The 56476-nt window shown below is 65.9% G+C and carries 49 protein-coding genes, 3 pseudogenes and 1 other annotated feature; of the genes and pseudogenes, 30 read left to right on the forward strand and 22 right to left on the reverse strand.

The window, feature by feature from the left end:
* The 3 genes and pseudogenes from A5728_RS09730 to A5728_RS09740 all read right to left on the reverse strand — a co-directional run.
* Positions 1 to 406, reverse strand: a pseudogene (locus A5728_RS09730) (CPBP family intramembrane glutamate endopeptidase); the annotation flags it as partial.
* A gap of 4 nt (positions 407 to 410) precedes the next feature.
* Positions 411 to 1868: a tryptophan-rich sensory protein gene (locus A5728_RS09735; RefSeq protein WP_064846844.1), complete on the reverse strand. Its 1458-nt coding sequence runs from the start codon at positions 1866 to 1868 to the stop codon at positions 411 to 413.
* Between the two features lie 102 nt (positions 1869 to 1970).
* Positions 1971 to 2426 carry an Lrp/AsnC family transcriptional regulator gene (locus A5728_RS09740; protein ID WP_064846879.1) on the reverse strand — a complete coding sequence of 152 codons (456 nt, stop codon included), beginning with the start codon at positions 2424 to 2426 and terminating at the stop codon, positions 1971 to 1973.
* Positions 2427 to 2799: 373 nt separating this feature from the next.
* Between A5728_RS09740 and A5728_RS09745 the strand changes: the two genes are divergently transcribed.
* The 3 genes from A5728_RS09745 to A5728_RS09755 are packed head-to-tail and all read left to right on the forward strand — an operon-like array spanning position 2800 to position 6644.
* The gene (locus tag A5728_RS09745; protein ID WP_064846845.1) at positions 2800 to 4002 is read left to right on the forward strand and encodes a thiamine pyrophosphate-dependent dehydrogenase E1 component subunit alpha; all 1203 of its coding nucleotides are present in this window, start codon (positions 2800 to 2802) and stop codon (positions 4000 to 4002) included.
* Positions 4002 to 5012, forward strand: a complete 1011-nt coding sequence (locus A5728_RS09750) for an alpha-ketoacid dehydrogenase subunit beta (RefSeq protein ID WP_064846846.1) — start codon at positions 4002 to 4004, stop codon at positions 5010 to 5012. The genes A5728_RS09745 and A5728_RS09750 overlap by 1 nt, the downstream gene beginning before the upstream one ends.
* A gap of 3 nt (positions 5013 to 5015) precedes the next feature.
* The gene (locus tag A5728_RS09755; protein WP_064846847.1) at positions 5016 to 6644 is read left to right on the forward strand and encodes a dihydrolipoamide acetyltransferase family protein; all 1629 of its coding nucleotides are present in this window, start codon (positions 5016 to 5018) and stop codon (positions 6642 to 6644) included.
* Between the two features lie 106 nt (positions 6645 to 6750).
* Here the strand turns inward: A5728_RS09755 and A5728_RS09760 are convergent, their stop codons facing one another.
* Positions 6751 to 7920, reverse strand: coding sequence for a polyprenyl synthetase family protein (locus tag A5728_RS09760; RefSeq protein WP_064846848.1), 1170 nt, complete (start codon positions 7918 to 7920; stop codon positions 6751 to 6753).
* A 41-nt stretch (positions 7921 to 7961) separates the two neighbouring features.
* Complete coding sequence (locus tag A5728_RS09765) at positions 7962 to 8570, reverse strand: LysE/ArgO family amino acid transporter (RefSeq protein WP_064846849.1); 609 nt, start codon at positions 8568 to 8570, stop codon at positions 7962 to 7964.
* A gap of 124 nt (positions 8571 to 8694) precedes the next feature.
* On the opposite strand from A5728_RS09765, the gene A5728_RS09770 reads away from it, so the two are divergent.
* A complete protein-coding gene (locus A5728_RS09770) occupies positions 8695 to 9309 on the forward strand; it encodes a malonic semialdehyde reductase (protein WP_064846850.1) in 615 nt (204 codons plus the stop codon).
* A 6-nt stretch (positions 9310 to 9315) separates the two neighbouring features.
* On the opposite strand, the gene A5728_RS09775 is transcribed toward A5728_RS09770, so the two are convergent.
* Positions 9316 to 9789 (reverse strand): MarR family winged helix-turn-helix transcriptional regulator, encoded by a 474-nt coding sequence (locus A5728_RS09775; RefSeq protein ID WP_064846851.1) that lies wholly within the window; start codon positions 9787 to 9789, stop codon positions 9316 to 9318.
* A 17-nt stretch (positions 9790 to 9806) separates the two neighbouring features.
* Between A5728_RS09775 and A5728_RS09780 the strand changes: the two genes are divergently transcribed.
* Positions 9807 to 11339 carry a CoA transferase gene (locus A5728_RS09780; protein ID WP_064846852.1) on the forward strand — a complete coding sequence of 511 codons (1533 nt, stop codon included), beginning with the start codon at positions 9807 to 9809 and terminating at the stop codon, positions 11337 to 11339.
* On the opposite strand, the gene A5728_RS09785 is transcribed toward A5728_RS09780, so the two are convergent.
* Together A5728_RS09785 and speB are read right to left on the reverse strand one after the other, a co-directional pair.
* Positions 11305 to 12489, reverse strand: coding sequence for a PLP-dependent aminotransferase family protein (locus A5728_RS09785; protein ID WP_064846853.1), 1185 nt, complete (start codon positions 12487 to 12489; stop codon positions 11305 to 11307). The genes A5728_RS09780 and A5728_RS09785 overlap by 35 nt on opposite strands.
* A complete protein-coding gene (speB, locus tag A5728_RS09790) occupies positions 12489 to 13523 on the reverse strand; it encodes an agmatinase (protein WP_064846854.1) in 1035 nt (344 codons plus the stop codon). The genes A5728_RS09785 and speB overlap by 1 nt, the downstream gene beginning before the upstream one ends.
* A gap of 214 nt (positions 13524 to 13737) precedes the next feature.
* On the opposite strand from speB, the pseudogene A5728_RS09795 reads away from it, so the two are divergent.
* The 3 genes and pseudogenes from A5728_RS09795 (at position 13738) to A5728_RS09805 (ending at position 17560) form a co-directional block, all read left to right on the forward strand.
* A pseudogene (locus A5728_RS09795) lies at positions 13738 to 14948 on the forward strand (sodium:solute symporter).
* Entirely contained in the window at positions 14945 to 16627 is a 1683-nt protein-coding gene (locus A5728_RS09800; protein ID WP_064846855.1) for a thiamine pyrophosphate-binding protein, read from the forward strand. Before A5728_RS09795 ends, A5728_RS09800 begins: the two are co-directional and overlap by 4 nt.
* Positions 16628 to 17047: 420 nt before the next feature.
* Positions 17048 to 17560, forward strand: a complete 513-nt coding sequence (locus A5728_RS09805) for a nucleoside deaminase (RefSeq protein WP_064846856.1) — start codon at positions 17048 to 17050, stop codon at positions 17558 to 17560.
* Positions 17561 to 17641: 81 nt separating this feature from the next.
* On the opposite strand, the gene A5728_RS14195 is transcribed toward A5728_RS09805, so the two are convergent.
* The 3 genes from A5728_RS14195 to A5728_RS09815 all read right to left on the reverse strand — a co-directional run bounded on the left by A5728_RS14195 (position 17642) and on the right by A5728_RS09815 (position 18751).
* Positions 17642 to 17848, reverse strand: coding sequence for a 2Fe-2S iron-sulfur cluster-binding protein (locus A5728_RS14195; protein WP_156523429.1), 207 nt, complete (start codon positions 17846 to 17848; stop codon positions 17642 to 17644).
* Positions 17849 to 18042: 194 nt separating this feature from the next.
* Positions 18043 to 18249 (reverse strand): hypothetical protein, encoded by a 207-nt coding sequence (locus tag A5728_RS09810; RefSeq protein ID WP_064846857.1) that lies wholly within the window; start codon positions 18247 to 18249, stop codon positions 18043 to 18045.
* Positions 18250 to 18253: 4 nt separating this feature from the next.
* Entirely contained in the window at positions 18254 to 18751 is a 498-nt protein-coding gene (locus tag A5728_RS09815; protein ID WP_197493148.1) for a phospholipase A2, read from the reverse strand.
* Between the two features lie 182 nt (positions 18752 to 18933).
* Between A5728_RS09815 and A5728_RS14525 the strand changes: the two genes are divergently transcribed.
* The gene (locus tag A5728_RS14525; RefSeq protein WP_082943388.1) at positions 18934 to 21567 is read left to right on the forward strand and encodes an alpha/beta fold hydrolase; all 2634 of its coding nucleotides are present in this window, start codon (positions 18934 to 18936) and stop codon (positions 21565 to 21567) included.
* A 176-nt stretch (positions 21568 to 21743) separates the two neighbouring features.
* Here A5728_RS14525 and A5728_RS09825 read toward each other — a convergent pair whose 3' ends face one another.
* The gene (locus A5728_RS09825; protein ID WP_082943389.1) at positions 21744 to 23084 is read right to left on the reverse strand and encodes an acyltransferase; all 1341 of its coding nucleotides are present in this window, start codon (positions 23082 to 23084) and stop codon (positions 21744 to 21746) included.
* Positions 23085 to 23357: 273 nt separating this feature from the next.
* Between A5728_RS09825 and A5728_RS09830 the strand changes: the two genes are divergently transcribed.
* The 9 genes and pseudogenes from A5728_RS09830 to A5728_RS13680 all read left to right on the forward strand — a co-directional run bounded on the left by A5728_RS09830 (position 23358) and on the right by A5728_RS13680 (position 32804).
* Positions 23358 to 25025, forward strand: a complete 1668-nt coding sequence (locus A5728_RS09830) for a sensor histidine kinase (protein ID WP_082943390.1) — start codon at positions 23358 to 23360, stop codon at positions 25023 to 25025.
* 1 nt (position 25026) lies between these two features.
* Positions 25027 to 25683: a response regulator transcription factor gene (locus tag A5728_RS09835; protein WP_035964377.1), complete on the forward strand. Its 657-nt coding sequence runs from the start codon at positions 25027 to 25029 to the stop codon at positions 25681 to 25683.
* Between the two features lie 152 nt (positions 25684 to 25835).
* Positions 25836 to 26927, forward strand: a complete 1092-nt coding sequence (locus A5728_RS09840) for a DUF4097 family beta strand repeat-containing protein (RefSeq protein ID WP_064846859.1) — start codon at positions 25836 to 25838, stop codon at positions 26925 to 26927.
* 219 nt (positions 26928 to 27146) lie between these two features.
* Entirely contained in the window at positions 27147 to 27344 is a 198-nt protein-coding gene (locus tag A5728_RS15125; protein ID WP_156523431.1) for a hypothetical protein, read from the forward strand.
* Positions 27345 to 27366: 22 nt separating this feature from the next.
* Positions 27367 to 28630: pseudogene (locus A5728_RS13675) on the forward strand (IS3 family transposase).
* Positions 27666 to 27800 (forward strand) — a sequence feature (AL1L pseudoknot). Its footprint overlaps the pseudogene before it by 135 nt.
* 142 nt (positions 28631 to 28772) lie before the next feature.
* The gene (locus tag A5728_RS09860; RefSeq protein ID WP_064846861.1) at positions 28773 to 29612 is read left to right on the forward strand and encodes a type IV secretory system conjugative DNA transfer family protein; all 840 of its coding nucleotides are present in this window, start codon (positions 28773 to 28775) and stop codon (positions 29610 to 29612) included.
* Entirely contained in the window at positions 29602 to 30153 is a 552-nt protein-coding gene (locus A5728_RS09865; protein WP_064846862.1) for a TraG/TraD/VirD4 family protein, read from the forward strand. Before A5728_RS09860 ends, A5728_RS09865 begins: the two co-directional genes overlap by 11 nt.
* 4 nt (positions 30154 to 30157) lie before the next feature.
* Positions 30158 to 30583 (forward strand): DUF4913 domain-containing protein, encoded by a 426-nt coding sequence (locus A5728_RS09870; protein WP_064846863.1) that lies wholly within the window; start codon positions 30158 to 30160, stop codon positions 30581 to 30583.
* 82 nt (positions 30584 to 30665) lie between these two features.
* Entirely contained in the window at positions 30666 to 32804 is a 2139-nt protein-coding gene (locus tag A5728_RS13680; protein ID WP_082943392.1) for a KAP family NTPase, read from the forward strand.
* A gap of 1169 nt (positions 32805 to 33973) precedes the next feature.
* Here A5728_RS13680 and A5728_RS13685 read toward each other — a convergent pair.
* From A5728_RS13685 to A5728_RS14825, 6 genes are all read right to left on the reverse strand, one after another.
* A complete protein-coding gene (locus tag A5728_RS13685; RefSeq protein WP_197493154.1) occupies positions 33974 to 34669 on the reverse strand; it encodes an NPCBM/NEW2 domain-containing protein in 696 nt (231 codons plus the stop codon).
* 76 nt (positions 34670 to 34745) lie between these two features.
* Positions 34746 to 35015 carry a hypothetical protein gene (locus tag A5728_RS14215; protein WP_156523433.1) on the reverse strand — a complete coding sequence of 90 codons (270 nt, stop codon included), beginning with the start codon at positions 35013 to 35015 and terminating at the stop codon, positions 34746 to 34748.
* Between the two features lie 219 nt (positions 35016 to 35234).
* Positions 35235 to 36011, reverse strand: coding sequence for a hypothetical protein (locus A5728_RS09880; protein ID WP_064846865.1), 777 nt, complete (start codon positions 36009 to 36011; stop codon positions 35235 to 35237).
* Between the two features lie 2 nt (positions 36012 to 36013).
* Positions 36014 to 37528 (reverse strand): hypothetical protein, encoded by a 1515-nt coding sequence (locus A5728_RS09885; RefSeq protein ID WP_064846866.1) that lies wholly within the window; start codon positions 37526 to 37528, stop codon positions 36014 to 36016.
* Positions 37525 to 37761 carry a plasmid mobilization relaxosome protein MobC gene (gene mobC / locus A5728_RS14820; RefSeq protein ID WP_231885608.1) on the reverse strand — a complete coding sequence of 79 codons (237 nt, stop codon included), beginning with the start codon at positions 37759 to 37761 and terminating at the stop codon, positions 37525 to 37527. Before mobC ends, A5728_RS09885 begins: the two co-directional genes overlap by 4 nt.
* Complete coding sequence (locus A5728_RS14825) at positions 37761 to 37913, reverse strand: hypothetical protein (protein WP_231885609.1); 153 nt, start codon at positions 37911 to 37913, stop codon at positions 37761 to 37763. Before A5728_RS14825 ends, mobC begins: the two co-directional genes overlap by 1 nt.
* A 445-nt stretch (positions 37914 to 38358) precedes the next feature.
* On the opposite strand from A5728_RS14825, the gene A5728_RS13690 reads away from it, so the two are divergent.
* Positions 38359 to 39267 (forward strand): dsDNA nuclease domain-containing protein, encoded by a 909-nt coding sequence (locus A5728_RS13690; RefSeq protein WP_082943394.1) that lies wholly within the window; start codon positions 38359 to 38361, stop codon positions 39265 to 39267.
* Here the strand turns inward: A5728_RS13690 and A5728_RS09895 are convergent.
* Entirely contained in the window at positions 39236 to 40558 is a 1323-nt protein-coding gene (locus tag A5728_RS09895) for an ISL3 family transposase (protein WP_064846867.1), read from the reverse strand. The two genes, A5728_RS13690 and A5728_RS09895, sit on opposite strands and share 32 nt — an antisense overlap.
* Before the next feature lie 15 nt (positions 40559 to 40573).
* Here A5728_RS09895 and A5728_RS14220 point away from each other — a divergent pair, with 15 nt between their 5' ends.
* The 4 genes from A5728_RS14220 (at position 40574) to A5728_RS14225 (ending at position 44873) form a co-directional block, all read left to right on the forward strand.
* Entirely contained in the window at positions 40574 to 41044 is a 471-nt protein-coding gene (locus A5728_RS14220) for an ABC-three component system protein (protein ID WP_156523434.1), read from the forward strand.
* A gap of 186 nt (positions 41045 to 41230) precedes the next feature.
* Positions 41231 to 41722, forward strand: coding sequence for a three component ABC system middle component (locus A5728_RS15130; protein WP_369795632.1), 492 nt, complete (start codon positions 41231 to 41233; stop codon positions 41720 to 41722).
* A 4-nt stretch (positions 41723 to 41726) separates the two neighbouring features.
* Entirely contained in the window at positions 41727 to 43694 is a 1968-nt protein-coding gene (locus A5728_RS13700) for a DUF3732 domain-containing protein (RefSeq protein ID WP_082943396.1), read from the forward strand.
* A 279-nt stretch (positions 43695 to 43973) separates the two neighbouring features.
* Complete coding sequence (locus tag A5728_RS14225; protein WP_156523435.1) at positions 43974 to 44873, forward strand: hypothetical protein; 900 nt, start codon at positions 43974 to 43976, stop codon at positions 44871 to 44873.
* Positions 44874 to 44938: 65 nt separating this feature from the next.
* Here the strand turns inward: A5728_RS14225 and A5728_RS09915 are convergent, their stop codons facing one another.
* Positions 44939 to 45709, reverse strand: coding sequence for a hypothetical protein (locus tag A5728_RS09915; RefSeq protein WP_064846871.1), 771 nt, complete (start codon positions 45707 to 45709; stop codon positions 44939 to 44941).
* A gap of 321 nt (positions 45710 to 46030) precedes the next feature.
* Complete coding sequence (locus A5728_RS09920; protein WP_064846872.1) at positions 46031 to 47278, reverse strand: IS256 family transposase; 1248 nt, start codon at positions 47276 to 47278, stop codon at positions 46031 to 46033.
* A 229-nt stretch (positions 47279 to 47507) separates the two neighbouring features.
* Between A5728_RS09920 and A5728_RS09925 the strand changes: the two genes are divergently transcribed.
* The 6 genes from A5728_RS09925 (at position 47508) to A5728_RS09945 (ending at position 55075) form a co-directional block, all read left to right on the forward strand.
* Positions 47508 to 49646 carry a site-specific DNA-methyltransferase gene (locus A5728_RS09925; protein ID WP_064846883.1) on the forward strand — a complete coding sequence of 713 codons (2139 nt, stop codon included), beginning with the start codon at positions 47508 to 47510 and terminating at the stop codon, positions 49644 to 49646.
* A complete protein-coding gene (locus A5728_RS09930) occupies positions 49646 to 52222 on the forward strand; it encodes a DEAD/DEAH box helicase (protein WP_064846873.1) in 2577 nt (858 codons plus the stop codon). Before A5728_RS09925 ends, A5728_RS09930 begins: the two co-directional genes overlap by 1 nt.
* 16 nt (positions 52223 to 52238) lie before the next feature.
* Entirely contained in the window at positions 52239 to 53300 is a 1062-nt protein-coding gene (locus tag A5728_RS09935) for a hypothetical protein (RefSeq protein WP_156523437.1), read from the forward strand.
* On the forward strand, positions 53300 to 54376 hold the full coding sequence (locus A5728_RS09940; RefSeq protein WP_064846875.1) for a hypothetical protein: 1077 nt from the start codon (positions 53300 to 53302) through the stop codon (positions 54374 to 54376). The genes A5728_RS09935 and A5728_RS09940 overlap by 1 nt, the downstream gene beginning before the upstream one ends.
* 1 nt (position 54377) lies before the next feature.
* Positions 54378 to 54629 carry a hypothetical protein gene (locus tag A5728_RS14230; RefSeq protein WP_156523438.1) on the forward strand — a complete coding sequence of 84 codons (252 nt, stop codon included), beginning with the start codon at positions 54378 to 54380 and terminating at the stop codon, positions 54627 to 54629.
* Between the two features lie 230 nt (positions 54630 to 54859).
* On the forward strand, positions 54860 to 55075 hold the full coding sequence (locus tag A5728_RS09945; RefSeq protein ID WP_064846876.1) for a hypothetical protein: 216 nt from the start codon (positions 54860 to 54862) through the stop codon (positions 55073 to 55075).
* Here A5728_RS09945 and A5728_RS09950 read toward each other — a convergent pair.
* Positions 55059 to 55232 carry a hypothetical protein gene (locus tag A5728_RS09950; RefSeq protein ID WP_231885610.1) on the reverse strand — a complete coding sequence of 58 codons (174 nt, stop codon included), beginning with the start codon at positions 55230 to 55232 and terminating at the stop codon, positions 55059 to 55061. The two genes, A5728_RS09945 and A5728_RS09950, sit on opposite strands and share 17 nt — an antisense overlap.
* Positions 55233 to 55563: 331 nt before the next feature.
* On the opposite strand from A5728_RS09950, the gene A5728_RS09955 reads away from it, so the two are divergent.
* Positions 55564 to 56250: a hypothetical protein gene (locus A5728_RS09955; RefSeq protein ID WP_156523439.1), complete on the forward strand. Its 687-nt coding sequence runs from the start codon at positions 55564 to 55566 to the stop codon at positions 56248 to 56250.
* Positions 56251 to 56476: the final 226 nt, after the last annotated feature.

Raw genomic sequence — 56476 nt, forward strand, 5'->3', positions numbered from 1 at the left:
TGACCGCGGTGGTCAGGGCCACCATGAACAAGCTCCCCACGCGGGCGTGGTTGAGCAGTTCGTGGACGGGCCCGGCCAGGAACGGCACGAGCCGCACCATGAAACCGCCCGCGATGAAAAGCGCCGCCAGCAGCAGACCTCCGATCACCGCGTCCCGCAAGCCCTTGGGGGTGACCTTCCAGGGCAGGCGCTCCCCCGTCATCCGCACGGCGATCGAACTGCCCATGATGTATACCCCCGCGAGGATGAAGGTTGCGGGGGTGAACCACGGGTCCCCGGCGGGGATGCGCAGGGACCACGCGAGACCTGCGGCGGCCAGGAGGCCCGTGATGATCACGACCCACACGGTGCGCTTGCGCGTGGCCTGGGTGGCGTCCCCGTAGGGGCTGACCCGGTACTCGCTCACATCATCACTTCCTGCGCCGATTGAGTGCTCGGAGGGTGTTGGTCAGGACGGCGGCGAACGCGGTCCAGCCCGCGTACGGGCTGAGCACAGCGCCCTTCTCGGGGGACACCTTTGCGCTACGGCGCACCAGGTCCGCGCTGCTGAGTGTCAACAGGACAGACTCCACGGAGGACGCGGTGAGCTGCTTGCGGTGGAAGAACAGGATGCTCCACCCGGCGTTGAGCACCAGGTTGGTCCCGAGCGCGGCGATGTAGGCGCGCTTCTCCTTCTCCTGCTTCTTCTCCCCGAGATCCGCGATGGACAGCGCGCCCACCGCGGCGATGTCCGCGTACAGAGCCGTCCATGCCACGGGGAACAGCCAGGCCGGGGGCTGGAACCGGGGCTTGCGCAGTGTGCGGTACCACCGCGAACCGGGGTCGGTCACCAGGGAACCGGCCACCGCCGTGGCCGCCACGGCCCCCGCGGTGGTCAGGAAGACGCGGCGCCACCGGCCGAGGTCCTCGTTCTTCACGGCGGCGCGCACCGCGTCGGCGAAGGACGTGTGCCCGCCCTCCGGGGCACCGATGTAATCGTCCAGGTCCCGTTCGTGCAGCACGGTGTCGTGCTGGAGGCTACCGATCAGAGGCCGCGCGAGCCGGGAGCTGATGGGGGTCGCCAGCCCGATCCAGTACGCCGCGAGCTCGGCGGTGGTCACGGGCGCGGTGAGCATGAACCGCCCGCCCTTGCCCACAGCCCGGGCGTACTGGTCCAGCATGTCCGCGTACTCGATGGCGTCCGGACCGCCCACGTCGAACGTGCGGTTCACGTCCGACGGCAGGTCCGCCGCCCCCGCGAGGTAGTGCACCACATCCGCCACGGCGATCGGCTGGATCCGGTTGCGCACCCACTTGGGGGCGATTGCACCCGGCAGTCGCTCGGAGAGGTGACGGATCATGATGAAGGACGAGGACTCGTCCCCGATCACCACACCCGTCTGCAGCGCCGCAGTGGGCACCCCGGAGTCCATGAGCGCCTGCCCCACCTCCACGCGCGAACGCAGGTGATCGGACAGTTGCTCGACCGGTTCGTCCGTGGGGTGCAGTCCCCCCAGGTAGACGATCCGCTGCACGTGGGCGTCGTGAGCGGCCCGCGCGAACGTCTCCGCCATCTCCACTTCTTCCTGTACGAAGTTCTCGGAGTCGCCCATGGAGTGCAGCAGGTACCACGCGACGTCCACGTCCTTCAGGGCGCGGGCGACGTCGCTCGCGTCCGAGGCGTCCCCCTCCACCACTTCCGCGCGGCCGGGTTCTGCGCTCTGCCCATCGGGGACGACAGCGTCCCCCCAGGGGAGGTCGCGCACCTTCTCCGCACTGCGGCTGAGCAGGCGCACCCGCCACCCCCGCTGCAACAGTTCCTGGGCCACCTGGCCGCCAATGTATCCCGTGGCTCCCGTGACCAGGGCGAGCCGTGCGGTCTCAGTCATGCGAACTCCCAACCGTGAACGATCCGTGGATGACCGCGGCGGCCACCCCATCCATGTCGATCGTATGCCGAGCATCCGACGCCACCCACGGGCAGGGCTCCGTCACCCGCGGACGTCCACGTCCTCGAAGATCAGGAACGTCTGCGTGTCCACGACCTCCGGCATGGGCTGGATGCGGTCGAAGATCACCTCCCGCAGTTCCGCCGTGCCCCGGGCGCGCACGAGGAGCATGACGTCGAACGTGCCACCCACCAGTGCGATGTGCTGCACCTGGGGGATCTTGCGCAGCTTCACGCACAGGGACGGCCACGTGTTCTGCTTCAACCGCACTGTCACGTATGCCGAGGCCTCAAGCCCCGCCCGCGCGGGATCGATCACCGCGGTGTAGCGCAGCACCACGCCTTGTTCGTGCAGCCTGCGGATGCGCTCGTAGGCGTGCGCGCGGGAGATGTGGACCTTGGCCGCGAGCGCGGTCACCGATTGCCGTGCGTCCGCCGAGAGTTCCTCCAGGATCCGTCGATCCGTGTCGTCCAGTTCGGGGCGCTCCCGCTCCGCCATCCGGTACTCCTTCTCTGTCATCGTGCCCCGCGGTCTCTCGTCATGGGCCTCGCGCTCCATGACCATGGGCCTCACGCCCCTTCGCGACGGCCCGCGCGCTTCGGGGGTGACGACGACGCCGCGCCGAGCGCCGTCGTCACCGGACGCGACGCGGTAGACGAAGCAGCATGACGCACGTCACTACCAAGCATATTGTCCATGAGAGCGCCCCAGAATCACCGTTCGTCCACGAATTTCCCCCGGTGTGGAGACGAGGCGGCCGAATTTTTCATACTGTGCGGACGATGTGTCCACCCCGCCCTTCGCTGCGCGCTGCCGCGGAACGAGGTGCCGGGCACCACCGACTTCCACACAGAGAAGAAAGGGACGCACCATGAGCGAGCCCACCCCCGCCGGTGGCGAATCCGCCGCCCAGGAGCACACCCCGTCCGTGAATCCGGCGGTGGAGGCCTCCAAAAACTTCGGGATCACCCCCGAGCAGTACATGCTGCCCGCGAGCAGCGAGATCCGGCTGCTGAACCCCGACGGCAGCGCGGTCCCGGAGTCCGAGCAGGGTCAGGAGCCCGGCCACGAGTACCCCATGCCGGAGAACTCCCGCCTGCTGGACGCCTACGAGAAGCTCGTGGTGGGCCGGCGCATCAACGACCAGAACATGGCGCTCGTGCGACAGGGCCGCATGGCGGTCTACCCGTCCAGCCACGGCCAGGAGGCCTGCCAGGTGGCGGCTGCCCTGTGCCTCGAGGACGACGATTGGTTGTTCCCCACCTACCGTGACTCCGTGGCCGTGATGTCCCGCGGTGTGGATCCGCTGGAGGTCATGAGCACCTACCGCGGGGACTGGCACGGCGGCTACGACCCCCGCAAGTACAAGGTCTCCGTCCAGGCCACTCCGCTGACCACGCAGCTGCTGCACGCCGTGGGTGTGGCCCACGCCGCCAAGCTGCGCGGCGAGAACACGGTGACGTTGGCCATGTGCGGTGACGGGGCGACGTCGGAGGGGGACTTCCACGAGGCCCTGAACTTCGCGGCCGTCTTCCAGCTGCCCGTCCTGTTCCTGGTGCAGAACAACGGGTACGCGATCTCCGTGCCGCTGTCCTCGCAGACGCGCGCGCCGTCCCTGGCCCACAAGGGTGTGGGCTACGGGATGGCCAGCGAGCGCGTGGATGGCAACGACCTCGCGGCGCTGCTCTCCGTCCTGGGCCGCGGCGTGGAGCTGTGCCGCCAGGGCGGCGGTCCGCTGCTCGTGGAGGCCATGACCTACCGCATGCAAGCGCACACCAACGCGGACGACGACACCCGTTACCGCGAGCGCGACGAGGTCAGCGAGTGGGTGGCCAAGGACCCGATCACCCGCATGCAGCGCTACCTCTCCGACCAGGGTGCGCTGGACGACGCCGCGTCCCAACGGATCTCGGAGCACGCCGAGGCCATGGCCAAGCGGCTGCGCGAGGCCATGGCCTCCAAGCCGGAACTGGATCCCCAGGACCTGTTCCGCTTCGTCTACCACGAACCCACGACCCAGTTGCGCGAACAAGCCGCTCAGCTGGCCGACGAGCTCTCCCGAGAGGAGGCGTGATGAGCGTTTCGAAAGTCAGTTTCGCCAAGGCGCTGAACACCGCACTCGCGGACGCCATGGAGGCGTCCCGGGAGGTCGTGGTCTTCGGTGAGGACGTGGGGACCCTGGGCGGGGTCTTCCGCATCACGGACGGGTTGACCGCGCGCTTCGGCCGCGAGCGCTGCTTCGACACCCCGCTCGCGGAGTCGGGGATCATCGGCACCGCGGTGGGCATGGCCATGAACGGCATGCGCCCGGTCGCGGAGATGCAGTTCGACGCGTTCGCGTACCCCGCGTTCGAGCAGGTGGCCTCCCACGTGGCCAAGATGCACAACCGGACCCGCGGCAAGCTGCCCATGCCCCTGGTCATCCGCATCCCCTACGGCGGTGGCGTGGGCGGTGTGGAACACCACTGCGACTCCTCCGAGTCCTACTACGCGCACACCCCGGGGCTGAAGGTCTTCACCCCGGCCTCCGTGACGGACGCCTACGTGATGCTGCGCGAGGCGATCGACTCGCCGGACCCCGTGGTGTTCTTCGAGCCCAAGCGGCTGTACTGGTCCACCGCGCAGGTGGACCTGGACGAGCTGCGCTCGCAGTACGAGAACGGGACGCTGCCGCGCCGGGAGGGCCACGCCGTCGTCGCCCGCGAAGGCAGTGACGCGACCCTGATCAGCTACGGGCCGTCCGTGCCCGTGTGCCTGGCCGCAGCCGAGGAAGCCGCCCGGGACGGGATGTCCGTGGAGGTCGTGGACCTGGGCTCCGTGGTCCCCTACGACGACAAGACCGTGGCCGCCTCGGTGCGCAAGACCGGGCGCGCCGTGGTCGTGGCCGAGGCCCAGGGCTTCGCGTCTGTGGCCTCGGAGATCGCCGCGCGCACCCAGGAACGCTGCTTCCACTCGCTCGCCGCACCGGTGCTGCGGGTCACGGGATTCGACATCCCCTACCCCTCGCCGTCCTTCGAGCACCACCACATCCCGAGCTCCGAGCGCGTCCTGGATGCCCTGGACGACCTGCAATGGGAGGACTGACCCGTGAGCATCAATGTGTTCAACCTGCCCGACCTGGGCGAAGGGCTCACCGAGGCGGACATCCTCCGCTGGCTCGTGGCCGAGGGTGACACCGTCACCATGGACCAGCCGATCGTGGAGGTGGAGACCGCCAAGTTGGCCGTGGAGGTACCCACCCCGTTCGAGGGCGTGGTGCACACACTCCACGGCGCCGAGGGCGACACGCTGCTGGTGGGCCAACCGCTGATCTCCGTCTCCGACGGCATCGAGGCCCCGGAGTCCGCCGCGGGTTCCGGATCCGACGACGACGCTCCCGAGCCCACCCACGGGGCCGGGTACCGCGAGGAGGAGCTCGCGGGCACCCGCCCGTCGGCCGAGCTCTCCGTGGACGAGGCCGACCCCGAGGCCGGCGAGGACGAGTCCTCCGGCAACGTGTTGATCGGTTACGGGACGTCCGCCGCGGGGTCCTCCCGGCGGCGGCGGCGCAAGCGCGGCGGTCCTGCCGCTCCGGACGGCGCTGCCCCCACGGGCGCGGCTGCCCACACGCACGACGCGCTGACCGCGGCACCCCGGATGGCCCCCACGGTCGTCTCGCCACTCGTGCGCAAGCTCGCGCGCGAACACGGCGTGGACATCACCGCGCTCGCGGGCACCGGCCCGGGCGGTCTCATCATGCGCCGCGACGTCCTCATTGCGCTGGACCAGGTCGAGGACCAGCGTTCCCGGGCCGACGCCGCCGGGCCGGCTCCCACGGGTCTGGCCACGGCCGGTCCCGCGGCCCCGGGTCTCACGACCGGTGCACCCGTTCCGCCGCCCCCGGCACCGGGTGGACCGGGGGCTCAGGGTGGACCTGCGGGCCTGGCCGGGGCTCCGAAGCCGCCCGCGGCGCCGTCGTCCTCGCCGGAGCTCGGTGGGACGGGTCAGGACGTGGACCCCCGCACGGGGTTGGGCGTGGCCGTCCGGGAGCCCGTCAAGGGTGTGCGCAAGACCATTGCGGACGCCATGACGCGCTCGCGAGGCGAGATCCCCGAGGCCACCGTGTGGGTGGACGTGGACGCCACCGAGCTGCTGCGCTTGCGCGCCGAGCTCAAGGCCGCGGACCCGCGGACCACGCCCAGCCTGCTCGCGCTGATCGCGCGGTTCACGTTGGCCGGGCTGCAGCGGTTCCCGCAGTTGAACGCGCGCATGGACACCGCGCCGGACGGATCCCGCACGATCACCCGGTTCCAGGGCATCAACCTGGGGCTCGCCGTGGAGTCCGAGCGCGGGCTCATGGTGCCCAACCTGCGCAACGCGGACCGGCTCAGCGCCGTGGAGCTCACGGGGGCCATGCGGGAGATCATCGACATCGCCCGCTCCGGCAAGGCCTCCCCCACGCAGCTGAGTGGTTCCACGTTCACGCTGAACAACTACGGGGTGTTCGGCACGGACGGTGCCACGCCCATCATCAACCACCCGGAGGTCGCGATCCTGGGGATCGGTCGGATCATCGACAAGCCGTGGGTGGTCAACGGTGAACTCGCGGTACGCAAGGTCGCGACCCTGTCGATCGCTTTCGACCACCGCGTGTGCGACGGCGGCGCGGCGGGCGGCTTCATCCGCTTCGTGGCCGACTGCATCGAGAACCCCGCGGGGGCGCTCACGCAGATCTGACGCCCTTCCGGGGTTTGCCGGTGAGCATCACGACGGCGCTCGGGCTTCGGCCCGGGCGCCGTCGGCGTGCACGGGCGGAGAACCATTCCGACCGAGGAATATCCCGTCAGACCGCCGTCTCGCGCTCCAGCCACGCGATGAGGCTCTGCACCAGGGCGGGCGGCAGGTCCGTGGCCGCCATGGTGTCCTTCGCACGGCGCACGGCGGTGTCCACCATGCGGGCCACCGAGCGGGCCGCACCGGAGCGGTCGAGGAGGTCGCGGGCGTGGGCGACGTCGTCGTCCCCCAGCGGCTGCCGCACGGCCCGCTCTCGCAGCGCCTGCCACTCCGCAGCATAGTCACCCGCCTCCACGAGGACCCCCGCAACCGTGCAGCGGTCCGGGGTCAGCACGGGCGACGCGCCCGCGGAGCCCGCTTCACCCGCAGCGTCAGGGGAGCCGGCGGCCGCGCGCAGCTCACCGGTGAGCTGGTGGGCCACACCCAGGGAGCGCCCGATGGTCGCCAGGGCGGTGACGTGCGCGGTGGGGGCCCCGCCTAGGACGGCGCCCGCGCGCAGGGGCGCCTCGTAGCAGGGCACCGCAATGGCCAGCCGGATGGCGTCCAGGGCCTTGTCGTGCGGAACGGGCTGGGTGCGCCGGGTCACCTGGGCCACGAGGCGCTCGCCCGCCACGGCGTGGAACACGGACTCGTCGAGGATCTCGAGCAGGCGCAGCATGCGCGTCTCCGGCACTCGGGAGGTGGCGATGAGCCGGTAGGCGCCGGTGAGCGCGAGGTCACCAGCCGCCGAGGTGAGGTCCGCACGGGAACCATCGCGGTCTGCCCACCCGGCAGGGTTGCTCCCGGAGGCCCCCTCCACGGCACCCGGGGCGTGCGCGATCGCACCTTGCACCGCGGCGTCGTCGTGCTGCTGCGGGGACCCCGACGGCACGCGGTCCGCCGCGTGGGCCGCGCGCGTCATTCCCCGCAGACCGTCGGCGTCGGCACGCAGCACGATGGCGGTGTGGAGCAGCTCGAAGGAGGCGGCCACGGCGTTGAGCACCGGGCGGGTGGGTCGCGCGGGATAGGCCTCCACGGAGGTCATGACCAGCTCCTGCTGCAGCCCACGGCCCGCATCCGTGATCTGGGCGATGTGCTCCCACACTCGCTCATAGCCGGGACTCAGATCGGCAGCCCTGCGGCCCGAGTGGGAGAGGAACCCCCGCAGTGCAGAGGTGGGGGTGAACTCCTGGGACCTGCGCCCGGTGCCGCTGCTGGTGTAGGAGGAGGTGGGAGTCATGCCTCCATTCCAGCACACCAGCCGCCGGGGCGGTGCCCGGATCAGACGGCGGGCATCAGCGCCAGCTGGATCGCGATGAACACCATCACCACGCCCACCAGGGCGTCCACGATGCGCCAGGTGAGCGGGGTGTTCAGCACGTGCGACAGCGCCCGGGCCCCCGCGCCCAGTGCGGTGAACCAGATGACCGAGCCGGCGAACGCGCCCCCGGCGAAGATCCAGCGCTGCTCACCGTGCTGGTTGGCCAGGTTCCCCAGGATCAGCACCGCGTCCAGGTAGGCATGCGGGTTGAGCCATGTGAACGCCAGGGTGGCGAGGACCACGCGACGCAAGGACCCGGCGTCGTCGCCCGAGACGTCCATCGCCTGGGGCTTAAGAGCCGAGCGGAAGGAGGTGACCGCGAAGACCAGGAGGTAGACCACGCCGGCCCAGCGGAAGAGGTTCAGCAGCCAGGGCACGCGGTCGATCAGGAAGCCGATCCCGGCGGTCCCCAGGCCGATCAGGAAGATGTCCGAGACGATGCAGATGCCCACCACCACACCCAGGTGCTCGCGGCGGATCCCCTGGCGCAGTACGAACGCGTTCTGGGCGCCGATCGCCACGATGAGGGCGAGCCCGGTCACCAGTCCGGGAAGGAACGCAGAAGTCACCAGAGCAATGTACAGGTGTGCGTGACGTTGCCGACATTCGACCCCTCACGCGCCGCAACGTGGGTATAGTTTCCGGCGAAATGATTTCGGGTGGCCTGTCCACCCGCCTGATGGAAGGACCCCCATGACGACCGTGACCACCGAGGAACTGCCCCTCGCCATCTCCTCCGAGGACGCCGAGCGCCTGTTCATCGACGCCCGCACCGCGAGCCACTTCACCGAGGAGCCGGTGACCGAGGATGAGAAGCGGGCGATCTACGACCTCACCAAGATGGGCCCCACGGCGTTCAACTCGCAGCCCCTGCGCATCACCTGGGTGGAGACCCCCGAGGCCCGTGAGCGCCTGGTGCAGCACATGAGCGGCGGCAACCAGGAGAAGACCCGCCAGGCGCCGCTGACGGCGATCCTGTCCTACGACGAGAACTGGCACCAGCGCTTCCCCCAGTTCCTCCCCGCCGCCCCGCACCTGCAGGGCATGTACGACGAGAACGAGGACCTGCGCCTGACCAGCGGTAAGGCCAACTCCCACATCCAGGTGGGCTACTTCATCGTGGCCGCCCGCGCCGTGGGTCTGGCCGCCGGGCCCATGACCGGTTTCGACGCCGAGGCCGTGGACCGGGAGTTCTTCGCCGGGACGGGCAAGCGCTCGATCGTGGTCGTGAACCTGGGGCACCCCGTGGCCCCCGCCTACGAGCGCGGCCCCCGCTTCCCCGAGGACGACGTCACCGAGACCCTCTGACCCGGGTCAGTCCCCGCTCGACTCCTGGGCCCGCGCGAGCTTGGCCAACACCGGCAGTGCGGCGTCCAGGAGGTCGAGTTCCTCGGCACTCAATTCGGACAGCACATCCGCGACCCGTTCACTGCGGTGCTGATCCTCACGCGCGAGCACCTCTTCCCCCTGCGGGGTCAGCGACACCAGGACGGCCCGCGCATCGGTGGGGTCCGGATCGCGTTGCACGAGTCCGGCCTTGCTCAGCCGGTCCACGCTCTGCGTGGCCGTGGGGGTGCGCACCCCGAGGTTCGAGGCGATGCTCGTCATGCGGGCACCGCCCGGTTTGAGCATGGTCAACAAGCTGATCTGCTGACTCGTGAGCTCCCGCGCCCCCTCCATGCTGCGTAGGAAGTACACCCCTTGGCGCAGCACCGCACGCAGCCGCGCGGCGCTGCGCAGCATGCGGGCTCGGCGGTCGTCGGCGGCCGGAGCGTGCGAGGAGTCCATGACTCACAATCCTAAGCATGCGCGGTACGGCCTCCTCCCGCGTGAACCCCGCGGAGCGCGCCCGTGTGCTTGAATCGTGGCCCACGGTTCCGGCCCCGGGAGGCAGCGGCATGCAGGAGATCCTTTCGGCCCTCGACGGGCTGCTCCCGCGCGCGAACGAGCACGCGGCGACCGCGGTGCACGGTAGTGGTCGGTACTGGTCCGGGCCGTTGGACGTCCAGCGGCTGGCGGTTTCGGGGGTGGGACTGGCAGTGGCGGGCGCCCAGCAGCTCGCCCGCACCATGGGCCATCGGGACAGCGTCATCACGGCGCAGCTGCCGGAGGTCCTCGCGGCATTCGGCTCGGTCTCCCACCTCCGCCTCGACGGGCAGTCCCTGCCCGGCTTCGCCCCGTGTTCCGGTTTCTTCCCCGTGTCGGACGGCTGGCTGCGCACGCACGCCAATTACCCGCACCACCGCGAGCGTTTGTTCCGCGCCCTGGACATCACGCACGACGACGCCCTCGCACCCGCCCTCGCCCAGCTCACCGGGGAGCAGGCCGAGTCCCGGATCGTCGCCGAGGGCGGCATTGCCGCTCGCGTGGCCACGGAACAGGAATGGCGCGCAGATGCGGCGTCCGAGCCGGGGCCGTGGCTCGAGCTCACCCCGGCGGACATCCCCGTCCGACTGTTCGACCGTGCCGGTTCCGGCGCGTCGACCCGTTCGTCCGATTCCGCAGGCTGTCCGTCCAGTTCCGCGAAGGGTCCGTTCGCGGCACCGCGGGGGACGGCGTCGCTCACTCCCCTGGCGGGCGTACGCGTGGTCTCCCTGACCCGGGTGATCGCGGGTCCCACGGCCACCAAGTTCCTGGCAGCCCTGGGCGCGGACGTGCTGCGCATCGACCCGCCCGCCCTGCCCGAACTGCTCGGCCAGCACCTGGACACCGATGCGGGGGTGCGCTGCGTGTCGTGGGATCTGGCGGATCCCACGCGGGCGGAGGATCTGGCCGACGCCCTGGACGCCGCGGACGTCCTGCTCACGGGGTACCGGCCCGGCTCCCTGACCGATCTCGGTCTCGACGCCGCGAGCATCCGCGACCGCTTCCCCCACCTGGTCCACGTGGAACTCAGCGCGTGGGAACCTTCCGGCACCCGGGGCGGACAGCGTGGATTCGACAGCATCGTCCAGGCCGCCACGGGGATCGCCCATCACTACGGTGCGCGGGGCGAGCACGGGAGGTGGCGCCCCGGGGCCCTACCGGTCCAGGCCCTGGACCACACCGCGGGCTACGGCATGGCCGCCGCGGCCTGCGCGCTGCTCGCCACGGGGACCGCGGGCCACGCACGGGTGTCCCTCGAACGCACCGCGCGGGCCCTGTTGGATGCGCGCACTCTCCGGACCGCGCAGGACGCCCATCTCTCCCCCGCGACCCTGACCGCGCCCACCGATCACGGGATGCTCGAGTACGTCCCGTCGCCGGTCCGCGTGGACGGCGCTCGGCCTCCGGCGGAAGCACCGCGGTGCGAGCACGACGGCGTCAGAGGTCCCGCAGCACCTGCGCGAACCGCTTGACGCCCTCCCGGATCCGCGCGGGAGCAACACCGGAGAACGCGAGCCGCACCGCGTCCGAGTCCCGGCCGTCCATGTAACACGCCGAGCCCGGTACCAGCACCACCCCATGGGCGATCGCCTCCGCGAGGACGTCCTTGCCCACCAACTCGTCCGCCGTGACCCACGTGAAGAACCCGCCCGTGGGCGTGGTCCACCGCGCTGAGGACGGCATGAACTCGGTCAACGCCGCGTCCATGGCTTCCCAGCGCTCGCGGTACAGGGTCACAGCGTTGTCGAGCGCGGGCTCCCATTGCTCGGAACCCACCCACGCCGTGACGAGGGACTGTGCCAGGTTGGACGGGTGGATCACCACGGACTCCGCGGCGATCTGCAACCGGCCCCTGACCTCCGGGGGAGCCGCGATCCAGCCGATCCGCAGCCCCGGGGCGAAGATCTTGGAGAAGCTGCCCAGGTGGATCACGTGCTCCGGGTCCATCCCGTGCATCGAGGCCAGGGGCTGCGCGCGGTCGAAGGACAGCAGCGCGTAGGGATCGTCCTCGATGATCATCACGTCCCGCTCGGCGCACACTCGCACCAGTTCGCGCCGCCGCTCCACCGGCATGGTCACGCCCGTGGGGTTCTGGAAACTGGGGATCACGTACACGAACGGGACGCGCTCACCCTGCGCCGCGGCGTCGTCCAACGCGTCGGCGACGGCGCTCGGGTCCATGCCGTGCTCGTCCACCGGGACGTGACGCACGTCCACCTCGTACGCGCCGAACACGCCCAGCGCACCCACGTAGGTGGGGCCCTCGGCCAGGATCACGTCCCCGGGATCGCAGAACAGCTTGGTCACGAGGTCCAGCCCGGCCTGGGACCCGGTGGTCGGCAGGACGTCCGCCTCCGTGACCGTGGACCCGCCCCGCGCCATGAGCCGCACGCTCAGTTCGCGCAGGCCCGCGGTCCCCGCGCCGGAACCGTACTGCAGGATCTCACCGGCGCGCTCACGGATCAGCTGCGCGGCCAGATCCCCCACGGTCCCGCCCGGCAGCACGGACAGATCCGGGTTGCCCCCGGCCAGGGACACCACCGAGGGGTCCATGGCCGTCTCGAACACCGCGCGCACCGGGGAGGGCCGGAACTCCCCCGCGCGGGACGCGAACGCGCTCATCACTGGCCCCCGTAACGGGCACCCGACATGCCGTAGGCGGGGCCGTCCGCGGACGCGCCGGCGCCCAGGCTGATGAGCGAGATCAGCTCGTAGACCACGTGGGCCGCGGCGATCCCGGTCAGTTCGGCGTGGTCGTAGGCGGGGGCGACCTCCACGACATCGCACGCGACGACATCCAGCCCGCGCAGACCGCGCAGGATCTCGAGGACCTCGCGGCTCGTGATGCCACCGGCCTCGGGCGTGCCGGTGCCGGGTGCGTGGGCGGGGTCCAGGACGTCGATGTCCAGGGAGACGTACAGCGGGCGGTCCCCCACGTGCTCGCGCAGAGCCGCGACCACGGCGTCCACGCCGGAGCGCATGACGTCCGCGGAGGAGACGATCTCGAAACCGAAGCGGGCGTCGTCGTCCAGGTCTTGGGTGCCGTAGAGGGGCCCGCGGGTGCCCACGTGCATCACGGCGTCCGTGTCGATGATGCCTTCCTCGAACGCCCGGCGGAACGGGGTGCCGTGGGTGTACTCGGCACCGAAGTAGGTGTCCCACGTGTCCAGGTGGGCGTCGAAGTGCAACAGTGCGATTTTGCCGTGCCGTGAGTGGGCGGCGCGCATGAGGGGCAGCGCGATCGTGTGGTCCCCGCCGATCGCCACGACCTTGGTGGACTCCCCCATGAGCTCCTTGGCGGCGGTCTCGATGGACGCGATGGCCTCGGGGATGTCGAACGGGTTGCCCACGATGTCCCCGGCGTCCGCGACCTGCAGGTGGGCGAACGGCGAGTGGTTCTGCGCGGGGTTGTAGGGGCGCAGCAACCGGGAGGACTCGCGCACGTGATTCGGACCGAAGCGCGCACCGGAACGGTAGGAGACGCCCGAGTCGAACGGCACGCCCACCACGGCGATGTCCGTGTGCTCCACCTGATCCGTGCGGGGCAACCGCGCGAACGTGGCCGGCCCGGCCCACCGCGGTGTCAGGGCGGCGTTGACGGGGCCCACCCGTTGCTCACCCGCTGCATTGGTTTCGACGACGCGTTCCGGTTCCACTGCTGAACTCCTTACCTCCCGGGGATCACCCGGGGACGTGCACCGCGATTCTCGGGGCGTGGTTCCCACGAACACGGCACCCGCGGCGGCGTGAACCGCCACCGCGGTGATACTTTTTGTGACCTGGTGCATAAAACCCTAGTGCCAACCACCCCGCCCACGAGCGCATCCGCTCGCGCGCGCGGACACCCCGAGTTCTGTCGAGGAGACCCCCGTGAACGTCCTGGTCATCGTGCTGTACCTGATCGCCATGGTGGTGATCGGGCTGTGGGCGGCACGCCGCGCCCGCACCGCCACCGATTACCGGGTGGCCGGGCGCCGGCTGGGAACGGGGTTGTACACCTCCACGATGGCCGCCGTGGTCCTGGGCGGCGCCTCCACCGTGGGCGGTGTGGGTCTCGGGTACAAGTACGGGATCTCCGGGATGTGGCTCGTGGTGGCGATCGCCGTGGGCCTGGGGGTCCTGAGTCTGTTCTTCGCCGCGCGCATCCAGTCGCTCAAGGTCTTCACCGTCTCCCAGATGCTGCAGTTGCGCTACGGCGCCAAGGGCGGGGCCACGGCGTCCTCTTTCGTGATGCTCGCGTACACGATCATGATCGCGGTGACCTCCACCGCGGCGTACGCGGCGATCTTCTCCGTCCTGTTCCCGATCTCCCGGCCGTGGGCCATCCTCCTGGGTGGCGCCGTGGTGATCGCATACTCGGTGCTCGGTGGCATGTGGTCCATCACCCTCACGGACCTCATGCAGTTCGTGTTCATGACCGTGGGGATCTTCGCGATCCTCCTGCCGTTCTCGCTGGCCGCCGGGGGTGGGTGGTCCGGGATCCGTGAGCGGCTGGACTCCTCCTTCTTCGACCTGGGCGCCATGGGTCTGCAGGGGATCATCACGCAGTTCGTGATCTACGGATTCGGCATGCTGATCGGCCAGGACATCTGGCAGCGCGTGTTCACCGCCCGCTCCCCCGGGGTCGCCCGCTGGGGCGGGGTGATCTCCGCCGGGTATGTGGCCCTGTACGGCGTGGCTGGCGCCCTGATCGGCACCGCTGCGGCCGCCGTTCTTCCCACCCTCGAGATGCCGGACGAGGCCTTCGCGGCCATGGCCCAGCAGCACGTCCCCGTGGGCCTGGGTGGTGTGGTGCTCGCCGCGGGCGTCGCGGCCATGATGTCCACCGCCTCCGGGGCCACGATCGCCGCGGGCTGCTGTGGCCGCGCGCCACCGCGGCCGGCGCCATGTGGTCCATGGGGGTGGGGGTTGTAGCCACAGTGGCGGGCATGATGGTCTTCGGGGTGCTCGCCAACGCACCCATCTACATGGGGCTGATCGCCTCCGCAGTGGTGTTCGTGGCGGTGTCACTCATGAGCAGGCCCACCCCGTCCGACGTCAGTCAGGAATGGAACCGACGGACTCAGGAGTCCAAGGCATGAGCAACGAGAACACGGTCACCGCCGCCCCCGGGGGGTTCGAGAACCCGGCGGGGGCGGCGTCGTCGCACCCCGAGCGCACCACGGCCCGTGCCGTCCTGGAGACGCTGCGCGGCTACGGGATCGACACGGTCTTCGGCATCCCGGGCACGCACTCGCTCGAGTTCTACCGGCCGCTGCGCGAGCTGGGGATCCGCCCGATCACCACGCGCCACGAACAGGGCGCGTCCTACGGCGCGGACGGTTGGTCCCAGGTGCGCAGGCTGCCCGGCGTGGTCATCACGACCTCCGGACCCGGTCTGCTCAACTCGCTGTCCGGCGCGGCCACCGCGTACGCTGAGTCCCGGCCCATGATCCTGCTCTCCCCGGGGCGGCCCGTGGGACACGACTTCCGGGACATCGGCTCGCTGCACGAGACCAAGAACCCGTCCGCCGCGGTCAATGCGATCGTGGGCGTGTCCCGGCGCGTGACCTCCGCCGCCGAGGCCGTGACCATGATCCACGACGCCATGCGCGACTTCGCACACTCCCGGCCGCGGCCCATCCACATCGAGATCCCCCTGGACATCCTCGAGGCCCCCGCGGACGTCCCCGAGTCCGCGACCGCACCCCGCCCCCTGGGCGAGCCCGCGCCGGCACCGGAGGCCGACGTCGCCGCGGCCGTCGAGGCGCTCGCCGCGAGTGAGCGCCCGGTCATCCTGGCCGGCGGTGGTTCCCTGGCCGCCGGGGAGCACCTGCTCGAGCTGGCCGAACTGCTCGAGGCACCCGTGATCACCACGACCAACGGCAAGGGAGCGATCCCCGAAAAACACCGGCTCTCCCTGGGCGCGGACCTGCGGCTGAGCACGGCCCACGAGTTCCTGCGCTCGCGGGACGCCCTGCTCGTGATCGGCTCCAAGGTGGGCGAGGCCGAGCTGTGGGGCGGCGACATCACCCCGCAGGGGCCCGTGGTGCGCGTGGACATCATGCGCGACCAGATGCTGTGCAACCTCACCCCGGACGTCGAGGTCCCGGGCAACTCCGCCGCGGTGGTCCCCCAGTTGCTCGCGGGTCTGCGGGCGCGGGCCGACGCCGGGGGCCCCGGCGACGTCGCGCCCTCCGCGCGGACGGCACCGGGCCTGCGCGAGGTCTTCGACGCGATGGACGAGGAGGGCCGTACGTGGGCCCCCGAGCTCGCGGCGCTCAACGAGACCATCATGGACGTGGTCCCGGACGACACGATCCTGGCGGGCGACTCGTCCCAGGTGACCTACATGGGATCCACCACGTTCTTCCGCGCACCCGTTCCCCACTCCCTGCTCTACATGGGGACGTACGCGACGCTGGGTTACGGCCTGCCCGCGGCGATCGGCGCCAAGCTGGCCGCACCCGAGCGCCCGGTGGTGTGCCTCGTGGGGGACGGCGCCCTGATGTTCTCCATCCAGGAACTGATGACCGCGGTGGAACTGGGCCTGGACCTGCCCGTGATCTGCGTGGACAACGGCGGCTACGGGGAGATCCGGCAGAACATGGTGGACCGCTCCATCCAGCCGCTCGGTGTGGACCTCGTGCAGCCGGACTGGGTGCGCTTGGCCGAGGGCTTCGGCGCCACCGGCCTCCCCGCGACCATGGACACCCTCGCGGACACGGTGCGCACGGCGCTGGAGACCAAGGGGACGAGTTTGGTGCACCTCAAGATCTGAGTGTGCCCGCCTGGGGCGCGGCCGGGTGAGGCGTGCGGCCGGACGGAGGCGCATGCTTCACCCGCTCGACCGTCACGTTGCCCCTTCCACCTCCCTGGGCATTTCTAGTGGAGCAAATGCACGCAGGGCGGCAGAAATCTGCTTCAACGGAGTAAAAGCAAAGGCGCATCCAGCGCTCGCGCCGCAATCACGTGAGTCATCCGTTGGATCCAGGAGTGGGCACCCACTGGCCGTCGCGAGGCCCGAGATCTCCTAGCTGTACAGCTAGGAGATCGCCATCGTGGACGGCCACTTGGTGGTGGAAGCGCCGTCGCGTGGAGAGCGGCGAGCTCACGGACACCGGCCAGATCCATCGCGTCTACAAGAGCGACTCCCCCTGATTCTCACCACCGCAATCTAAGACCCATGACAGGAAGCACCATGACCCCTCCCACCCACACCACCTCGGCCCCGTCCGACGCCCCCGTGCAACGCCACCTCCGCAGCGCGATCGACGTGGCCGTGCGCAACGCCTCCGAGGACGGCGGCCCGTTCGGCGCCGTCGTCGTGACCGCGGACGGGCGCGAGTTCACGGCGGTCAACCGCGTCACCGCGGACAACGATCCCACCGCCCACGCCGAGGTCTCCGCGATCCGCGCCGCGTGCGCAGCCCTGGGCACGTACGACCTCAGCGGCGCAGTGCTCTACTCGAGCTGCGAACCGTGCCCCATGTGCCTGTCGTCCTCGCTGTGGGCGCGCTTGGACGCCGTGTACTTCGCCGCGGACCGCCACGACGCCGCGGACGGCGGCTTCGACGACGCCGCGTTCTACGACTTCTTCACCGCCACCCGGGCCCAGCGGGACGAACTGCTGCCCGTGCACCACGTGGGCATCGACAACCGCACCGCACCCTTCGACACATGGGCGGCCAACACCTCCCGCACCGCGTACTGACCCGAATCCATCCACTGCATCATCGCTTTCGGAGCACAACACGTGCTCACCATGTACGGCGCGATCGTTGCCGCGCCCTCATCATCGGCCAGGCCGCGGGGCTGGCACCCGAGCGTATCGCGCGGATGATCTCGTCCGGGCGGCGCACGCCCCGCACTCGCCCTTCGCGCAGCCTTCCTTGGCCCTGGTCAGTCCGCGTTCCCGCAGGAAGTCGAGCAGTCGGGTGTGGGGGCTGACGTCGTTGAACCCACATTGCCGACCGTGGATGGTCAATTGGATCTCGATCATGGCACTGAAGTCCTCGTGACAAGCTACCGGTCACGACGTGGAGTGTGGATCCTCAGCTGTTCCGGGAGCTCCCTGGTGTCGCACCAGTGCATTTCTTGGTTGCTCGCCCGGTAGATAGTCCGATGCAGGACCCGCCGTAGGCTTCCCTCAAGGTAAGCCAGATCACATGTCGGTGCAAGGCGCGGGATCCGCCCTCAGTCCTTGTTGAGGAGCTTCCCGATCCCGCTGGCGGCGCACAACACGAACACGGTGCCGGCCAGGATCAGCAGGAAGAACGGGACGGCCGGGGACGACAGGGTGGCCTCCGGGAACCAGGAAGTGCTCACGTACGACGCCCAGGCACACAGGATCAGGACTGCGCCGCTGACGGCGAGGATGATTTCTCCCTTGAATTTCTTCATGGTCCTACCCCTTGAAATAGGGTGCACCGAATGCCCTGACCATCCAGTAGTAATAACTGGCGGTGCCGATGCAGCGTTTGTGTTCGATGTTCGTGCTCACGAAGGTGCGCGTGCACGTGGCGTTCATGGCCCTGCGGAACTGCTCGTCGCATTGGGCGCGGGAGCGGACGGCGTTGCCCTCAGCCGAGTAACACACGTCGTGGGCGTTGCAGTCGGCGTCGAACAACGCGTTCTGGTAGCCGTGGCCGGGCACGGGGTTCGAACAGCTGTTGACCTGGACCGATGCGCTCATGCTCATCGCCGGGGTGGAACTGGGGGACACCCTGGTTCGTGCGGCGTACGCCATGTCCCGGGTCATCTGCGCCTCGCTGATTCCCGCCGCTCTGGCCGCGCTGGCGATCCCGGCGTACTCGGATGCCGAGATCCCCATCGCGTCGGACGTCGCCGTGGACACCGGCTGCGCAGCGACGGAATGCGTCATGAACAGGGCAGGGAAGAGCACGGAAAGGACCGTGATTCCCGCTGTCCTGCGGACCATCCCACCTACGGCATCCATGTCGATTCTTTCGCGTGGGCGATAATGTGGACCCCAGCCTAGGAACCCCATGGTCCACGGACAATGGCCATCCGGCCACTTTCCCGGGGTAGCGCGTGCGGTGCCCGCGAGGACCATACGATGAATCCATGAGCGAGCACGCCGGCGCAGCGCTGCCCGAGCACACCGACATCCTGATCATCGGGGCCGGCCTCAGCGGGATCGGGGCGGCCTGCAAACTCCGCCACGAACATCCCGGCAAGAGCATCACGGTGCTCGAGTCCCGCGGGAACTCCGGTGGCACGTGGGATCTCTTCCGCTACCCGGGGGTCCGCTCCGACTCGGACCTCTACACCTACGGCTACGACTTCCGCCCGTGGACCCGACAGAACCCCATCGCGAAGGGCTCCGCGATCCTGGACTACATCCGCGACACCGCTCGCGCCTCCGGGGTTGACAAGCTCATCCACTACCACCGGCGCGTCACCGCCGCGGATTGGTCCTCCGGGACCAGCCACTGGACCGTGACGGTCGAGCGCACCGCGCCACCCGAACCCCGCGCGGGGGCGGCTCCGAGCGACGTCGGCGGCGGCGCACCCGGGCACTCGGTTGATGGCCCGCAGCCCGACGACGCCGCCCCGTCCGGTCGCCGCCCCCGTAATGACACCGTGTCGGGCAACGCCGAACGCCTCGCAACTTCCGATCGATCCGCGCACGCCACGGTCGACGGCGCCCCGCGGCCCGAACCCATCGGCACCGGCGAGACCCAGCCGATCACCGCCACGTGGGTGTTCGTGGCCACCGGGTACTACGGCTACGACCGTCCCCACATCCCGGACTTCGCGGGGGTCGAGGGGTTCAGGGGCCAGCTCGTGCATCCCCAGTTCTGGCCCGAGGACCTGGATGTCCGGGGCAAGAGAGTCGCCGTGATCGGTAGCGGGGCCACCGCGGTGACCCTGCTGCCCGAGCTCGTCACGCGGGGTGCCGAGACCACGATGGTGCAGCGGACGCCGTCGTACATCCTGCCCCTGCCCTCCCCCGGCGTGGCCGAGAAGGTGCTGTTCATGGCGCTCGGCAGGACACGGGCGGCGCGAGTGCTGCGCCCGCTCATGGCCGCGGGGCAGAGAGCACTGTGGGTGGCGAGTAAGGCCGCGCCGCGCGTGGTGCGGGCGGGGATCGCGGCCGTGAACCGCCGTCGCCTCCCTGCGGACGTCTCCGTGCGGGAGCACTTCACCCCGCCGTACGACCCGTGGGACCAACGGCTGTGCGTGGCGCCCAACGGGGATTTCTTCGCCGCGTTGCACGAACCCAACGCCCATATCGTGACCGCGGGCATCGACCGTTTCGACGCGGACGGCCTCGTCCTGACGGACGGGCGGCGGGTGGCGGCGGACGTCGTCGTGAGCGCCACGGGCTTCGACCTGCTCATGTTCGGCGGCGCGCGCTTGAGCGTGGACGGGCGACCCGTGAACCTCCCCGAGCGGATCGCCTACCGCGGCGCCATGCTGAGCGACGTGCCCAACCTGGCCTTTGCGATTGGGTACACGAACGGGTCGTGGACGCTGAAGATCGGACTCGTGGTGGACTGGCTGTCCCGGTTGATCGCGCACACGGATTCCGTGGGCGCGGCGTCCGTGCGCCCGGTCGCACCCGAGGGTCTGCGCACGCGCCCGTTGCTGGACTTCGACGCCGGCTACGTCCAACGCTCCCTCGACCAGCTGCCCCGCCAGGGGGACACGGCGCCGTGGCGGATGGCCATGAACTACTTCGATGACCGGCGTCAGTTGTTGGCTAAGCCGGTCGTGGATCGATTCCTGCGGTTCGACGACGCCGCCGCTCCCGTTCCCGAGCAGCTGCCCGCCCTGCTCACGGGCCCCGGTGAAAGCGGTGAGGAACGCACGGTGCAGTTGGATGATGACCGCTTCATCTGCGTGCGCCTGGACGGGCCGTCCGACGGGGCGCCGCTCGTGTTGATCACCGGGCTCGCGTTCGACCTGGCCACGTGGCCCGTGTCCTTCGTCCATGCCCTCGCGGATCGCGGGTACCGGGTGATCCGCCTGGACAACCGGGACGTGGGCCGTTCCTTCCGGGTGACCTCCACGTCCCCTTCGGCCCGCCGGTTGCTGCGCGGGCCCCTGCCGGAGGGGCAGTACTCCGTGGAGGACATGTCCGAGGACGTCGCGGACACCCTGCGGGCGCTGGGGGTCGAGCGAGCGGATGTCATGGGGTTCTCACTCGGTGGGATGATCGCCCAGTCGTTGGCGGGCCACCACCCCGAGCTGGTGCGGCGACTCATTTCCCTGTGCTCCACCACGGGCGATCCGTCCGTGGGGACGGCCGCGACCTCCACCGCGGCGTTGCTCATGTTCCCCGGGGCGAAGACCCGGGACATGTACATCCGGGGGCGACTGGTCATGTCCCACCACCTGGCCGGTCCGGGGTTCCCCGTGGACGTGGCGTACGAACGTCAACTCGCCGCAACCCACTGGGACCGCAGCCTGGATCCGCGAGGTGAGGCTGAGGCGATGCGCCGTCAGATCGGGGCGATCCGCTCATCCGGGGACCGCACGGAGGTGCTGTCCCGGATCACCGCCCCCACGCTGGTGATCCACGGGGACAAGGACAAGATCGTGCGCCCGGACGGCGGCCCCGCCACGGCCGAGGTCATCCCCCATGCGCGCTTCGTCCGGATCCCCGGGATGGGCCACCAGGTACACCCCATGGTGGTCCCGCGGTTGTTCGAACTGGTCATCGACCACCTGGGGGACCCGCGGGAGGGGTGAGCCTCTTCCGGCGGGGCTCCCGTGCCGAGGCGTAACTCTCAGGCACTCCGAGGCCATGGCGTAATTTCTGGTCGCTGGAAGCCACTTCACTCCGCCCCAGGTGGCCTCCGCGTGCCCACAATTCGCCGCGTGGCCTCAGCGTGCCTCACAGTGTCCAGCGCTAAAGCCGTGTGGCCTCAGCGAGCCTGGGAAGTGGGCGCTGTCTCGGCCCGCTCGGCCCGCGAGGGGACGCGGCCACTGCGCAGCAGCACCACCGCGGCCACCGCTCCCACTGCGCCCGCCACCGTCAACGGCACCGTGAGCAGTGTGACGATCTCCCACAACGGCGGCACCACGGCACACACGAGTGCCACGACCACGGCGGCATTGGACAACCGGATGGGGCGGGCGCCCCACGGTGCCGTGGATGAGGACTCGAGCCGCCGCAATACCGTGGCCACCACGAGCACCACCGCCCAACACAGGACGGTCAAGGGGATCCGCAGCCACCACCAGGCGGCGGAACCGGGGACGGGGTCGTAGCCCACGGCGAAGAACCACACCGCCATGACCGCCACCACCACGGGCAGGTGCCACAGGTAGATGGTCAACGCACGAGTACCCACCACATACACCACCGCCCGGACCACCCGGGAGTGCATGGCCCGCCGCAACAGCGGGGAGAACACCTCCAGCAGACACGCCTGAGCGAAGCCCAGCAGCACCATGCACACGGTGGGCGGATTGAGGTTGGTGAGCATGTCCGGGGCGTAGGACCCGGAGGCCACGCACACCCCGGACACGGCGTAGCATCCCGCGGCAAGCGCCACGAGCACCGGTCGACGCCGCGCCCCGAACCACCCGTCCGCCCGGAAGAAGCCGAACTGCTGGATGAGCGGCCACACGAACACCATGTTGAGCAGCCCCCACCACTGCCAGCCGGTGGTCAGGCGCAGCAGGTCCACGGCCACCGCGCACGAGAACAGGAACCAGCACCACACCCACCCCATGCGTTCGTGCAGGTCCACGAACAGCGGTGCCAATCCCTGGCAGACGAGGTAGGCCGCCAGGAACCACAACGCCATCCCCACACCGGACAGCGCGAACGTCACGAGTTCGATCCCGGCTCCCGCCACCACCGCGATCCCCGCACCGAGGGCGAGCACACACCACAGCACCGCCGCGGGTTGGATCAGCCGCAGCGTGCGTTCCCGCACGTACTCGCCCCGCGCCATTCCCCGGGCCCGACGACGCCGCCACGCCCCCGCCGTGGCCGTCCCACCCACCACGAAGAACAGGGGCATGATCTGCAGGAGCCACGTGGCCCACCAGTACCAGGGCTGCTGAGTCGGGACCAGGACAGAGCGGATCTCCCCGGTGGCGGGATCCGCCGTGAGGGTGACCATGAGGATGTGACTGCACACCACGGTGATCACGCACCCCACGCGGGCGACGTCCACGGCGGGGTCGCGTTCGACGTCCCCCGCGGGGACGGAAACGGCAGTGGGCCGCCCGAGGGCGCGGACGTCGTCGTTCATGGCACACACTGTAGGGCGCGCGAACACGGAACCCCGGGCGGGCGCGCACATGTGGATCATCCGCGCCGCCGCGGCACCCGGATGGGACGCACCTGGCGCCTCACGAGACGCGCGCTCGTGGAGCGGACGCCGCACCCCGCAGCACGCACCCCGCACCACGTAGCAGGCGCCCCGCAGACCACATCCCGCAACCCGGGGGTGCGGAAAACCCCACCCCGACTCGGTGGCCAGCTCTGGCGCTGGATCCACGGGGGTGTCCGTAGCGTGGAGGCCATGAGCACCACAGCCTCGAACCCCACGCCACCGTGGGACGCCACAGAGCCCATCTCCTCGGACACCGAACGCACCCGGCCGATGCCCTCGGCCGGTTCCTCACCCGCAGATGCTGAGACCACCCGGACCCTGCCGCCTCCCGGGCACCCGGAACCCCCGCGGGCCGCCTCCGTGGCACGCCCGGCACCGGAAGGGCCGCACATCGCTCCCCGCGAGTGGCGGACCTTCTCCCTCAAGACCCTGTTCTTCGGGACCCTGGACCTCGTGGTGGACTCGGTGCTCAACACCGTGCTGCTCGTCGTGATCCTCACGTTCCTCGCGGTGGGAGCCGCAACCGTTCCGGCGCTGGGCCTGGGCGTGCTGATCCTCGCCGCGACCGTGTACGTGATGATGGGGGCGGTGTGGCTGGAACGCAGGCGTTCGGCGTCGTCGTTCGGCCTGGACATCCGGGACCCCCAGCGCCGCCGCAGCCCGCATACCGACTGGGTGCGGGTCCCGCACCAGTGGTGGCTGGACGCGAGCGACGGGTCCCTGTGGCTCGGCATGCTCCACGTGGCGCTCACGTGCGCGCTGGGCTGGCTCATGCTGTTGCCCTTCGTGGTGGGTAGCGCGGCCCTCGTGCTGACCTTCGCGCCGTGGTTCGCCTCCGAGTCCTCGGTGCTGTGGCCCGCGCTGCAGAGCACCCCGCGCTGGACGCTCCCGATGCTGGGTGTCGCGGGCGTGCTGCTGAGCATCACGCTCGCGGTGCTGCTCACCTTGGCTCACCGCGGTCTGTCCGCTGGGCTGTTGCGGCTGAGCGAGGCCGCGCGACTGCGCCGTGAAGCGGACGAGCTGCAGCGCCTCGCCGAGTACGAGACCGCCGCCAAGGAGTCCGCGGTACGCGGTGCGGAGACCGAGCGCTCGCGCATCGAACGCGATCTGCACGACGGCGTCCAGCCCCAGTTGGTCTCGGTCGCCATGAACCTCTCGATGGCCGGTTCACGCATCGACACGGATCCCGCCGCGGCCAAGGAGCTCGTGGCGGAGGCGCACGGCACCACCAAGGCCGCGATCACCGAGCTGCGCCGGCTCGCCCGCGGGTTCCACCCCGCCGTGCTGGAGGATCGGGGGCTCGACGCCGCTCTGTCCGCCGTCGCCGCCCAGGCACCCTTCCCCGTGGACGTCTCCGTGAACGTCCCCCGGTTGCAGCCGCGCACGGAGGCGGCCATCTACTTCGCGGTCTCCGAGAGCCTCAGCAACGCGATCAAGTACTCGGGGGCGCGCTCTGCGGACGTCGCAGTGTCCATCCAGGACGGCGCCGCACCGGGCGCGAACATCGTGGTCGCCGGTGTGCGCGACTTCGGCCGCGGCGGCGCCCGTGTGGTCCCCGGGGGCGGGCTCTCCGGGATCCAGGACCGGATCCGCTCGGCCGGGGGCAGGTTCTTCGTGAACTCGCCCGCAGGCGGGCCCACCGAGGTCATCGTGGAGCTGCCCCTCACGGGTGTTCCTCCGACGACGACGACGCACAGCGCCCCGCGCGCATCCGGCACCGCCTACACCCCTCACCCCGGCCACGTCGGCGAGGTCCACGCCGCGCCCGGAACCGGTCCGACCGCGCACGGTGCGGCGGGGGCGGGAACGGGCGGAGCGGCGTCGTCGTCCGCCGGGCAGCACGGACGGGGGAACTGAGATGCGCATCGTGATCGCCGAGGACGCCGTGCTGCTGCGCGCCGGACTGGTCCGCCTGCTCACGGACGCGGGGCACGAGATCGTCGCCGAGACGGATACCGCCGAGGGACTCGTGCGGGCCGTGGAGGAACACCGGCCGGACTTCGCGCTCGTGGACGTACGACTGCCACCCACCTTCACCGACGAGGGGATCCGCGCCGCGGTGCTGATCCGCTCGAGCCACCCCGGCGTGGCCGTGCTGGTGCTGTCCCAGTACGTGGAGGAGCGCTACGCGTCCGAGCTCATCGCGTCCCGCCGGGAGGGGCTGGGCTACCTGCTCAAGGACCGCGTAGCGGACGTGGACCAGTTCCTGGAATCCGTGCAGACCGTGGGCTCGGGCGGGACCGTGCTGGACCCGGAGGTGCTCACCCAGATCCTGGTGCGCTCGCGGCGCCGGGAGGACATGGAACTGCTGTCACCGCGCGAACGTGAGGTCCTGTCGCTCATGGCGCAGGGGCTGTCCAACGCATCCATTGCCACGAACCTCTACCTCACCGAATCGGCCGTGGAGAAACACATCGGCTCGATCTTCGCCAAGTTGGGCGTCACCTCCGAGACCGGCAACCGCAGGGTTCTGGCCGTTCTCAAGTACCTGGGCTACTCGGACCACTCTCTTTAGGACATCTCATGAGCAATCAGAATCCCTCGCATCCCACGCCCGATCCTCACAACGCAGCCGGCCCCCGTCATGGGTCCGATCCCCGTCATGGGTCCGACCCGCGGAATGGTGCCGACCCCCGGGACCTGCCTGATCCTCGGAACGACCGTCCCGTGGGGCGCGGTGAGCGCCGCGCCTGGAACACCGCGACCGCCGTGGTGGGCGGTGTGGGTGCCCTCGCCCTGCTGCTCGGCGGGGCCGGAACCGCCACCGCGGTGGCCATGACGCAGGAGCGGGACGGTTCGTGGACGGCGTCGTCGGACGTGGAACGGATCCGGATCGACACCCCCTCGGGCATGGTCAGCGTGAACACGAGCCCCACCGTTGATCGTGTCCAAGTGCAGTGGCACGAATCCGGATGGTCCTTGTCCGAGCGCGGCGTCATCCCATCCGTTCGCGACGGCGTGCTGCAGCTGGATATGCCCGACCGGCCCTCTCAATGGGGTTCAGGCGTGCAAAGCGTCAGTATCACCGTTCCTCAGGACGGCCCGCACACCTCGCTCGACCTCAAGAGCGGCACGGGAGCGGTGCACGTGAACGGCACGTATCGGGACGTGCGGGCGAGGACCGATCTGGGGTCCATCAGCGCCACGGACGTGGAGGCCGCTGTGTTCGACGCCCACGCCACCACGGGTCAGGTGCTCCTGGACGGGGTCAGCGTGAAAAACCGGTTGGACGCGCACACCAACCAGGGCGGGGCGCTCGTGAACGTGCGGGGCCCGGCTCCTCAGCGCACCTCGGTCACCGCGACCAGCGGGGTTTACGGGATCTCGATGCCCGCCGCCGACTACTGGTACCCGCAGGACAGCCAGCGCGACGTCGCGGACCCGCGGCACCCCGTGACCACGACGCCGGGGTCCAACGAACGGCCGGGTGGGGCTCGTTCCCCGGGTGCGCCCACCTCTCCGGACCCTACGGGCGACGACGCCGCGCGGCCGTCCGAGGTCAGCGCGGACACGGTGTGCGCCGCAGCCCCCGAGGGCCAGCCGTGCTTGTTCGTGTCGGGTACACCGGTGGGCGTCAATGACTACTCCTACATGCGGGAGTGGAGCCAGGGGTGGGACGAAGTGGCCCGCGAGTACGGGGAGGCGCCTCGGTCTTCCGAGCGGGCGACGGAGTCGAAGCAGTCCATTGACCGTGCAACGGATGCGGCCACGTCATCCCCCACGGGATCCGCCACACCGTCCCCCGCCGACGGGAACTGAGACTCCCACTCCCGGGCGTACGGGTCCGGGAGCGGGTGCCCCGCGTCACCGCTGACCAGGTGGGCGCGGGGTTTTTCATGGGCGTTTCCACGCGCCGGCGCGGTAGTAGTTGGTTACGTCCTACTGGGTGAAGGCGGCCGCCCAGGCTGCCGAGCTGCACGAGGCTCTGGCCAAGGCACAGGACGATCATGTGCCCTACGTGACGCTTGAGGGGGCACGTTGATTCCCACCGATCGGGTCGCCGAATGGACGGAGGCCGGTAATCACGCCTGGTACTCGGGCAAGCACAAGAGATTCGGCAATAGTGTCCCAGTCATCGCCGACCCCACCGGCTTCCCGCTGTGGACCTCCCCGGTAGAACCCGGCTCCACCCACGACATCACAGTGAAGCGCCCTGGGTTTGTCGGAGACTCCTGACCTTGGAAACGAGGATGGGGTTGTGTCGAAGGAACTGGCGAGAGGGAAGCCGACGACGCGTCGCTACTCGGTCGAGGAGAAGGCCGCTGCGGTGCGGATGGTGAGGTCGCTGCGCGCGGAGCTCGGTGTCACGTCGGGAGCCGTGCAGCGCGTGGCGACGCAGCTCGGTTACGGGGTCGAGTCGGTGCGGATGTGGGTCAAGCAAGTCGACATCGATGACGGCGTCACCCCGGGCGTGAGTAGCGCTGAGGCGCAGCGGGTGCGTGAGCTCGAACAAGAGAACCGGGAGTTGCGGCGGGCGAACGAGGTGCTCAAACGGGCCGCCTCTTTCTTCGGGGCGGAGCTCGACCGCCACTACCGGAAATAGTCGCGTTCATCGACGCGAACAAGGACGATGTCGTGGACGCTCGCCGGTTCGGAGTCGAGCTCATCTGCAGACTGCTGCAGGTGGCCCCGAGCAGCTACTACGCCGCTAAGACCCGTGCGCCCTCGGCACGTGTCGTGCGGGACAAGGAGTTGATCCCACTGCTGGTTGAGCTCTGGGAGAGCAACTACCGGGTCTATGGGTCCGTAAGCTCTGGAAAGCCGCCCGACGCGCCGGGATCATGATCGGTCGAGATCAGACCGCCAGGCTGATGCGCGCCGCCGGGATCGAGGGCGCCAGACGGTCGAAGCGAGTGAAGACGACGCGGCCGGATCCGGCGTCGGCGCGGCACCCGGACCTCGTGAAGCGGGAGTTCACCGCGACGGCACCGAACCGGCTGTGGGTGACCAATCTGACGTTCGTGCCGACGTGGGCAGGTGTCGCGTATGTGTGCTTCATCATTGACACGTTCTCCCGCACGATCGTGGGGTGGCGGGTCGCGTCGCACATGCGCACCGAGATGGGTCTCGACGCGATCGAGATGGCCCGCTGGTCCAGAGGCCACCATCACGCCGACCTGCCGTGTCACAACGACGCCGGGTCTCAATTCACCTCCATCCGCTACGGCGAACGCCTCGCGGAGATCAGCGCGACCCCCTCAATCGGGACCGTGGGCGATTCGTATGACAACGCCCTTGCCTAGACGGTGAACGGCTACTACAAGGCCAAACTCGTCCGCGGGCCCGCCCGCACAGGGCCGTGGAAGACGGTCAAGGACATCGAACTCGCGACGCTCGGCTGGGTGCACTGGCACAACACGCAGCGCCTCCACAGCTACCTCGGTGACGTCCCGCCCGCCGAGTTCGAGGACGCGTTCTATGCTGTCCCCCACGACCGCAATCTGCTGGTCAGAATCACATAGCGCGAGTCTCCATCAGACCCAGGGCGCGTCAAAGCACGACCGGGCGGCGGTGCGCATGGCCTCGGTCCGCGACGTCGCCCCATTCACCGCAAAACAAGCCCAGGCCAAGGCAGCTCGCTTCGGGGTAAAGACACGGGGGGTGATGATCGGGAAGATGGTCCGCGGCGGCTACACCCTCTACGCTTCCTGGGAGGACACCCTGGTGCACATCTGGGGTACACGCACCGGCAAGACCACCACCCAAGCCGCCCCGTCCATCATCGAAGCCCCCGGCCCGGTGATCGCCACCTCCAACAAACGCGACCTCTCTGATCTGACCCGTGACATCCGCGCCGGCGAGGGGGATGTGCGGGTTTTCGATCCCCAGGGTGTGGCCGGGGAGCAGCCCACGTGGTGGTGGAACCCGCTGGCCTACGTCATCGACAGTGAACGGGCCGCGGAGCTGGCCAACAACTTCTCCGCAGGGTCGCGTCCGGCCGGGGCGAAGATGGGCGACGCCCACTTCGATTCGGCCAGCAAGGATCTGCTGGCCGGACTGCTGCTGGCCGCCGCTGTGGGTAGGGAGCCTATTGAGCGGGTGCACTACTGGTTAACCCGCTCCACCGATGACACCCCCGCCAAGCTGCTCGACGAGCACGGGTGGACCAAGGAAGCCGATTCGGTGGCCAGTACCATCCGCCAGCCCGAGAAGTACCGCGGCAGCGTCTACTCCACCGCCCTGCAGATGGCCGTATGCCTGAAGAACGAGAAGATCGCCGCCTGGGTCAACCCGCAGGGCCCGGATGACGACCGCCTGCAGTTCGACCCGCAGGCGTTCGTGACCGGCAAGCACACCCTCTACGCTCTGTCCAAGGAAGGTGTCGGCACCGCCGGGCCGCTGGTGACCGCCCTGACGGTGGCCACCGTCACGGCCGCCGAGGAACACGCCATCGCCCAGCGCGGGGGGCCGACTGGGAACCCCGATGGTCTGTGTGCTGGATGAGGCGGCCAACGTGTGCCGGTGGGCGAACCTGCCCGACCTCTACAGCCACTACGGCTCCCGCGGGATCGTGGTCTCCACGTTCTTGCAGTCCTGGTCCCAAGGTGTGGATGTGGGGGGCGAGTCCGGGATGCGCAAGCTGTTCTCCACCGCCAACGTCGTCACCTACGGCGGCAACGTCAAGGAAGAGGGCTTCCTGAAGATGCTGTCGGAGCTGATCGGAAAGCACCCCTACACTTCCGTGTCCTCCTCGAGGCAGAAGGACAGTGGGTCCACCTCCTGTCAGGACGACACCGACGAGATCCTGTCCGTGGCCGATCTGGCCGCGCTGCCCAAGGGGCGGGCCGTGATGCTCGGCTCCGAGGCCCAGGCCGTGCTGGTCAGCGCCCGCCCCTACGCCGACGCGGCAGCGGCTTCCGAAGCTGCACACAACGCACCCACCGAGATCCCCGCTACAGATCAGTCCGCGCCCGAACCGCACGCCGCCGAGCCGGGCCCGGTTGAGCCCACGGGGAATCGATGGGCGGCCCTGGTGAAGAAGTAAGGCCATGGACATCGGTAACCGCCGAACCAGCAGCCACGACGACATCGACGACGAACCCCTCGAGGAAGCCGAACTGGGGGAGCGGGAGCTTGTCTACGCGAACGTGGCCGAGTTCGTCACCGAGCACCTGGCCTACCAGAACCGGCGTGACATCGACTTGGCTGGCCGGGCTACCACCTTCATCTGGTGCGCCCAGTGGTGGCGACACGCAGAAGCCGTCAGCCGCCTCACCGGCCTCTGGCGCGCCTGGGAGAGCCTGCGCACCGACCCCACCACCGGGCTGGCCATGTGGTGGCGCGACTACGCCGACCCCACCATGCAGGTACTCTTCGACGAAAGGGCGCCTTTCCACGGCGGCACCCCCCGGACACACAGCCCCAAGGGGATACCGCTTCCGCTGGATCCTCCACCAGTTGGACTGTTCCCTTGATTCAAACAACACGGTCCTACTGTCATGCCCCCGCCGCGGTGGGCCCGCGTGATCGTCGTGAGGGCTCGTTAGGCTTTCCAGCATGACCATTCCCCAGCAGAACTGGATCGATGAACCCATCCATTGCAAGGACAAGGACACCCTTCAGCGCGGACATCTGGCCGAGCAAGCCGCCCTTTTGGTAGCCAGTACCCACCCCTGGGAAGCCAGTGTGGTGTTCGGGCTGACCGGGCCGTGGGGTAGCGGGAAAACATCAATGGTGGAACTCATCATTGAAGAGCTCAAAGAGCGGTCTCCTGAGTGGCGGGTTGCTCGTTTCACCCCATGGGCTACAAGTGACGCGACCTCTCTGATGTCAGAGTTTTTCGCAGCTCTCGCGGCCGCGCTGCCAAAAGATCGAGGAGACAGCGTTCGCAGGGTGCTGGGGGCATGCGCTACGGTCGCCACCCCATGGCTCAACCTGGTTCCAGTCGTCGGGCCAGCCCTCCAAGAAAGCGTCAGGCTCCTCGCCGATGCGGCCAACCAACAGAAGCCCTGGGACGAGGCGTTCGCGGAGGCTTCCGCCTTGCTGAGAGAGCTCAATACTCCTGTGCTTGTTGTCGCTGATGACATCGACCGCCTCCAGTCCGATGAGCTCGTGGCTCTTCTCAAAGTTGTTCGCCTTCTTGGCCGCTTTCCCGGGGTGCACTATTTGCTGGCCTACGACGAGCAAACGCTGACAGAAAACCTCCAGGACGCCAGCGTCGGCGTAGCTGACGCGGACCGGGCCCGCTTGTTCATGGAGAAGATCGTTCAATATCCCCTGACCGTTCCCCCATTGCTGACTCATCAAATGCACTGGCGTCTGGAGGAGGGACTCAACGCCCTGTTTGAAGATTTGGGGCGTTCGTGGGATGAGAACGATGATCGAATCAGCGATGTGCTGCAATCCTTCGAGTCCCAACTCAACACTCCTCGGTCGATTTATCGGCTCCTGGCTCAGCTTCGGCACTATTTGCCCTTGCAAAAACAGAAAGAGGTCAATGATGTGGACCTCATCCTCTTGACGTTCCTGCACCTGCAGTTTCCTGATTTGTACAGTGCGTTGCCCCGTTGGAAGACCGTCCTCACAGGAGCCCAGCAAGAACTGGACAGGTTTGCGAGACGGCGAGGGGACATCCAGCCGGAATGGGATGAGCTGCTAGGTTTTGTCCGTGAGGGAGATAGCCGTCAGGACGCCCGTAAGGTCTTGGAAACGCTTTTCCCTGTCTTGAATCCACATTCTATGGGAAACCGCTCGGCTCCTAGGGTCTGTGCACCCGATTACTTCAATCGATATTTCGCTCATACCATCCCCCAAGCCGACATCGCCGACACCGAAATCCTCTCTGCCCTCGACCAAGCAAGCGCACCGGAGTCAGATGGGCAACTCTTGGTCGCGTTGCTCACTGAGAACTCTTACCCCGGACGCATCGACCTGGTCCTTAAAAAGCTCCGAACCCTTTATGCGCCAGAGTCTTCGGGCCATGGCGCACCCACGGTCACTGTGGATTTGATTCGCGTAGTCGCCGGCCAACTCGGCACTCTGGAACACACCTCGCGGATGCTCAGCAGCCCCCGAGACCAAGGTCGCTACTTGCTCACTGATCTTCTGGAACGCCTTCCACCTACCAGCCCTGAGAAACTTGAAGAGGCTTTAGCCGCCTGTCCTGACTGGGTAGAGCGGGCGCAGATCCTCCGCCTCGCCCTGAGTAGCAAGCGCGCCCCTGCTTCACCGCAGGCTTTTGAGGCCTTAACTGCCGCCGCCACATCCCTCAGTGAAGAAATAAGCAGAACGCTACTAAAGCATCTAAGTCAACGCGATAAAGCCGAACTTAGCTCCTCGCCCTTCACGGGATTTATGTTCATCCGAATGTTCGGGAAATCTAGTGATCTGCGAGAAAGGATTTTGACCCGCATCAATCAAGGATTGTTTACCGCCGAGGACCTGGCCGCCCGCTTCGTGACAATTCAGCACCTCATCGGTCCCCGAGAACCTGTCCCACAAATTGGCGACTTTGACCAAGACCTTTTCGCCGCATACGCACCACCGCGAGACATGCTCTACTCCCGCTCTATGGAAGCTGTAGAGATGTCAAACGCTTCATGGGCCAATCGTCGCACCTACACCCGCGGCCGAGCCCAACCACCCACTACACCGCCACCGACGAATGGAAGTACCCCGTCATCCGGTGATATTTAAACAGACTGTCTCGTGTGGCATTCACAGACGAAGTCCAGAGGTGTATATGTGCATCCGCTGGTCGGTCCGGAAATGCTAGAGAAGGAGGTCGTCGTCGCTGCGTTTACATAATCATTACTACCTGACAACAAACAGCACGAGTAGAAGTAGATGCGAGAACTCGTCCCACCCCACCTACGAGCGTTTGTTCAAGCCATGACAGGGCGCGCGGCGGACCGGCGGGGTCGTGAGCTCGTGACGTCAGCGTCGTCCAAGCAGGCCAGCACGGAGAACTCCCGTTTAAGGAGAGATTCGCGCGTATAGCTGAGGTATGGGATGGTGCCTGGACGCGCACCGGAGCTGTTTGTCAACAGAGGCATCACATGGGTTGTGGACTGGGACTCGGCACTGAAGATGCTCGCACGGCCGCCCCAGTGAGTGGTCTGCCACCGCGGCAGGAAGTTACTCGTCCTGCCTCAACACGTCTCGTTACCGGTCAACCCACCGGAATTCTCGCAGCTGGTGAAACTCCCGTCTGACCGATTTCATTGCGGTTCCGCGGCGTACAGCGGCCGGTAGGACTGGGCTGGGCGCCGAATCGCTTACCGATCGTCCGGCCACTTCGGCCATGCTACTTTCTCTCTAAGGATGGCCTCGGGAAACTCGTGCACGTGAACGTGGCCAAAGTTGTCACCGAGCACCTGGCCTACCAGTACCGATGCGACATCGACCTCGCTGGCCGCTCCACCACCTTTATCTCATGCACCCAATAGTGGTGCCACGAAGAAGCCGTCAGTCACCCCATCGGCCTCTGGCGCGGCGGGGAGAACTTTACGCACCAGCCCCACCACCGGGCTGGCCGTGTGGTGGCGCGACTAGGCCGCTCTCACCGCGCGCTCACTCCTCAACGTAAACAGACCCGTCTGCGGTTACGCTCCCAGGGCACACGCACCCAAGGGGATATCGCTTCCGCTGGATCCTCCACCAGGCGGACTTTTCGACTGACCCGCTCGCGCAACAATGGCGCCCATTCTAATGAGGAATGGGCGCCATCCTAGTTACTTTCAGAAGTCGCTGTGGCAACAAGTAAAAGCGGCCGAGGAATTTTTCTCAGATTATATATTATAGAATGACACACAGTAGCAGGATTAAATTAATTGCAGACGGAAGCCACACTTATTTTCCAAAAATTATTGAAGGGTAGGATTCGCCCAAACAACAACACCTTCGTAATCGTCGAGCGGTTCAGCAGACCCCACCGACTCCACAAAAAGCTTAATCCTGCTTACGTCACTTACTGGAACAGAAAATTCCACTGGGTCCGTCGGGGTGGCGATGCCTTCTTTCAAAGTCCTCCCTGTAATCGCATCAAGCACTAGAAATCTGGCCTTAAATTTCACAGTTTCAGCGTTCTCTTCGATTCCTGCTACCGCAGTAAACTGCGACCTATCATCACCAACAGGGAACTCCAAGAAACCAGTGATGCGATCACTTGATCTAAATTTACACGAAAGGCCTAACCTATATTCCTTACTATCTACGACAGGCGAAATTTCTACCCAGCCGTACCCTCCGTAATTCTCCCTTTTGCATTCCTGCTCTTGCTTTGCAGCATTTAAATCAAGTAAAATCCCTCCCGACTCTGCTGTCGGCCCCAAGGAAGGGGACACTGACGAATCCGGTGGAAGGGAAGTAGGGGTTCCTGTAGGTTGCTTTGGATCGACAGATTCACTGCTCACTGGATCACTGCCGCCACCACCCTCGTCGCCTGAATTTGTCAAGATAGCAACCGCGCCTGCGATAACAGCAGCAAAAATCAAACCGAAAAACCCAATCCAAGCCGCCGTAATATGGGTATCTCGAGGCGGTTTATTTTTGTTTTTCACCAAAACTCCTCTATTCGGAGATATCCGCCAGTGCGGAACCGTAAATTGCATCTTCCTGCTTGGCTGTCGTCACACCCTAGGACCCTCTCATTGACGAATCGGATGAGAAATCCTTTGAAGGTATGGCATCGAACGTTTTTGCCACATTGACCCATTTGCCGCCGATCCCTACAGCTTCCGGCTGGACCTTCCAGCATGCAGGCACCGCTGCCAGCACTGCACTGGCGGTGGGAGTGAGCTTGTGGGTGAAAGACGAAGCGGTCTTGTCGCGGGATCTCCTAAGAATAGACAGGCGCACACCCTCGACCGCATCTACCATGCCCGTTGCGACCAGTACGTCTGTCACGCTCGCCTCCAAGTACCCGTGAATAACTCGACTTCAGTGGTTGTCGCTGATTGGCCGCGCTTTGCAGGGTTGCATTACCAGCAATAGGACCACCCGTACGTGAATACGGATTTTAGCCCGTGCGCCTCTGGCGTATGAGCAACCTGTAGGTGTGGCGTCAGCCATATAGCACAGAAAGGAGCCCTCTCTGCTGCCTTTTTCGAGCGATGGACGGTGATTTCATCCGAGGTCAAGCTCGCGCTCCCTACTGGCGCCTCGGCTGGTTTTACTGCGCGCCTGCGGGCCACGCTTGGTGGACCGCACTGCATCAACAGGGGGCGTGCCCTGATCTCGTTCAGCCGCCAGACGGGCTTGGACGCCGTCACGGCCTGCCTCGGTGCCACCAAGGGTGGCCACGAGGCTGTCTGCCAGGCGGGGTCGGCGGTCTCCGGAGTCCCAGAGCTCCTCGGCATCGGCGGTCGCGAGGCGAGTGTCCATGTCGTTCTGCCGGTCGCCTTGCGCGACCACGGCTGCGTGGAGGCCGGCCTCATCGTGGTCGCGCTGCGCGTCGACAGCCTGGCGGGCGGCCAGCTCCTGTTCGGAGGAGTTGATACGCTGCTGTTCCGCGGTGTGGGTGTGGTCGGTCAGGTAGTCCTCTACGTTCAGTCCGTAGCGGTCTTTCACCTCCGACTCGATGCGCCCCCGGGCAGCCTGCGCGACCTCGTCGTGGTGCTCCCACTGTCGAGCCAGCCCGTAGTGGCCGGCGATGTTTTCAACCTTCGCGGACTCCCAGAACCGGTCCTGGTCCACCGGCGCGAGCTCGGTACGCATTACGGCGCGTTCGGCCTCAAAGCGCTCATCGAGCTCGCGCCGCCGGTGCTGCTGCTCCATGACACGTTGGCGGAGTCGCTCGGCGCGTTGGCGGGCCATCATCTCGCCCCAGCGCCCGGCCACGGCCATCGCTGCCTGGGGGTCCCGGGAGAGCAGGTCGTTCACGCCATCGGGTTGTGTGCTCATCGCTACAGCTCCATTCTGTGCCCGTCTCGGGCGTGCTCCATGTAGGGGCGCATCGTGGCGGTGGGGCACTGGGTTTCCCGCAGCGCCCCACTCTCACGGGTGGGGCCGGCGTGGGAGGTCGAGTGCGCCGGTTTGGAGGTCCCCACCTCCGGCAGGGGCTCGGCCACCGCGGACAGGTGGTGTTCGAAGGCCTCGTTGAGCAGCTGGGTCTCACGCAGGTCCTTGTTGACCTGCTGCATCTCGTAGAACGCCTGGGTCATTCGCAGCATCTGGTTCATGATCAAGGCTTGGGCTATCGGGGACGGGGCTTTCGTGGCCGCCAAAAGGAACGCGGTGGTGCCGCTGATGCGCAACGGCGCGTGAAGCGGGGTCGTGATCTTCACCCCGGCTTGGTGTGCGGAGCTGGCGAGCACTCGGGCGGTGCGACCCAGTGGGCCTTGTCCGTCCTCGGTCGCATGGGACCAGGCCGCGTAGACACCGGAGGCTTCACGCGCCGCGTGGGCCCAGGTCTGCTGGTCCTCCGGAGCGATGCTCACCAGCCGCCGGCGCACCTCCTTCAGCTCCCTGGCCAGCCGCCGGGCGGTCTCCTCGTCCAGCACCGCGCCGGGGGCGTCGGGGTGCACGATGCGACGGTGCCGCTTAGCCGCCATCCACTCCTCCGATGCCTCCTGCGCCGAGCCCGGGGTGTCCGGCCAGCGGGTGCGCAGGGACGGCAGCGTGAGGTCCTGGGCGAGCTTGCCGCCACCAAACCACAGCGGCCGCATTCCCTTCGGTGGGCGCTCGGCCACGGAGTACCCGGTGACCACCGAGTCGGTGCCGGCAGCGAAGCGCGGGTGCACGAGTATGTTGGCCCGGCGCATCTGACGTACGAACTGCGCCTCCGATTCGGCGGCCACCGCGCACGCGCGCACGGTGCGCTCCAGCTTGAATCGAGTCGGTTCCCGGGTGCTGTCCCGCCGCACCTCCCCCTGCTGCAGCCACCGTTCGGAGTGACTACCGAGCTGGATGAGGTCGAAGTCCTTCTCGATGCCCCGGGCGACCTTCAGCGCCCGGGAGAAGTCACTGTTGTCGGCCCACTTCGTGCCGTCACCGCGGATAGTGGAGGCCATGATGTGGATGTGGTCGTTGCCCTTGGTGGAGCGCCCGTGATGCACCGCGACCCACTGGCATGGGGCCTTGACGCCCGCGTCGGTGAAATCCATCTCGTCCATGAACTTCTGCGCGATATCGGCCCACTCCTGGTCGCTGACTTCACGGTCCTGGTACGGGATCGACAGAGAGCAGTGCCAGATGTGCTTGGTCTCGGCGTCCACACCGAACGCTCGGCGGTTCAGGTCGACTTCGCGGGCGATGGACACCGCGGCTTCCTCAGACAGCTGCGCGTCGTCGTACCACGCCATGATCAGCGGGGAGGCGCCCACCAGGTGCGGGTCGGTGTGTTCGTTGGCCCGGCCCGGACCCACGAGATACTTCATCAGCCCGACCGGCTTGTTGCCCTTGGTGATGTTCGGGATCACGGGATCAACTCCTCGATCTTCGCCAGGACTTCTTTCCCGAACTGGCGGGCCTCCCGCAACGTCTCCGCTGTCTCGGGCGGAACCTCGCCGGTGCTGTTGGCGTGCCAGGCGATCTGGTTGACGTTGTTGGCGATCGTCGCCATTTGGTGCCGCATCTGGATCAGCTCGGCCAGCTGGTTTCGCCGCAGCTGCACCGCCACCGGGTCCGCCGACCCGAACAGCGCCTGGACCATCAGCGCAGAGGGCGAAGCCCGGTCTGTTGCTCCAGCACCATCAGCTGAGCACGCTCGGCCTCGGACATGGACACCCGGACGTACTGGGTCTTGCTCTCGATTCGCTTGCGATGGGACTTCCACACCCGACGCGGATTCTCCTGCTCCACCACAGCACCTCCTCTCCTTGCCAGCCCAGCGCAGCGCCCCCACTCCGGTGGGCCCCACACGACCAGTGTGCCACCGCAAAGACCCGCGGGCCAGCGGTGCACCCGTTTTATGGCACGTAAAACATAGCTTTGCTGCTGCGGACGGACGGTGTAGGAACTTCCATCCTGTGGCGAGGAGCCCGTTCCTCATCTCACCGGCACACCCACGGCAAGAACCTCATGCCCCACAACAACTAGCGACTTCCCCCCGCCCGCATTAGAGCCCTGGTCGCGCCCTGGCTTTATCTGGAGGAACAGCCACTTGCGCATGCGGATGCATGTTTGGCGTAGGGCCACCTCTGCCGATGGGCATGGACTAGCCGCTAATGTGATCCGATAAGAGTCCTTGTGGTCTAGTGCAAGGGCCCACTTCCCACCACGAGACGTCGTCTGCGAGGAGGCTGCTCGAATGGCCGGCCATAATGCCGCAGCCTCCGCGGCCGGGTATCTATATCAAACGAACTGGGCGCTCGTGGAGCTGTTGCGCAAGGGACGGACTCGGCCGGACCAGGCGATCACCCTTGAACTTCACGACGATGTCGCTTGGACCACTGAGAATGACTCTGAGGATGCCCTGGAGCTTCTTCAGGTCAAGCTACACACCACGGCCAAAGCCGCTGGCTTGGGCGACATGGGAGTCGACATCTGGAAGACCCTCAAGGTGTGGATGGACCGCCCCGACGCGACCGACCCCCACGGCCCCGACCTAGCACTCGTTACCACGTCTATTGCTAATCCCGGCACGGCCGCCTTTGCCCTTCGGCCAAGCTGCACCGCTGACGGAGAGACACGTGACGTCACTCTTGCGATTGAACTACTTGTCAAGGCCGCCAGTGAGTCCACCAGTGCTGGAACTCAAGCTGCCCGCATGGCCTTCCTCGCACTAGGCGAGGCCGGGCGAAGTCACCTAATCAACCGAGTTCGTGTGCTTGATGGCCAAATTTCACCTGAGGCCATCGACGCTTCATTGCGCGAAGAGCTGGCCTATGGGTTACCTGCTGGCCAAGAAGGCGAGGACCGCTTCGTCGCTCAGGTATGGCACTGGTGGGCTCAGATGGCGATCGGGATGCTTTCAAACACTCGAGCCACAGTCAGCGTCGGTGAAGTTCGCACATTCATCCGCGAGCTGCGTAATAGCTACACGACACAGAACCTACCAACCACCGTGCCATTGTCCGCAATCACCAATGAGCACATAGGGCTTTACGATGGCTCCCTTTTCGTCGCTCAACTGAAACTTGTGGATTATGCCGGCGAAGCATTGCGAACCGCAATAATCGGGCTCTTCACAGTTGAGGGTGTAGGAGTTGGGGCCTGAAGCCGCCGGTCTCGAGCAGACTGCGGGCGATGTAGTTGGTCAGGTTCCTGAACCCGAGTGCGCTGCCGCGCAGGTGCTCGAGTCGGCCGTTGATTGCCTCGGTCGGGCCGTTGCTGGTGCCGGGTCGGTCGAAGTAGGCGAGCACGTCTGCGGCGCGCTTCTTCAGGGTCCGGCCGAGCTTCGCGACCTCGACCAACGCCTTCGGAACGCCGGTGCCCAAGTCGGCGATGAGCTTGGTCATCAGCTTCTTGCCTGTGGCGCGGTCGGGCTCACGGTAGGCGGCGACCATGCGCTGGTAGATGCCCCAGGTCGCTTCGACCTCGACATGGGCGTCGTCGGCGAACAGCCGGTTGAGCCGGTCGATCTGTCGGTCGGTGAGCAGGCCGGCACCGGTGTGCAAGGTGCGACGGGACTTGTAGAGCGGGTCGTCTCGGTAGCCGCGGTGGCCGTGGACGGCGAGCTGGACCCGGCGGCGGCACTGGTCGAGTGCGTCACCGGCCAGGCGTACGACGTGGAAGGGATCCATCACCGCGACCGCGTCGGGGACCTCCTCGGCGGCGGCGGTCTTGAAGCCGGTGAACCCGTCCATCGCGACGACCTCGACCGCCTCGCGCCACGCTTCGGGGCGCTCGGCGAGCCAGGTCTTGAACGCCTGTTTGGAGCGGCCCTCGACCATGTCGAGCAGCCTGGCGGGGCCCGTGCCCTCACGTACCGGGGTGAGGTCGATGATCACGGTGACGTACTTGTCACCACGCCTGGTGTGGCGCCACACGTGCTCGTCGACCCCGAGGATGGTGACGCCGTCGAAGCGTTGTTCGTCGTCGATCAGGACTCGTCTGCCTTCGGCCAGCACGGCGTCGTTGGCGGTGTTCCACGCGACCCCGAGACCCTCGGCGACCCGAGCGATGGTGAGGTGTTGGACCACGATCCCTTCCAGTGCCCACCGCAGGCCGGTGCGGGTCAGCTTCGCCCGGGGCTCGGCTGCCCGGCTGGTGTCTTGGCGCCACACATGTCCGCAACCAGTGCAGCGGTAGCGGCGGATCGACACCAGCAGCGTGGTCGGCCGCCAGCCCAAGGGCACGTGGGCCAGCCGGCGGGTCACGGCGTCGCGCGGCGCACCCTGACAGCCACAGCGTCGGCACCAGCCCTCGCTGCCGTCATCGGCGTCGAGAACACGACAGGCCAGAACTACACGGTCGGGTTCGAGGTGCTGGCCGACGACTTCGAGTCCGAGGTCATCGAGTCGGCAGAACTTGGTCAGGTCGGGGCGCGCGAAGGTAGCGTCAGGCAAGTCGAGGTCTTCTGGATGGGTGGCGTAGGAACCTCCATCTTCAGGGGACCTCGACGTCTACCCCGACAGCACCCCGTCAATGGCCGTCACACCCTCAACTGTGAAGAGCCAATAATCGACTATCACCGTGCTATTACCCAAGAAACGGAATGGCTTAGCGACAGCCTTCTCGATCGACAGGAGCTGCGGAATTTTGAAGAGGAACTGCGCTTTGAGTGGCAAAGAGAGTTCGAAAACATGGTTTATGACTTGGATCTTGACGACCTAAACCCTTCAGTCGTGGAAAAAGCGAAAATCAAGGCCGGTCGAAAGCTGCTTAACTATCTTTTACAATCGACTGCGGTCACCGTGCGCTCTCACTACAATGAAGGCTTCTACGGTCGTGGGAAACGGCATGAACTCGCAGGACACCATGATGTGACCCAAAGAATCGGGTGGCATCCAGACTTCGCCATCCGTCTTGAGGCTCTCGTGCTCGGGGCGTGATTCCCATGAGACAGAACCTATGCGACTGGACTCGTGTGGCCTCGAAATTCACTGGCATCTCAGGCTGGCGGACTCACTGCGCATCACCCGTAAATGCACCTTATGAAAACCATAAAATATACGTCAGACGGTCCCTCAGACGATCCCCGCAACTTTCACCTAGCAAGGATGGCATGGTTTTGTGACATGACAGGATGGCATGAGCGTTCCCGCACCGAAGCAGCCATGCTCAACCCAGCGTTGGTGGCTGCCATCGTGGCCAACGCGGCTTTGCAGTACCACTCTCACGGTGGACACTCAATGCCTTGGCCTCTCTCGTTCGTCGTTGCTCCCATGGTTTTGCATCGCGGAACGCGCGAAGCGCTGCCGACCACGAGCAGAACCAACTTGGGCGCGTGGGTAGCTGATCACCCAGTCGAGCATGCAGGATTCGCGCGACGCGCACTCTCCCTACGTGACCCAGTTCAGGAAGGCATACGGTTTGGCCTCCAAAATGGTCTACTTCACGTCGACTCGGAAGGATGCCTGACCGGCACCTTGGCTAGTGGGCGTGGCCACACTCTGGAGAGAGGCAGTGAGGCCAAGCAGATTGTTGCCAAGGCCGGGTTCGTGGGAAAGTGGTTGGCTAAAGTCGACCAACCAGCAACAACCTTCGTGGTCCTTGGCGTGGCACCCTAGTAGGGTGCAGCTTCTTTCCCTGATCCTTTACAACGCAGACAGGCGCACCCGCCGTCTCAACTTCGTGCCGGGCGCGCTCAACATCGTGACCGGCGAGTCCGGTACTGGAAAGAGTGCGTTACTCACGATCGTCGAGTACTGCCTGGGTCGCGACACCAACTTGGTCCCGGTGGGCCCAATCTCTGAAACCGTCGAGTGGTATGCGACCCTGTGGCAACTCGACCATGACGGTTCTCGCGCATTCGTCGCCCGCCCGAAGCCGGCCAAACAACGTACCAGTAGCTCGACGGCCATGCTGGAATTCGGAGTGAACCTCGAACCACCCCCTCTGGAAGCGCTGCAGTCCAATATCGACACGAAGCAACTGCGCCAGCAACTCGGTCGTCGTATCGACATCGAGGAAAATGAGACGGTACCCGGCGCAGGAGCACTGCGGCATGCGCTGGAGGCCAATCTCGGTCATGCTGCGCTCCTTTGCCTGCAAGCCCAGTCGGAGATCGCGAGTCAGTCAGTGATGTTTCATCGCATGGGTGAACCGGGAATAGACCAGGCATTACGTGACACAATTCCGTACTTTTTGGGCGCGGTCGCACCGGATGAGGCGCTCAAGCGCGCACAACTTCGCGATGCTCGACGCACCGCGGCCAGGCTCGAAGGAGAGTACGAGCGGGCTCAGCTAACATCACAAACCATCGATGTGGAGTTGGGCTCCCTATACGCTGAGGCTCGAGCCGTAGGACTTACCGCAGATGTTGAAATAACTGACCGCCGAGAGCTTATTAGCGCCCTCCAAAGTGCACGCGTTACGCAATCGATTAATTTTGCATCGTATAGTACTGAAGAGCAGGACCGGTGGAGGACTCTGGATGAGCAACGGGACGGCCTTTCTAAACAATTACGTACCGTGATGGAAAATCGCGGCTTACTACTCAACGAATCCAAAGCCACCGACCATTTTGTCACAGCACTAGAGCAACAGCAATCGCGATTAACCTCTCTGAGGCTCTTTCCTGATATTGTGAATGCGAATCACCACGAAGATCAGGAGCACTCTACTTTTAATTGCCCCGCATGCGGAAGCCACTTAGAGGACCCTGATCCGACCCCCCAAGCACTACGGGACAGCCTTGAAGAACTGCGGTCGCAGGTCGGGAACCTGGCAGGCGCACGACCCGCACACCGCAAGGCTTTGGCAGACCTCGACAGTCAAGCAGAAGAATTGCGCGAGAGAATTCGTGTCACCGAGGAAGCACTTCAAAATTTAGATAGAGTCCGCCAAGTCAGTGAAGACTCTCGCTCCAACATCCGTGACTTTACCCGTGGCCGCATTGACGCCACGTTGTCGCGACTGAGACTCACTGATGATGTATCCCTGGAGGTACTACGCCAACAAGTTGAGCAAGCTCGAGCAACGGTGGCTGCGCTGGAAGACGAATTGGATGACGACAACCGCCGAGAGCAGCTGACATCCCGCCTCGTGGCTGTGGGTCGCGACATCAAGGCTTATTCCGAGCAACTCGAATTGGAACACAGCGCCGAGGATGTTCGCCTCGACTTGGCCCGGCTAACCGTCATTGCAGACACCGCGAATGGCCCTGCTCCGCTGTCGCGCATCGGTAGCGCGAAGAACTGGGTCGGTTATCATCTCGCCACACACTTAGCACTGCACCGCTACCTGACTCTACAGAACCGCCCAGTACCCCGATTCCTCATGTTGGACCAGCCCACGCAGGCTCACTATCCCTCGGAAAATGACAATGAGAGCGGACTACCAGAGAATGATGCAGATCGGATCGCCGTTCGGGCTATGTTTGAACTCATGCGGGACGTCGCTGTTGAACTTGCACCCAATTTTCAGGTAATCGTATGTGACCACGCGGACCTCCCAGAAGACTGGTTTGCAGACGCAGTGCGCTACCGCTGGCGCCATGGTGAAGCGCTCGTCCCTACGGAGTGGATTGACGCGTCATAAAACGGACCTTTACAGATGAGTGTGGAGAGGCATGTTTCGCCAGGCTCGGTGACCACCCTCATGGTGACGCCGCCAACACAACTGCCGTTACGGTGTATGCGCAATGGCCTACTGATCCGGCCCCATCCGCCAGTCTGATCCCCAATGTTTCGAATGAACACCCGCAGACTCAAGTGAGGATGGCCCGCCAGGGCGGCAGTATCGCGAGGCAACCTGGAACGCGGAGTGGGCCAGCAGCAGAGCGGTTTGGTCTGATGGTCGGACCCGTATTGTGTGTTTATGAGCAACAGATTCCCCGGGCAGGCTTGCGTGTTCTGCCCGAACCCGAACGTCGGCGTCGGGGAGCATGTCTGGCCGAGTTGGTTTATCGGAAAGTTCCACGGACAGGGCCCGTTCACGACGTCTCGCGCGGACGTTCCATACACGAAGCGCGACAAGGAGACCCCGGTTACTGCGGACGCACTGCTCGGGGTTCACGTCCCCGCGTGCAAGGACTGCAACGCCACCCTAGACACGACGATCGAGAAGTCAGCGAAGCCCGTTGTACGTCGACTTCTCAAACATGGAGACTCCAGCGACGAACTCATACTGTCAGCGGACGAGTGCGTGGCCCTGGCTCGGTGGCAGCTGAAGGTCGGGCTGCTGTCAGCGCACGCTGCTGCGGACCATGATCATCCAGGACTGCAACGTGACCAGGATCTGCCACGGCTCCCGGTCGTCCGGCCCGAGTGGCTGGAATGGATGAGGACCGGTGGCGAGCCCCCAGCTGGGTTCTCGGTTTTCGTTACGCGGCGGCACCTCCGCGGTGAGGATGCGCCGCCTGCAGTCAAACAGCACATCGTGTTACCGCAACTAATCGTTGACGGTGAAGATCTCAACTTCATGAGCCAGTCGTTCGGATTCTCCGGAGTGAACGCCACGATCGTGTGGCACCCAGGATGGCCGATCGCCCACGCTCAGGTGGATACCGGGCGAGCCGTACGCTTGTGGCCCAATCCGTACGAGATCAACTTCGGCGTGCTACCACAGGTGCACTCGAGGGAACTGACGTTCTGGGATGGGGCCATCGTCGGCGTGGGGGCGGCGGACGAACTCACACAGCTCGCGCAACACCCGTTGAGCGTGGACTCCGACTCGTCTGTGGCGGTCTTCGGGGTCGCGCTCCCGTCCGAAGAGTGAATCTGTCACGCCACATGCGATCTCGGACGGAAGCATCGCGAGTCAATCCGAGGGGACGCCGGCGGCTAGCTCAGGCCAGGGAGCGGGCTAGGGAGCGCCCTCGCGATCCCTAGCAGGAGTTCGAGGCTGTCACGAAGGTCGTGATCGGACAGGGCATTGTGCGGGTTCTCAGGGTGATGAATCTTATTGCGGACGGCGGTGGGCAGGGTCGTCGTCTCTTGAGTGACGGTGCCGTCTGGCTTCATTTTCAAGTATGGCGTTGCCTGGGAAAGCCCGTGGCTCGCGAGCCAGTGGTCGAACTGTTTCACGGTGGACAGCCCTGCATGATCCTGCAGGTGTCCAACCAGCATGGTGTGGTTGATGATGAAGGTTTGCCGGTCGATGTCCATCAGGTCGTCGAGTGTTACCCATCCGCTGTCGATCAGGTCTTGATGGTGCCATCGGAGCGGCAGAGAGCGGTTGTCGACGCGGTCAGCGAGCACTCGAAGGGTGAGTGCGAAGTCCAGCCTGTGAATGAAATCTTCCAGCTGTGCGTCCTCGGTGTCCCATGCAGCGAGCAGATTCAGCACGAAGACTCGGAAGTCCCAGATGTACGACTCTAGATCCGCGGGCGTGAGTGAGACGAACTCAACGCTGGTAAGAGCAAGGCGGAAGTCCTCGAAGGACAGGTGCAACTCCGCGGTCCGATTCCACCGCGCCACGGCAGTGTTGAACTTCGTTTTCGTCTCCTGGTGAGAGTAGCCAAGATGACATAGTCGGAAGTATGCCGCTTCGAGGGTTGTCTGGAAGCCCTGCTTCGTCTCGACGACATTGTCGGCATACAAGATACTCGACATCCTCGAGGCTCTTGGGCGGGAAGAGCCAGTAGTGATTCTTCCAGTACCGGTTCTTGCCCCAGTCAATGTCGATGCCGTTCAGCGACAGCGTGATTGCAGTACCCACAATGGAATCTTTGCATCGCATCTCGGTGACGGCTCCCTCGGGCCCCAGACGGCTAGATGTCATCTGATGGCGCGGCAGTCCCAGACTTGTGCCGCGCGCAGGGCGGCGACATGTACCTCGACCGCGATAGAGCGCAGATGCGTAACCTCTACCGCAGCACAGTCCGGGTCAAGTCCCCGGTGGTGGTGTAGCGCTCGGTCCTTCGGTTTGAGGGGTTAGGCGCTGAGTTCGAGGTTGTTGTCGGTCATCTCCTCGGGGTCGTTGTCGGCGACGAGGGTGAGTCTGCTTTTGGCGAGGATGTCGAGGCCGAGGTAGCGGCGTCCTTCGGCCCATTCGTCGGTCTGCTCGGTGAGGACGGCGCCGAGGAGGCGGATGATCGCGTCGCGGTTCGGGAAGATGCCGACGGAGTCGGTGCGGCGGCGGATCTCGCGGTTGAGGCGCTCGTTGGGGTTGTTGGACCAGATCTGCTGCCAGAGCCCTTCGGGGAACCCGGTGAACGCGAGGATGTCCGCTTGTGCGGTATCGAGGTGCTCGTGCGCGTCGGGGAGTTTCCCGTCGACGTAGTCCAGGAGCCGGTCGAATTGGGCGTGGACGGCGTCGGCGTCGGGCTGGTCGTAGACGGAGTGAAGCATCGCTTTCACGGCGGGCCACATGGTCTTCGGTGTGACACTCATCAGGTTCGCCGCGTAGTGGGTTCTGCAACGTTGCCAGACCGCGCCGGGCAGGTTCGCCGCGATCGCTTCGACGAGGCCCTGGTGGGCGCCGCTGATGACCAGGCGCACCCCGCCCAGGCCGCGGGCGACGAGATCGGCGAAGAACGAGTTCCAGGCAGCCCCGGTCTCGGATGTCGCGACGCGGAGCCCGAGGACTTCGCGGCGCCCGTCCGCGTTCACGCCGGTCGCGATAAGCACGACCGCGTTGATCACCCGGCCGCCTTCGCGGACCTTCATGGTCAGCGCGTCAGCGGCGACGAACGTGAACGGCCCGGCATCTTCGAGCGGCCGGTGGCGGAACTGGTCGACGTGCTCATCGAGCTCGGCCGCCATCCGCGAGACCTGCGACTTCGAAAGGGAGTGGATCCCGAGGGTCTTCACCAGCTTGTCCATCCGGCGGGTGCTGACGCCGGCGAGGTAGCAGTCCGCGATCACGGTGATCAGCGCGGTCTCTGCCCGTTTGCGGCGCTCGAGCAACCACTCCGGGAAGTAGGTCCCCGCCCGCAGCTTCGGGATGGCAACGTCGATCGTGCCAACGCGGGTGTCCAGGTCGCGGTGCCGGTAACCATTGCGCTGCGCGAGTCGGCCGGGTGAGGGCTTGCCCCACTCCGCACCAACAACGGCGTCCGCGTCAGCGGACAGCAACGCGTTGATCATCGTCTGCAGCAAGCTGCGCATCAGATCCGGCGACGCGTCGGTCAGGGCTTCAGCGAGCACGCTCGCAGGGTCGACAATATGAGGAGCGGTCATCGTGATGACTCCATTCGAGTGAGAAGTAGAGAGCTTTCTCGAAGGATCACACGGTGACCGCGCCTACGTCGTGAACGACGAGCCTGGCCACCGCGAACTACACCACTTTATGGGGCACCACTCGATCTGGCAGTGCCTCGGCCAAGCCTGAAGGGTTTTGTCGGACATCCCGATTACGATGCCTACCAGCGAGTTCGAGCACTCGCAGACGTGTAAGGAGCACCAGCGAGTGTCACGACTCACCGAACTGTTGAGGCAGGCCAGGAAGGCCGACTGGCAACTCGGAGACGACCTGGAGAAGGAGTTCGCCGCCCTGATGAAGCGGCGCACCTTCGGGCTCGTCTTCGAGCCGCATCAGCCCGAGGCCGTCGAGTTGCCGAGTCGGGCTGTGCGGCGTGGGGACAAGGTGCGAGTCCTAGCGCCTCGCGGTGAGACGAAGGCCGGGGATCAACGGCTGTGGCGCGTGGAGAAGATCGAGCGCGTCGACGATCAGCGAGTGGCTCGTCTGCTGGAGATCGAGGCCGACGAGCCGGAGACCCGGGCTGTGGTCGTGGACGATCTGGTGGTGGTTGCGGAGTTCGATGACCGCATCTACCCGGGACTGGTCGAGACTGGACGGGTGGAGCGCGGCGGGCCGGACAAGCCCTTCCACACCGTCATCAACGCTGAGAACTACCACGCATTGGAGATGCTCACCTACACCCATCGCGGGAAGGTTGACTGCATCTACATCGACCCGCCCTACAACACCGGAGCAAAGGACTGGAAGTACAACAACAACTACGTCGAGGGGGATGACGACTACCGGCACTCGAAGTGGCTGGCGTTCATGGAACGGCGACTGGAGGTGGCCCGTGAACTTCTGAACCCAGACGATTCCGTTCTCATCGTGACGATTGACGAGAAGGAATACGCTCGACTGGCGCTTCTTCTCGAACAGATATTCCCGGAAGCAAATATTCAGATGATCTCCTCCGTCATCAGCCCAGGTGGAGCCTCTCGCGTCACCGAGTTCACTCGCGTCAATGAGTATTTGTTCTTCGTAATGCTGGGCGTCGCTCGTCCTTGCAAGACGGACAACGATATGCTCCTTACCGACTACCGCCCCACCGCGAAGAACCGTTCAGCGATCTGGAACTCGCTCCGGCGTCGAGGTGCGGGAATGGAGCGGGCAGATTCACCTAGCAAGTTTTATCCTGTTTATGTCCGGGCGAGCGATGGGATGGTCCTTGGGGCTGGGGAGCCTCTTGCACAGGACGACAACCCAGAGGACGTGGAAAGACGGGACGACGTTGACATCGTATTCCCGATACTTCCCGACGGGCGTCAAGGCAGATGGGAGTTGAATAGAACTTCGTTCGAAGACCGTCGAATGAAGGGATACGTGCGAGCCGCCAGCCGTGATAAGGCTGGGGATTGGATCGTGCAATACTTGCGAAACGCGGAGATGGAGAGAATCGAAACGGGCGAACTGGTCTCTGATGGCCTATCTCCCTCGGGATATCATCAACTCACGTACTCGGAGACAATCTCGCGACAACTTCCAGCCAAGACTACATGGAATCGCTTGTCACACGACGCTGGCACCTACGGCTCCCGTACGCTCAAGTCCCTGCTGCCTAACAGAAGATTCCCCTTCCCGAAATCTCTCTACGCCGTTGAAGATGCTCTGCGCTTCTTCGTCAAGGACAAGCCGAACGCTACGATCCTCGACTTCTTCAGCGGCTCTGGCACCACGGCTCACGCAGTCATCCGTCTCAACAAGCAGGACGGTGGTCGTCGTCAGTGCATCAGTGTCACGAACAACGAGGTCAGCGCCGACGAGCAACGCAAACTGCGCAAGCAGGGGCTTAGACCGGGCGATCCCGACTGGGAGGCGTTGGGCATCTGTGACTGCATCACCAAGCCGCGCGTGACTGCTGCGATCACGGGCAGGACACCCGAGGGCGAGCCGATCAAGGGTGAGTACAAGTTCACGGACGAGTTCCCGATGAGCGAGGGGTTCGAGGAGAACGCAGCGTTCTTCACTCTCACTTATGAGGCTCCTCTCTCGGTGCGTCACAACCGGGCGTTCGAGCGGATCGCGCCGATGCTGTGGATGCGGGCCGGGTCGCAGGGGCGGATCATCGAGGACTTGGGTGAGGACGGCTGGGACGTGGCTGAGACCTATGGCGTGTTGGAGAATCTGGACCAGGCGGGTGACTTCGTGGCCCGGGTGGCTGAGGAGGAGTCGGTGCGGACGGCGTTCGTCGTGACTGACGATGACAGCGCGTTCCAGATGGTGTGCCGGGACCTGCCCGCTCAGGTGTTGCCGGTGCGGTTGTACGAGTCGTACTTGCAGAACTTCATGCTCAGGGGTGGTCGCTGATGCGCTTCACGCTGAAGGACTACCAGTCCGAGGCGGTGCGGGACGTGCTGCGGAACCTGGACCAGGCCCGGGACATGTACCACCGCTACGGCTCGCTGTCGCAGTTCTCCCTGACGGCCACGACCGGGGCGGGCAAGACGGTCATGGCCGCTGCGGTGATCGAGGCGCTCTTCTTCGGCAACGACGAGTTCGACTTCGACGCCGATCCTGGCGCGGTCGTGTTGTGGTTCTCTGACTCTCCGGACCTCAACGAGCAGTCCCGGGCGAGGTTGCAGGAGGCCGCGAGCGAACTGGACTCGCGGCTGCGGGTGATCGAGACGACGTTCTCGGAGCCCTCGTTGCGTCCGGGGCATGTGTACTTCCTGAACACGCAGAAGTTGTCGAAGAACTCGCGACTGGTGCGGGGTGAGCCCGAACCGGCTCCGGGGCAGGAGAGACTTTTCCAGCCGCGCCCGGATGAGATGCAGTCCTCGATCTACGACGTGATCACCAACACCGTGGAGAACAAGGACCTCACGCTCTATTTCGTCCTGGACGAGGCACACCGGGGCATGGGAACCAGCGCCAAGGACCGCACGACCATCGTGCGCCGCTTGATCAACGGGCACGCGGCGGTCCCGCCGATGCCGGTGGTCTTCGGCATCTCGGCCACGGTCGAGCGGTTCGAGGAGGCCATGAAGCAGGTCCAGAGCCGCACGGCTCTTCCCCCGGTGGTGGTGGACTCGGCGTTGGTGCAGGCATCCGGCCTCTTGAAGGACGACATCGTGCTCTCGATCCCGACCGAGGAAGGCGTGTTCGACACGGTTCTCCTTCGCCGCGCGGTGGAGAAGGTGCGAGCCTCGACCGCTGCCTGGCTGGCCTACGCGGACGAGCAGGAGGAGGCCGATCCGGTCACCCCGCTCCTGGTCGTCCAGGTCGGTGACAAACCGACCGAGGAGACCCTCGTGCGGACGCTAGACACGATCTACGAGGCGTGGCCCGAACTCGGGGTGGATGCCGTGGCGAACGTCTTCGGGGAGCACCAGGACCTGCTGATCGCCCAGCAGCCGGTGCCCTACATCGAGCCGCAGAGGGTGGAGGACGCTACCCACGTGCGGGTGTTGCTGGCCAAGTCCGCGATCTCCACCGGGTGGGACTGCCCCCGTGCGGAGGTGCTGGTCTCCCTGCGCCCGGCCAAGGACCGGACCCACATCACCCAACTGCTCGGGCGGATGATCCGCACACCCCTGGCACGGCGCATCCCGGGCAACGAGTTGCTCAACTCCGTAGACTGTCTGCTGCCGTTCTTCGACCGCAAGACCGCCACGGGCGTGGCAGAGATGCTGATGAAGGGCGCAACCTCCAAGGACGAGGAGGACACCGACACCGGAGGCGGCGAGGGACGCCGCGTCCTCTTCAACCCGGTGGACCTGTACCCCAACCCGCAGGTAGCGCAGGAGGTCTGGGACTGCTTCGCTTCCCTGCCCTCGGTGACGATCCCGAAGAAGGGCGTCAAGCCCATCCGCAGGCTCACCGCGTTGGCGACAGCGTTGTCCAAGGACCTGCTCGTGGAGGACGCGGTGGTCAAGGCGCACGCGCACCTGCACGCCGTTCTCGACGGTCGTGCGGTGCAGTACAAGGAGAAGGTCACCCACGCCCGCCAGGACGTGCTCACCATGAGTGGTGAGGAGGCTCGGGGCCGGATCGGGGGAGGGTTCACCTACAAGTCGTTCGAGGAGTCGGCTGACCCTCGTGCCATCGAGGACTCCTACCGGGCCGCGACCCGTGTCCTCAGCCCAGCAGTGTGCTCCTCCTACGTCGACCACCTCGTCGGCCCTGAGGGTGACGATGACGACCTCCTGGAAGCCAACATCACCGTCGCAGCCCTCGGACGGGTGCCGGAGATCGCAGAAGCCGTAGAGACTGAGGCCGACGACCTGGCAAGGCAGTGGCTCACCCAGACGCGCGTGGCACGCAAGGGACTGCCGGACGAACGCCAGGCCGAGTACGACCGCCTGGAAGGCATGTCGACCCAGCCCGAGCGCGTCTCCCTGACCGTCCCGAAGGTGGCACAGGCCGAGACGATGGTCAGGGAGGTGGACGGGGCAGAGAGCCCGCTGCCGACGCGGCTCATGCACCTCATGGCAGCCGAGGACGGCACCTACCCCATCTCCCTGAACGAGTGGGAGCGCAAGGTCCTGGACTCCGAGGCCAGGCAGCCAGGCTTCAAGGGCTGGTACCGCAACCCGGCCCGGTCCACCAAGGAGTCCCTGGCCATCGCCTACAAGGAAGACTCCGGCACCTGGAAGGCGCTGCGCCCGGACTTCATCTTCTTCGGCACCGACCACACCGGCCAGGTCGTGGCCGACCTCGTGGACCCGCATGGGCACCATCTCTCCGACGCGCTCCCCAAGTTGCGAGGGCTGGCAGCGTTCGCGGAGAAGTACCAGGGCGAGTTCCGCCGCATCGAGTCCGTAGCCGAGACCGGAGGGACAATGCGCGTCCTCGACCTCACCAAGCACCATGTGCGACAGGCCATCCGGGATGCCAAAACGGCCAAGGGTCTGTATGAGTCCGACGTAGCGAGCGACTACTGACCAAGGTGGGAGAGACGTGATTGCGGGCGCGACCTGGTGGGAGGCGGCATCGGCACTAGGAACAGTTGGTGCCGTTGTCGTCGCGCTCTTGCTAGCAGCCGGAGAGGCTGCACGAGCGCGTCGCGCAGAGCGAGCGTTGGCAGAGGCCCATTCGGAACAGCGGGCTGAGGCCGAGGAGAGACAGGCTGGGATGGTGTCCGCCTGGGTGGAGATCGAGGCGACACCCAGCGAAGACGGGAGCCATTATGAGCGGAAGGCGACCGTTCACGTGGCTAACGAGAGCGACCGTCCGGTCTACAACGCGAACGTCTGCATCGGTGTCCAAAACTCCCCTCGACGCTGGACCCCAGTTGGCCCGCTCGCGGTCCCCCTGCCCCTGCCCGTTCTTGCCTCACGTTCGCGCCAGTCGTGGGACATCACGATCCCGCTCTTGGCCTGCTCCATCGAAGCGGGCAACGTGATGAGTGGCCCAACAGCAGCCATCGCCTTCACGGACTCGACTGGAGAGCGCTGGACCCGAAACTTTGATCTTGCTCTGACGAGACAGTCGAAGGAGGGTGAGGCTGCGCTCTTTGCCGTCGACCCAGAGTATGGCGAAGAACAGATGGGGCAGATCGAAAACCCTTTCAACCCAGTCACCATCGTGTTGCTGTTTCTCACTGCCCTAGGTAGAGAGGAAGGGCCGGACTGGGACCTGATCTCAGCACTCCTGGACCCAGCCGCCGAGGGTTGGAGCCGGATGACCAACGACCAGTGGACGGAGGCCGCGCGCGGCTGGTCCCAACTCGGGATTGCTGCGCACGTGCACTACCCCGCCCCTCGCATCGCCTACGTAAAGACGCTGACAGACGAGGCCGCTGAGCGACGCATAGACGCCGCAGGATTTGTCGAGGTCCCCATGACGCTTTTCACGCTCAGGTACGTCCGTGGCGCTGGATGGAGAGTCTTCAGCGTGGGTGCGCCCACGCCAGCGCACATGATCGAGTTCCCGGAAAGGGACCTTCTTCGGGACCTTCGCTCAGTCGATCCGCCAGAGACGCCTGGGAAGCCGAGCAGATCGCGTAGCAAGGGGAAGTGATGGATACTAACTTCGCTCCGATGGGAGAGGTGCGACTGCGCCAGATTCTGGCGGCGATTGTGGACGAGGGTGATGCTGCTGAGCATCTCGGTCTAGAAGCCAAGAGCGACATCGACCCCAGCAAGAGGGGCCTCGGGGTGGCCAAGATCGCCAAGTTCATCCTCGGGATGGCCAATCGTCTGCCGGAGACGGCCTCTGGGCACTTCAAGGGTTACGGGGTTATGGTCATCGGAGCAGAGAAGGGTCAGGCTCCAGGCATCCCCAAGGGCGTCGAGGCCCACGAACTGGCCGACAGGCTGAAGCCCTACCTCGGGCCGGAGGGCCCTCGCTGGGACTTGGCTCGCCTCGCCACCTCGGACACGCACGAAGTTCTCTTCGTCCTCGTGGAGCCTCCGTCGCAGGGCCAGCCGCCCTTCGCCTGCCACAAGGACTTCCAGCCCTCTGACAGTGCCGACACCAAGTTCTCACTGGCCAACGGTGACATCTATGTCCGGGACAAGTCGCGGACCCGGAAGGCCCACGGTGTCGAGGTTGTATCCCTAGTTGCACGTGCCCGGACATACGTGGACGCCCAACTTTCGGTGAACTTCGAGGTCCACGGCCAAGCGTTGCACATGGTCGAGAGCGAAGCATTGCGGACCCGCTGGGTGGACACGCTGACGAAGGAGTATCGCGAATCCCGGGCAGCAGAGGAACAAGAGCAGGGGCACAAGTCCAGCCCATGGAGACTCAACATCCCCGTGCCGCTATCGCTGTCGGGGCCTCGGCTGGGCGTTGAGGAGCAACTCCGCGAGTTCAAGAGTCGCGTTGGCCAAGAATGGGCCAAGGGGATGGACCTGCTCGCCTCAGCAACTGCTGAGCCGATCACCTTCAGGTTGGAGAACCTACAGGCCACCTACCTCGGCAGGCCCGAGGTGATTGTTCTGGTCCGCGAGGCGAGAGCGTTGGATGCTCTGGATGCGGAGGACATTGATGATGACGAGATTCTCCCTCAGGTCGAGGATGTCCGGAGTCCGTACGAGATTGCCAGCAAAAACATGCTTCGTGGCATCGCACCCTGTTGGTCGACGACGTGACGTGGAGTGGGAGAACACGCACGGCGGCGATGTTCGTATCGTCCTGACGCCAGAATCCCTTAGGCCAGGAACCCCCTGGGACACTGACGAAGGTGAGTTGGTGATCCTGTCGACCGATCCAGATGCCGAAAATCTTGAAATCGAGTGGTCAATCACCGTTGAAGGCAGTGGTAACAGGTTGGAGGGCCGGGCGACCTTGCCGGTCTGTGTCGAGAGCGCCATTGACTTAGTGCGGAGAATGTCGGAAGGGTAATCCACCCCTCCGCTGAGCATGTAGCCAGTATCGTTGCAATGCTGGTTGGGCTGAAGGAGAGGCAGGTCGCCATCGGGGTGCTGCACTGGGGAAGTGAGCGCGCCGGTCGCTCGTACCCTCGACGCCACTCCCACCGAGCACGAAGGATTAGGCTTCCTGGCTCGTACAGGCTTGCGGTCTACCCTCTGTAGCACCCAGCGATGCAAGACCTGCCACAGAGAGGGACCATCATGCCCATCCGTCGCCCCGACCCTGACCTCGATGCCGAACTAGAGCGTCTGGCTGCCCGCTTCGAGGCCGAAGACCGCGAGGACCGCCGAATCGCCGCTCAGGAACGCCGCGAGGACAAGGAGCGAGCCGCCAAGGGTCTGCCGCCCAAGAAGCGACCCCGGCCCAAGATCAGGACCTACGGCTTCACGGACACCGCCGTCACCCCGCGCGACTGACCCACGCCTCTTCCAGAAGCACCGTCGCGACGGCGTACTCGGTGCGGTCCCGGTCGAGATCGGGGATGAAACGGGCGAGGTGCTTCCTGGCGTGCTCGGCTGCCTCGAAGACGGCAGTGATCAGGGACTTCTGAGAGATGATGCCGGTGTTCGTCATGCACATGGACCGTAGCCTGAGCCAGTGACACTCGTCAGCGATTGCAGGCAGAGGGCTCTTGTCTCAACCCCGCTGCTCTTGCTGGCACAACGGGGCGATGGTCGGCCTATTCTCGCTCTACCATGCACACTGCCTATTGAGCAGTGCAGTTTCTACTAAGACGGGACACCGTGACCAACCGGAACCTACACGGTGGCACCCCGGACCTCGCACCTCCCCACGGGCAAGTCAGATCAACGGCACCTGATTGCGCGGCAGTTGCGCGCTGGGCGCGTTCCCCATCATTACGCATGATGCGTGAACAATGGAGGGACGACCACGAGGAGAGCCTATGACTGACACCCCCGACGAGCGTGCCGCGGGCAACACACCCGGAGAGGCAGAAGCGACACTCCCCAGGATTCGACGCAAGTATCCGGCCACCGGAATGAAGATGAGCCGCGTTCGCGAAATCCAAAAGCTCATCAAGGAAGGGCGCGAGCACGAAGTTCCCCCCGAAGAGCTACACGAGACACAAGAAGTTTCTCACCAACTACGGGAAAGCATGAATCAGCTGGGCGAAAGACTGGCCCCGGATCTGTCTCATCTGCAGGATGCAGCACGCAAGATCACCGATCGGAACCTCAATCTGTCCCAAGGGAACGCCTCGTCATGGCTGGAGCCCGAGAAAATCGAGCTCCTCGCGCTCCAGCGCCCGCCTGACATCGAGCCTCCTGACCTGGATGGGCTTGCCGAAAGCATGGCAGAGGCCCAAGCCGAGAAGAACGCCCAGGTGAAGCGCGCCCAGGACACCGCGGATGAGACGAACAACCTATTGATCGAGCTGACTGCGCTGATGGCCAGCGTGGAGACCAGCAATCGCAACACGGAGCGCGTCACTGTTGAGATTAAGGCCCATCGAGAGCAGTCTGCGGCCCAGCAGGCTAAGCAAGACAAGATCAATGTGCTTCTGGCCGTGACAGCCGTTTTGGTTGCTGCGGCGTCCCTTGTCGTTTCGATAGTCACTGGCGCCAGCTAGTAGGACAACGTCACTGCTCGCCCCGGTAGCCAGGCATGAGTCGCAACCCATACCGCAATGCCGTTCTCGTAGATGTCCGTTAACCGGCCATATGTAAAGTGGAAAACATCCAGCTGTCTTGTCGTTTCGAGGGAAGAGCCTGGGGCGGCCGCAACATCTGACAAGCCCGCGGGGGGGGGGGGGCGGGCCCGCGGTGATCGGCAGGGTCAATTCAGGAACGTAACGG

The sequence above is a fragment of the Kocuria sp. ICS0012 genome (assembly GCF_001665945.1).
GTDB classification, from domain to species: Bacteria; Actinomycetota; Actinomycetes; order Actinomycetales; family Micrococcaceae; genus Kocuria; species Kocuria marina.

Bases quoted from the DNA above. Each gene is read 5' to 3' on its own strand.
- A5728_RS09835 (WP_035964377.1), top strand. From the start codon at position 25,027: ATGCGCATCGTGATCGCCGAGGACGCCGTGCTGCTGCGCGCCGGACTG.
- A5728_RS09805 (WP_064846856.1), top strand. From the start codon at position 17,048: ATGACCCCTCCCACCCACACCACCTCGGCCCCGTCCGACGCCCCCGTG.
- A5728_RS09915 (WP_064846871.1), bottom strand. From the start codon at position 45,709: ATGTCGAGTATCTTGTATGCCGACAATGTCGTCGAGACGAAGCAGGGC.
- A5728_RS15130 (WP_369795632.1), top strand. From the start codon at position 41,231: ATGACAGGATGGCATGAGCGTTCCCGCACCGAAGCAGCCATGCTCAAC.
- A5728_RS09940 (WP_064846875.1), top strand. From the start codon at position 53,300: ATGGATACTAACTTCGCTCCGATGGGAGAGGTGCGACTGCGCCAGATT.
- A5728_RS09950 (WP_231885610.1), bottom strand. From the start codon at position 55,232: ATGACGAACACCGGCATCATCTCTCAGAAGTCCCTGATCACTGCCGTC.
- A5728_RS09770 (WP_064846850.1), top strand. From the start codon at position 8,695: ATGACGACCGTGACCACCGAGGAACTGCCCCTCGCCATCTCCTCCGAG.
- A5728_RS09945 (WP_064846876.1), top strand. From the start codon at position 54,860: ATGCCCATCCGTCGCCCCGACCCTGACCTCGATGCCGAACTAGAGCGT.
- A5728_RS09830 (WP_082943390.1), top strand. From the start codon at position 23,358: ATGAGCACCACAGCCTCGAACCCCACGCCACCGTGGGACGCCACAGAG.
- A5728_RS14195 (WP_156523429.1), bottom strand. From the start codon at position 17,848: ATGATCGAGATCCAATTGACCATCCACGGTCGGCAATGTGGGTTCAAC.
- A5728_RS14525 (WP_082943388.1), top strand. From the start codon at position 18,934: ATGAGCGAGCACGCCGGCGCAGCGCTGCCCGAGCACACCGACATCCTG.
- A5728_RS09810 (WP_064846857.1), bottom strand. From the start codon at position 18,249: ATGAAGAAATTCAAGGGAGAAATCATCCTCGCCGTCAGCGGCGCAGTC.
- A5728_RS14220 (WP_156523434.1), top strand. From the start codon at position 40,574: ATGGGTGGCGTAGGAACCTCCATCTTCAGGGGACCTCGACGTCTACCC.
- A5728_RS09760 (WP_064846848.1), bottom strand. From the start codon at position 7,920: ATGACTCCCACCTCCTCCTACACCAGCAGCGGCACCGGGCGCAGGTCC.
- A5728_RS09735 (WP_064846844.1), bottom strand. From the start codon at position 1,868: ATGACTGAGACCGCACGGCTCGCCCTGGTCACGGGAGCCACGGGATAC.
- A5728_RS09860 (WP_064846861.1), top strand. From the start codon at position 28,773: ATGATCGGGAAGATGGTCCGCGGCGGCTACACCCTCTACGCTTCCTGG.
- A5728_RS09920 (WP_064846872.1), bottom strand. From the start codon at position 47,278: ATGACCGCTCCTCATATTGTCGACCCTGCGAGCGTGCTCGCTGAAGCC.
- A5728_RS09880 (WP_064846865.1), bottom strand. From the start codon at position 36,011: ATGAGCACACAACCCGATGGCGTGAACGACCTGCTCTCCCGGGACCCC.
- A5728_RS09740 (WP_064846879.1), bottom strand. From the start codon at position 2,426: ATGGCGGAGCGGGAGCGCCCCGAACTGGACGACACGGATCGACGGATC.
- A5728_RS09775 (WP_064846851.1), bottom strand. From the start codon at position 9,789: ATGGACTCCTCGCACGCTCCGGCCGCCGACGACCGCCGAGCCCGCATG.
- A5728_RS09780 (WP_064846852.1), top strand. From the start codon at position 9,807: ATGCGCGGTACGGCCTCCTCCCGCGTGAACCCCGCGGAGCGCGCCCGT.
- A5728_RS13690 (WP_082943394.1), top strand. From the start codon at position 38,359: ATGGCCGGCCATAATGCCGCAGCCTCCGCGGCCGGGTATCTATATCAA.
- A5728_RS09745 (WP_064846845.1), top strand. From the start codon at position 2,800: ATGAGCGAGCCCACCCCCGCCGGTGGCGAATCCGCCGCCCAGGAGCAC.
- A5728_RS09955 (WP_156523439.1), top strand. From the start codon at position 55,564: ATGACTGACACCCCCGACGAGCGTGCCGCGGGCAACACACCCGGAGAG.
- A5728_RS13680 (WP_082943392.1), top strand. From the start codon at position 30,666: ATGACCATTCCCCAGCAGAACTGGATCGATGAACCCATCCATTGCAAG.
- A5728_RS09750 (WP_064846846.1), top strand. From the start codon at position 4,002: ATGAGCGTTTCGAAAGTCAGTTTCGCCAAGGCGCTGAACACCGCACTC.
- A5728_RS09930 (WP_064846873.1), top strand. From the start codon at position 49,646: ATGCGCTTCACGCTGAAGGACTACCAGTCCGAGGCGGTGCGGGACGTG.
- A5728_RS09825 (WP_082943389.1), bottom strand. From the start codon at position 23,084: ATGAACGACGACGTCCGCGCCCTCGGGCGGCCCACTGCCGTTTCCGTC.
- A5728_RS09785 (WP_064846853.1), bottom strand. From the start codon at position 12,489: ATGAGCGCGTTCGCGTCCCGCGCGGGGGAGTTCCGGCCCTCCCCGGTG.
- A5728_RS14225 (WP_156523435.1), top strand. From the start codon at position 43,974: ATGAGCAACAGATTCCCCGGGCAGGCTTGCGTGTTCTGCCCGAACCCG.
- A5728_RS09800 (WP_064846855.1), top strand. From the start codon at position 14,945: ATGAGCAACGAGAACACGGTCACCGCCGCCCCCGGGGGGTTCGAGAAC.
- mobC (WP_231885608.1), bottom strand. From the start codon at position 37,761: ATGGTCCAGGCGCTGTTCGGGTCGGCGGACCCGGTGGCGGTGCAGCTG.
- A5728_RS09870 (WP_064846863.1), top strand. From the start codon at position 30,158: ATGGACATCGGTAACCGCCGAACCAGCAGCCACGACGACATCGACGAC.